Genomic DNA, 57,671 nt, shown 5'->3' with positions numbered 1-57,671 from the left:
TTTAATTCAAGGTTATTGCTGGGTACGGGCAAATTCGAAGATCTGGATATACAGAGTCAAGCTGTAGAAGCATCCGGAACAGAAGTTTTGACATTTGCCGTTCGACGTCTGAACCTGGAAGAGCGCGGTAAGCGCCACTTCCTTGATACACTCGACCTGAAACGATATACATTACTGCCTAATACCGCGGGAGCTTCGACGGCAGAAGAGGCAGTACGCACAGCTGAACTTGCCCGGGCTTCAGGACTTTGTGATATGATAAAAGTTGAAGTGATCGGGGATGGAATTACGCTGCTGCCTGACCCGATTGAAACGTACAAGGCTTGCGAGATTCTGTTGGAAAAAGGATTTATCGTATTGCCTTATATTTCGGATGATGTGATCCTGGCCAAACGGCTGCAGCTGCTCGGTGTTCATGCGGTGATGCCTGGTGCTTCACCGATCGGAGCAGGAAGAGGTATTATTAATCCATATAATCTGGAGATCATTATTGAGCAGGCTGTTGTTCCTGTTATTGTAGATGCAGGGTTACGTTCACCCAAAGATGCTGCTTATGCCATGGAGCTTGGTGCGGACGGTGTGCTGTTGAACACCGCTGTGTCCGGTTCGGGAGATCCGGTTAATATGGCAAAAGCAATGCGGATGGGAGTTGAAGCGGGCAGACTGGCTTATGAGGCAGGCATGATACCCATTAAGCGTTATGCGGCAGCCAGCAGTCCGGCGGAAGGAATGGTTCATACATGATAGACGAGACAAAATCAACCGAGCAGAGCAATCGTTATTCCAGACAGGAACGATATGCACCGCTTGGCAAGGAAGGTCAGAAAAGACTAAACAACAGCAGAGTCGTGATCGTGGGAGCCGGTGCATTGGGAACCGGTATCGCGGAGACTTTGGTACGTTCAGGCATTGGACACGTTACCATTGCGGACCGGGATTATGTGGAATGGAGCAATTTGCAGCGGCAGCAGCTCTATATTGAACAGGATGCTGTTCAGCGAATGCCCAAGGCGATGGCAGCGGAGAAACGTCTGTCGGATATCAATTCCTCTGTTGTCATTGAAGGTAAAGTGATGGATGTCCGCGTAGATGAGCTTGAGGATTTAATTCAAAACGCAGACCTGATTATGGATGCAACAGACAATTTTGATACGAGGCTGCTGATTAATGATATGTCCCAGAAATATCGCATTCCGTGGATTTATGGGGGATGTGTGGGGAGCTACGGAATTACGTACACCTTCCTGCCAGGAGAGACTCCCTGTCTGAATTGTTTGCTTGGAGAGGTTCCGCTTGGCGGGGATACCTGTGATACATCAGGCATTATTCCTCAGGCCGTGCAGATGGTAACCGCCAACCAGACAGCGGAAGCCATGAAACTTCTAAGTGGAAATGGACATGCATTGCGGCAAAAGCTGTTGTCATTTGATGTATGGCGTAATGAATACATATCTATCAATGTGGACGGTGCCAAAAAAGCAGATTGCCCTTCCTGTGGTGAAGCCGCAACATATCCTTATCTCTCCGCGGCCAATTTGGAGAAAACCGATGTTTTATGCGGAAGGGATACGGTGCAAATTCGTCCATCTCGTCCAATGAAGCTGGATCTGCATGATACGTCTGAGCGATTGCGCAGATTGGATGAAGGTCCTGTGGAAGTTAACCCTTTCCTGGTTTCATTCACGACAGGGGCCCATCGAATGGTTATTTTTCAGGATGGACGGGTATTGGTTCATGGAACGAAGGACACCGCTGAAGCGCGTACACTCGTTCACCGATATTTTGGGTAAGGTTAATAACGGATGTTCAAGTCTATTCCTTTCAGGAATGGACTTTTTCATTTTATGGCATGCTAAACACACAACATGCAGCATACTGCTGTCCAGCAGGAAGGGATTGGTAACGAAAAACACGGTCCAATGGCTTGGCAGCGGTTTGAGACAGGCCGGGTGAACAAAATGAAAACATCCATTTTACTGATTGGTGTAAAAGAACGAACGAACGAGATCAAGGAAGTCTTATGCGCTGAGGGTTACACCGTTCTCGATAGCACATGGGAAGATCTGTATCGTGAACAGGAGTTTCAACTAACAACCTGCAGTATGGTTATCCGGGTGATGGAAGAGAATCATGATCATAAAATTGGTGAGGAACTGCACTGTCTACTGGAGCAAAAGGAAGGCAGTGTTCCCATCATTGTGATTACATCTCCAATCCCCCCTGAACAGGTTGTGGCTTGGCTCGATCAGGGCGTAAACGATGTGATCGTTGAACCCATTCAATGGAAGGTCATGATGGCCAGAATACGAAATTTGCTTCGGGTGTTTGCGAATGCAGTCCAAATGGACGAGGAAGTCATCGTCGTACATGATCTTAAGGTAAACTTGCGTTCACGCAGGGTTAGCCGTGCAGGAGAATACCTGATGCTGACGCCAAAAGAATATGAGCTGCTGGAATTTCTAGCGAGACATGTGAATGAGGCATGTACTCGAAGCGTGATATTAAGAGAAGTATGGGGTTATGATTTTGCGATGGATACCAACGTAGTGGATGTGTACATTAAACATTTGCGGGTCAAGGTGGATAAAGGGAGAGACATCAAACTGATTCAAACGGTTCGTGGAATTGGATACATGCTTCATACCGATTCGTGATCGGAGATATCAATCAATCATCTAATTACCGTAATATACAAGTTTATGTATCAGAGAAATACGGGTAAATATAAAAGGACCGGATCCAAGATCCGGTCCCAACTGCCTGTCTTTAATGCAAGTTTCCTGAACTACAGTACACGGCGAGACTTAACATATGTTCTTTTCCAAGTACCGGAATTCAGATCCGAGATCGTTACGCCCGGAGAGCCGTAAGTGTGCAGAATTTTACCATTCCCTGCATAAACAGCAACGTGTGTTACGTTTGATCCTGTGGAACGGCTGCCGCTTGAGAAGAATACCAAGTCTCCTACACGCAGGTTTGCCTTGGAGACAGCTTTACCTTCTTTAGATTGCTTAACCGACGTACGTGGCAAGCTCACACCATATTTTTTAAAGATGTATTTCATAAATGATGAGCAGTCAAAGTACTTTGTAGTTGATGTTGACGCGCCAAATTTATAAGGTGTTCCCGTAAATTTTTTGCCGTAGTTTACAATTTGTTGTCCTGTCGATACAGATGCAGTTGCTGCTTGTGCAACAGGTGCATTTGTCATTAATACAGCTCCAAAACCTAGTGTAGCGCACAACCCTACGGTTACGGCCTTTTGGACAAAGATGTTTGTTTTCATGTTGTTATTACCTCCAAAATTCGTTTTCGTTAAGTTGCTAGAGCGAGTATAACAGGTTTGTAACTGCCTAGAAATTGGATACAACGTGATAATCCCTTATCCCGCCTAGGTTTGGGTTTCTTTATTAAAAAACAATTAAAAATGTCAAAAAATTAATCGTTGACTAATAACTTTCCGCAGACAAACAGAAAAGACCCTTGATTATCAAGGGTCTTTCGTAATTTATACGTGTAATCTCGTAAAAATCTCAGGTTACAAAAACGTAATAACTCTACCGTGAAGAATGTTAGTCCTTACTCTGAATAATTAGCAATAGTCCACTATCTATGGAGACAGTACCTGATGCGCCGAGCAGTTTATTACTTATTCCCAGGGATTGTCCCATTCGAATCGTGGCTTTATCAAGAGGATACAAGAAGCCATCCAACGTGATTCCGGTAACTTCAGGAGTCAGAGGAAGCAAGGAGATGTACTCATAACCCCGGTCGTTCACCTCTACTTTGGATGTGGTCAGCATCATATAGTTGTGCTTATCCTGGATTGTACAGAACACATGGTGCTGCATGGCACGAACCATAATATGTACATTGGCCAAAGTGTGATCCAGTCGTGTTCCTGTAGCTCCAAGCATCAGAATATGGGTAGGTTCGTGCTCAAGCGCTGTCTCAAAAGCCATTTCAGTGTCAGTCCAGTCCTTGGCAACAGGATCAACCGTTATCATGCGTTCACTATTCTCGCGTACCATTAGGAATTCCTGCTCTGTAATGGAATCAAAATCCCCAACAGCTATATGAGGCTTTACGCCATGTTCAATTAAATACAATGCTCCCCGATCGGCTGCGATAACAATGTCGTCCTGCTTGATTTCTTCAAGAAATTGAGGAGAGAGGGCTCCGCCTGTAAAAATTACAATGCGTTTCGTAGTCATTCCATTCATCCTTCCTATTAATGTAGAAAGTATAACATCAATTTATATTATTCACGAATGCTATCAGTATAAAACACAAAATGTGGTTGCACAATTTCAGTCCTCGCGGATACAATGGGGAGAGCGACATGGAGATGACTTGAAAAGTGAGGTTTGAACAGGTTGGACTTGCACATTTTTGAAGTGTTCAGCATTATAGGCACCATTGCTTTTGCAATGTCAGGTGCTTTCGTGGCTATGGAAGAGGAATATGATATTTTAGGTGTACTTGTGTTGGGGCTCGTGACGGCCTTTGGTGGTGGTGTTATTCGTAATGTATTAATCGGGGTACCTGTCACTACACTATGGAGCCAAGGTGCACTAATCATGCTTGCTCTGGTATCTGTCGCTGTTGCGTTTTTGTTGCCGCTAAAATGGATTGGTCACTGGAAGCGGACAGAGGCGCTGTTTGATGCGATAGGGCTAGCTGCGTTTGCCATACAAGGCGGACTGTATGCTGCCAATATGGGGCATCCCATCAGTGCGGTAATCGTTGCAGCAGTGTTGACCGGTATCGGTGGGGGGATCATTCGTGATTTGCTGGCAGGTCGCAAGCCGCTTGTACTGCGTGATGAAATCTATGCAGTATGGGCTATGTTAGCTGGATTTGCAATAGGCATGGGATGGTTTACCTCGAATGTGGGTCTGTTGATATGTTTTGCAGCTGTTGTATTATTCCGGATGTGTTCCGTACATTATAAATGGAAACTTCCTCGCCGTTCATTGGTAAGTGCAGACGCTACTCCAACACAAACCACACAAGGAGCCTTAAATCGTACGTTAAGCAAGGGGGAGTAAACATGATACAAGTTTTGTTCGTTTGTCTCGGTAACATTTGTCGTTCACCGATGGCAGAAGCAGTATTACGCCACAAAATAGAAGAGCGTGGTCTCAATCACCAGATTCAGGTGGACTCGGCTGGTACGGGAGATTGGCATATCGGCAAGCCGCCGCATGAAGGGACACGGAATCTGCTGGATACATACCAGATTTCTTATGCCAATATGGCTGCGAGACAATTCGGAAGTGCTGACTTCCAGCAGTTTGATTATATTGTCTGCATGGATGACTCCAACGTGGCCAACGTGCGTAAGATTGCAGGCGGAGCCGAAGCGGATATTTTAAAATTCATGGACTTGCTACCGAATGAATCATTACGCGAAGTTCCTGATCCTTACTTTACGGGTAACTTTGAAGAGGTGTACAGGCTGGTAGATGCGGGATGTAATGTACTCCTGGAGCGGATCCAAAAGGATCATTCACTCGCTTAAATTCTTATACCATTACTGAATTGGCTGAAAAAAAACAGCAACAGGCTTATGCAAGCAGGAGATTCCTGCTTTTTTTTGAATCTCTATGTAAGCGGTGTCATAAAAGGTTAAGAAAATAGCGGCATTTTCAGCCGCATGTGTTTCTTAGTAAACTAGCTTTCCTGAAGGTAATAAAGCAATGCCTCAGGAAGTTCTTTTTGCCAGAATCCCCATTGGTGGTGTCCGTCTTTTTCTCGATAAGAGACGAGAGCACCGCGTTTCTCCAGCAAATCACGAGTATCCCTGTTCAATTGAACAAAATCATATGTGCCGGTATCTGCTTCAAACGCAGTTTCCTGCAGCCCGACAATCATCCAAATGGATAGCCAGGACAGGTCTTCTTCAGCCGCATAAATTTCCTGAGAGGCGGAGTAGAAGGCTCCAGACAAGCTAATGACTCGTGTAAACAGATCAGGATAGAGCAGGGCGAGATGCAGTGAAACACTGCCTCCAAGGGAATCGCCGGCGAGCAAACGTTCCTGTGGTGAGCGTCGTACAGGATATTTCTCTTCAATGTAGGGAATAATCTCTTCAGCAAAGCATGCGGTATACGCTTTGAACCGATTTCCGAAGGGAGCATACTCCTGGGTTCTGACCGAAACATCAACTTGAACACCCACAATAATGAAAGGTTCTGCACCCTCGTCAAGAATGATCCGGTTGGCAGTCGTGGCGATTCGCCCAAAGTTGAAGAATTCTTCGCCGTCCTGACAATAAACGACAGGGTAACTGAGCAATTCGTTATAGCCTGGCGGAAGATAAATTCGAAGTGTACGCTTCTCTCCAAGATAGCGGCTATCGATCTCTTCCTTTACAATCGTACGTTTCAAATAGCGGGAATCCGTCATAAAACGTCACCTTTCTCGGTTTATTTTTGCATTCGTCCGCGCAATACGGTAAGATTAACCTTGTGCGGGGATAGGTCAAACACGCAATCATGTATTATGCTGTTATACCAATATTAAGCCCCTGTTATACATACAATCCGGAAGGAAACATAAAAAAATTACGGATATCTTTGACGTATGCAGTGAAACAGGTGTATAATAATATTATAACAGCGGAACTTGATATTCAAATTTTTTGTTGAGGTGAAGAAAAAAATGAGCAAGGTTCCTTATGAAGTGTATACGGAGGATGTAGAAGCTCTGTCCGTGCTGTCTCCTGACGGCGAAATTGTAAACAAAGACATGATGCCTAAACTTTCCGACGATCAATTAAAAGAAATTATGTACCGCATGGTATTTACCCGTACTTGGGATGACCGTGCAGTAAACCTGGGCCGTCAAGGTCGTCTTGGTTTCTATGCTCCAGTATCTGGACAAGAAGCAACAATGGTTGGTAGTGAGTTTGCACTTGAGAAAGAAGACTTTATTGCTCCAGGCTATCGCGACATTCCGCAACTCGTGTGGCACGGACTTCCTCTTTATCAAGCATTCTTGTACTCCCGTGGTCACCAACATGGTGGACAAATTCCGGATGGCGTTAATGTATTGATGCCGCAAATCATCATTGGTGCACAAATTCTGCACGCAATGGGTATTGCTATGGGTTACAAATTGAAGAAACAAAAACAAGTTGTTATTACTTACACAGGTGATGGCGGTTCTTCCGAAGGTGACTTCTATGAAGGTCTGAACTATGCTGGTGTTTACAAGCTGCCTGTTATCTTCTTCGTACAGAACAATGGTTATGCCATCACAACTCCTTTTGCCAAACAAACGGCAGCTCTGTCCATCGCTCATAAAGCGGTAGCAGCAGGAATCAAAGGTGTTAAAGTTGACGGTATGGATATCTTCGCAGTTATCAAAGCTGTTCAGGAAGCTGCTGAACGCGGCCGTAATGGCGAAGGCGCAACTCTGATCGAAGCTGTTACTTACCGTTTCCGTCCTCACTCCCTTTCTGACGATGCTTCCAAATATCGTACAAAAGAAGAAGAGGCAGAATGGAATGCAAAAGATCCAATCGCACGTTTTGCTAAATATCTGGAGAAAAAAGGTCTGTGGACTGAAGAAGATACAGCACGTGTGAAAGAAGAAGCAAAAGCTAAAGTGAACGAAGAGATCAAAAAAGCGGAAAAAACCGAGAAAATGACAATTCCAGGCTTGATCGACAGCATGTTCGAGCAAACGCCTAAGCACTTGGAAGAGCAAAAAGCTGATTTCCAATAAGTTTTTTCCGATAAAGCATAAACATCCGGGACGGATTCCGGGGTCTCGGTATACATGTATGAATTCAAATGTGAACTGTCAATGTTTAAGGAGGAAATGAAGCAAATGGCACAAATGAACATGAAAGAAGCAATCCGTGATGCGCTTCGCGTTGAATTGAAACGCGATCCTAACGTTCTGCTTTTCGGTGAAGACGTAGGTAATGTAGGTGGCGTTTTCCGTGTAACGGAAGGTCTCCAAAAAGAATTTGGCGAAGAGCGTGTATTTGATACACCACTTGCTGAATCCGCTATTGGTGGTCTGGCTGTAGGTCTTGGTGTACAAGGCTTCCGTCCAGTTGCCGAAATCCAGTTCGTTGGTTTTATCTTTGAAGCACTCGACCAAATGGTAGTTCAAGCAGCTCGTATGCGTTACCGTTCTGGTGGTAAATACAATTCTCCAATCGTATTCCGTACACCATTCGGTGGCGGTGTAAAAGCGGCAGAATTGCACACAGATGCCCTGGAAGGTCTGCTTGCGCAAACTCCAGGTATCAAAGTTGTTATTCCTTCCAACCCTTACGATGCAAAAGGTCTGATGATCGCTTCGATTCGCGACAACGACCCTGTATTCTTCATGGAGCACCTGAACCTGTACCATGCTTTCCGTGCAGAAGTGCCTGAAGAAGATTACACTGTAGAACTGGGTAAAGCGAACGTTGTTCGTGAAGGTTCTGATGTAACCATCGTTACTTACGGTATGATGGTTCACACTTCTGTGAAAGCAGCAGAAGAGCTTGAAAAACAAGGAATTAACGTTGAAGTTATCGACCTTCGTACGGTTAGCCCGATCGATATTGATACCATCGTTGCTTCCATTAAGAAAACCAACCGTGCAATTGTTGTACAGGAAGCTCAGAAGAGCGCAGGGGTTGCAGCTGAAGTCATTGCCCAAATCAATGAAAAAGCGATCCTGCACTTGGAAGCTCCGGTTCTGCGTGTAGCTGGTCCGGATACTGTATATCCATTCGCACAAATCGAAGATACATGGCTTCCTAACCCAGCACGCATCGTTGCTGCGGTTAAGAAAGTCGTAGAATTTTAATAATTCAATCATCTGACATGCCGCAAGGCGCAGTATGGTGATTCACACCGCAGCGCAAGCTGCACTGAAAACAGCCATTAGCCCCTTAAGTAACAGTTATTTGCTTTAGCAGTAACGGTTGTTTTCATGGAGTTAAGGGTTGTTTTCAGGATTGAGCAGATAATCAAGGAGGTTTTTCAGTTGGCTAAATTTGAATACAAATTCCCTGAACTAGGCGAAGGCCTGCACGAAGGCGAAATCATCAAAATGCATATCAAAGTCGGTGATAAAGTAACTGACGACGATATCATCATGGAAGTACAGAACGACAAAGCGGTTGTAGAAGTACCTTGTCCGGTAAACGGAACAGTAACAGAAGTGTTCGCAAAAGATGGTCAAGTATGCCACGTAGGCGAAGTTGTTGCTGTTATCGATGCTGAAGGCGAGCTTCCAGAGCAAGACGACGCTCCAGCTGGCGATCAAGGCGAGCAAGAAAAAGACGCAGCTCAAGGTGGAGCTGATACAAGCGGTTCTTCTGCAGCAGCATCCAGCTCCGATGCAGCCAAAGAAGGCGGCAACAACGGCGTTCCGGCAGTACCTGCCAAAGACGTTCTGGCAACACCAAGCGTGCGCAAATTTGCTCGCGAACAAGGCGTAGACATCGCTCAGGTTAACGGCACTGGCAACAACGGTAAAGTAACCAAAGAAGATGTGGAATCCTTCAAAAATGGTGGCGGTCAATCCGCAGCGGCTTCTTCCGCAGCTCCGGCTCAAGAGGAGAAAAAATCCGCAGCACCGGCAGCAGCTTCAGCTGATCAACGCCTTGAAGAAGAACGCGTACCATTCAAAGGTATCCGTAAAGCGATCTCCAATGCAATGGTTAAATCGGCTTACACTGCACCTCACGTTACAATCATGGACGAAGTGGACGTAACTGAACTGGTTGCTTTCCGTACTCGCATGAAACCAATTGCAGAGAAAAAAGGAACAAAAGTAACTTATCTGCCATTCATCGTTAAAGCATTGGTAGCAGCTTCCCGTCAATTCCCTGCTTTGAACGCTATGATCGATGAAGAAGCTAACGAAATTGTTTACAAAAAATACTACAACATCGGTATCGCTACAGATACAGACAACGGCTTGATCGTTCCTGTTATCAAAGATGCTGATCGTAAATCCATCTGGATGATTGCTGATTCCATCCGTGATCTGGCAGCTCGTGGCCGCGACGGCAAATTGAGTGCTAACGAAATGAGAGGAAGCACAATCTCCATCAGTAACATCGGTTCTGCAGGCGGTATGTTCTTCACTCCGATCATCAACTTCCCTGAAGTTGCTATTCTCGGAACTGGACGCATCAGCGAAAAAGCGGTTATCAAAAACGGCGAAGTCGTTGCAGCACCTGTAATGGCTCTTTCCCTGAGCTTCGACCACCGTATCATCGATGGCGCAACAGCACAAAACTTTATGAACTACATTAAACAGCTGCTCGCTAACCCTGAGCTGCTTGTTATGGAGGTGTAAGATATGGTAGTAGGCGACGCTTCTCTCAATATCGACACATTAGTAATTGGTGCGGGTCCTGGCGGCTATGTAGCTGCCATCCGCGCTGCTCAACTGGGCCAAAGCGTATTGATCGTAGACAAATCCGAGCTTGGCGGCGTATGTTTGAACCGCGGATGTATCCCATCCAAAGCCCTGATCTCGGCTGCACATCAATATGAGAATGCTCTTCACGGCGACGCATTCGGTATCTCCGCTGAGAACGTAAAAGTGGATTTCGGCAAAACTCAAGAATTCAAAAACGGCGTTGTTAAGAAAATGACTGGCGGTGTAGCTGGTTTGCTCAAAGGCAACAAAGTTGAAGTTTTCAACGGTGAGTGCATGTTCATCAACGAAAACGAAGCGCGTGTATTCAACGATCATGAATCTCCGCGTTACAAATTCAAAAATGCAATCATTGCAACAGGTTCCCGTCCAATCGAACTGAAACCTTTCCCGTTTGGCGGACGCATTCTGTCTTCGACAGAAGCATTGAACCTGCCTGAAGTACCAAAAAGCCTGATCGTTATCGGTGGCGGTTATATCGGTGCTGAGCTTGGTCAAATGTATTCCAAATTCGGTGCAAAAGTAACCATCATTGAAGGTTTGGATACTGTACTGCCAGGATTCGATAAAGACATGACTAGCCTTGTGGCTAAAAACATGAAGAAAACAGGCATCGAAATCGTAACGGGTGCAAAAGCTGAAAGTGCTGAGCAAACGGACAAAGATGTAACTGTTAAATATTCCGTAAATGGTGAGTCCAAAGAAGTAACTGCAGATTACCTGCTCGTTACTGTTGGACGTCGTCCAAATACGGACGGTGAGCTTGGTCTTGACATGATCGGTGTTGACGTTGACGAGCGTGGATTCGTTAAAGTTGACCACCAAGGTCGTACCAGCATCCCGCATATCTTCGCAATCGGTGACATCGTATCCGGTTTGGCACTTGCACACAAAGCTTCTTATGAAGGTAAAGTGGCTGCTGAAGCGATCGCAGGACAACCGTCTGTAGTTGACTACAAATGTATGCCTGCAGTTGTGTTCACAGACCCTGAGTGCTCCAGCGTAGGTTACACAGAAAAAGAAGCCAAAGAAAAAGGCTACAAAGTAAAAGCTGGTAAATTCCCTTATGCGGGTAATGGCCGTGCTGTATCTTTGAATCATGCTGAAGGTTTCGTGAAAATCGTTGCTGACGAAGAAAGCGGCCTTGTACTTGGTTGCCAAATCGTTGGTCTGGAAGCTTCCAACCTGATTGCTGAGCTTGGCCTTGCAATCGAAATGGGCGCTACTTTGGAAGATCTGGCTCTGACTATTCACGCTCACCCAACTTTGGGCGAAATCGTGATGGAAGCTGCGGAACTGGTTATGGGTCACCCGATCCACATCATTTCCCGCTAATATCGTCTAAGCCTCGGATTCGTCCGGCATTATACGTATACGAAGGGACAGATAACGTGTTACAGCGTTATCTGTCCCTTTTTTATATGCAGATATTGTTCAAACAAGGATCATGCAATAAGAAGATCAATATGGTACACTATAACAACGTATAAAACAGGTTTTGACCCAATGGAGGGGCATTGTTTTTAAGCAATGTAAGTTAGCAGAACTCGGTCACAGCGAGTATTTTTTGTTTATTTAGTTTTTGTATGGAATGAAATTAAAAGATATCGTAGTGGGGGAGTACAACGTGAAAAACTATCTCGATTTATTACAGGATATCCTGAACAATGGTGTGCACAAAGGAGATCGTACCGGAACCGGAACTCAATCTGTCTTCGGCAGACAACTCCGTTATGATCTTTCGGAAGGATTTCCTTTGGTTACAACCAAACGAATTCATCTAAAATCAGTCATTCATGAACTGTTATGGTTTTTGAGTGGGGATACGAATATTGCTTACTTGAAAGAAAACGGAGTCAAGATCTGGGACGATTGGGCCGATGAAAACGGCGATCTGGGCCCCGTTTACGGTTCACAGTGGAGAACATGGGAAGCACCCAATGGAGAGAAAATTGATCAAATCGCAGCAGTTATTGATTCAATCAAAAATAACCCGGATTCACGCCGTCATCTCGTAAGTGCATGGAATGTGGCAGAAATCAACAACATGAAGCTTCCCCCATGCCATTTTGCGTTTCAGTTTTATGTGGCGGAGGGTAAATTATCCTGTATGCTAACCATGCGTTCCGTGGATACATTCCTTGGACTGCCGTTTAACATTGCGAGCTACGCCTTGCTGACACATATGATTGCCCAACAATGTGACCTTGAGGTGGGTGATTTCATCTGGTCAGGCGGGGATGTACACATCTATTCCAACCATGTGGAACAGGTGAAAACACAGCTTGAGCGTGAACCTTATGCTTTGCCTAAGTTGATCATTAAACGTAAGCCCGATTCCATTTTCGATTACAAGTTTGAAGACTTTGAGTTTGAAAACTACCAGCATCATCCGGGCATCAAAGCTCCAATTGCAGTATAAGCAGACTTGAAAGAAGGTGTGTAGCATTTGAGTATTGAACTTGTATGGGCTATGGGCGAGAACGGTGTTATTGGTTTAAACAATTCGATTCCATGGCGTCTGCCCAAAGATATGGCTTTTTTTAAACAACGCACGTTGAACAAAACGATTATTATGGGTCGTAATACGTGGGAATCCTTTGGTGGTAAGCCGCTCCCGCAACGGCGGAATATTGTGGTCACCAGAGATCTGAACTACAAGGTGGAGCAAGCTGAAGTGGTGCATACCATTGAAGAGGGGCTTGAAGCGACCAAGGGCGATGAACTATGTGTGATCGGCGGTTCCCAGGTATATCGTGAGTTTCTCCCTTTAGCAGATCGTCTGGTCGTTACCAAAATCCATGAGGAGTTCGAGGGAGATACCTTTTTCCCGGAAGTGGATTGGTCGGAATGGGAGCTAACAGAGCAGATTGAAGGCGAACAGGATGAAAAAAATGTGTATGCCTATACGTTTGAGTTTTATGAACGAAAACGCTAAGGTTGCATAAGGGGCGAGTCTAAAGAGCCACAAGAAGATACGTTGCGATCTGTTCAATGATCAAGACGCTGATTTACGAAATATTCGTGAACAGCGTCTTTTTTTTTGTGAAAATAGCGGACATCATGCCATTTTCTATGGTTTACACGAATATAACATTTAAAGCATTGAAAATTAGAGGGAAGAACATAAAAATTATCACCAATTCGTAAAAAAGTATAAAAGTTATGGGGATTCACCGTTGTAAAGCCCTAAATTCGAGTTAATATTCGGAAATAGGAGAAGATACATGCTGAATTGCTTGGTTTTTATGGCAAATTAGCTTACATTCATGTGACGTTTTAGCTCTTATACGACATAATAAACGTTTGATCAGACGATTGATTACAGTTTTAAGCACCAAAATAAGGGTATTGACCACAGGTAAACCTGACGATATGATGTATAAAATACAAATAATTATGCGGATAATCCATTTAATATTCAGTTGTCGAAATGCTACTATAATTGAAATATCTTCGAGAAGATTTTGTGATACAATAGACAAAAACTCAGCATGAGTAATCCATTTCATATAGAACCATGCCAATGAAGGGATTAAGACGAGAACGGATGGGGGAAAACGTAAGATGTCTACACCTACTGGATTTATGGAATACAAACGGCAGCTGCCTGCAGACCGGGAGCCGGCTGAGCGGGTTAAGGATTGGGAAGAGTTTCATAAACATATGGCTGAAGAAGAGCTCAGAACACAAGGTGCGCGATGCATGGATTGTGGTACCCCGTATTGCCATACAGGTATAGATATGACTGGCGGAACGTCGGGCTGTCCTGTGCATAACCTGATTCCGGAATGGAATAATCTTGTATATCGCGGATTGTGGCGAGAGGCACTTGATCGTCTGCACAAAACAAATAATTTTCCCGAGTTTACAGGTCGTGTCTGTCCGGCTCCGTGTGAAGGATCCTGTACCGTTGGCCTGATTGGCCAGCCTGTAACCATCAAAACGATTGAAGAAGCCATCATTGAAAAAGGTTTTGAAGAAGGATGGGTGGTTCCCCAACCTCCGGAGAAGCGTACGGGTAAACGTGTAGCGGTTGTTGGTTCTGGTCCTGCCGGACTGGCTACTGCGGCTCAATTGAACAAAGCCGGTCATACGGTAACTGTCTATGAGCGTTCGGACCGTGTGGGTGGTTTGCTGATGTATGGCATTCCTACGATGAAACTGGACAAAAAAGTGGTTCAACGTCGTGTGGACCTGCTTGAAGCGGAAGGCGTTCAGTTCGTGACGAATACAGAAATTGGCAAAGATATCCCTGCGCAGCAATTGGTAGACGAGTTTGATGCTGTTGTACTGTGTGGAGGTGCAACGAAGCCGCGTGAATTCAACATTGAAGGAAGCGACTTGAAAGGCGTGCATTACGCTATGGACTTCCTGAATGGAAGTATCAAAAGTTATCTGGACTCCAACCTGGAAGATGGAAACTATATCTCCGCACAAGACAAGGATGTCATCGTTATTGGTGGCGGGGATACCGGTTCTGACTGTGTAGCTACATCGCTTCGTCATGGTTGCCGGACCGTAACCCAATTTGGTACACATACACAGGCTCCTATGGAACGGGATCGCATTAATAATCCTTGGCCGCAGTTCCCGAATGTATATACGCTGGATTATGCACAAGAGGAAGCCAAAGCACTCTTCGGTCAAGATCCGCGTGAATTCTCTATCATGACAACTAAATTTGTTGGTGATGAAGAGGGCAATCTCAAAGAATTGCATACGGTACAAATTGAGCGTATTGTCGATGAAACGGGTCGTAAGATCTATCAGCCTATCCCTGGAACTGAGCGCGTATTCCCTGCCCAAATGGCAATGATCGCAATCGGTTTTGATGGACCGGAGCAAACACTGGTTGAACAGCTGGGTCTTGCAACAGATCGTCGTACCAATGTAAAGGCTCGTTACGGCAAGTACAATACCAATGTGGATAAAGTATTTGCTGCAGGCGACATGCGTCGTGGTCAAAGTCTGGTTGTATGGGCTATCAACGAAGGCCGCGAAGCAGCTCGTGAAGTGGATAAATATTTGATGGGTGCCACTGTTCTTGTATAATCTGCATATGGCAATAATTGATATTATTATGGAAGTTACAAAACAACTCTCGCTATCAGTGAGGGTTGTTTTTTTGTTATATCTATTTCACCTAGAACGAAAATAATTATTGCAAGTGTGAGGTAGAGCATTGCTTTTTAAGTCATAAAGACTTATTATTAGATTATAATTATTATAAATAAGAAAATAAATGACAATGACATCGTAAATAGAGAATGATATATCCGGAGGTGCAACCTGCTATGGCAAGAAACCGGGAGAAGTCCATTTCAGAACAGATATTCGAGATTAAAAAGCAATTGGTTGATAAGGGATATAAACTAACTCAACAACGTGAAGTAACGGTACGTGTACTGCTTGAGCATGAGAAGGATCATTTTAGCGCCGAAGAAGTGTTTCTGCTGGTGAAAGAACAGTTTCCAGAGATCGGGCTGGCTACTGTATATCGTACACTGGAGCTGTTAAGTGATCTTCAGGTTGTAGAGAAAATCAATTTTGGAGATGGGGCTGCCCGCTTCGATCTGCGAAGTACAGATGGCTCCCATCATCATCACCACTTGATCTGCACGGAGTGTGGAACTGTAGAAGAAATTATGGAAGATGGTTTGCTTCGTCTGGAACAGCAGATTGAACGTCAATATGGTTTTGCAGTGACAGATCACCGACTTGATTTTCAGGGTGTGTGCAAGGAGTGCCGGGAAAAGCAGGCCATAAATGAGCAGGCGGCAGGTTAATTCATCCGTGGAGGATGCTCCCGGAATCAAAATCTGATATAATAGGTTTCAGAAGCAAGGGGCTTCCGTGGGCGGAAGGCCCCTTTTTGCCGTCATGCGGACGGTGAAGGAGGAGAGATGGACGGATGAAGACACTGGTTATAGCGGAAAAGCCTGATATGGGACGAACCATTGCCGCCGTCATAGAACCAAGAGCCAAGAACAATCGCAGTTATCTTGAAGGTGAGCATTACATCATCACTTGGGCGATTGGTCACCTGCTCGGGCTTGCTGAACCGGATGCGTATGATACGAAATACAAGCGATGGAATATTGCCGATCTGCCAATCATTCCGGATCAGTTCAAAATTGTGCCCAATCCCAAAACGAAAGATCAACTGAAGATCATCGGAGAACTTGCTAAACGAGCTTCAGCGATCGTAAATGCATGTGACGCAGGACGAGAGGGGCAGTATATTTTTGCGCTGATTCAACAACAATTGAAGCTGCGTCAGCCTGTTAAGCGTTTATGGATCTCGGATCTGACTGCTGAAAGCATCAAACGCGGATTCGACGGACTGAAGGATGCATCCGAGTTCGAAAACCTGACCCATGCTGCCCGGGCTCGAAGTGAGGCCGATTGGCTGATTGGCATGAATGCTTCACGTGCTTTTACAACTCGGCATAATGCGTTATTGTCTGTTGGACGTGTGCAGACGCCGGTACTCGCGCTGATTTATGATCGGGAAATCGAGATAGAGGCGTTTCAGTCACAGACCTTTTATGAAGTGGCCGCCTGGTTTCGTCAGGATGGCGTCGAGTATAAAGGTATGCGTCAAGGAGACAAGCTTACAGATGCTGAGGCTGCTGAAGCGATAGCCACAAGTGTGAAGGGCAAGACCGGACATATTTCCAAGTATGAGGCGAAGCAAACGAAGGAGTACCCGTACAGGTTATATGATCTGACTCTTTTACAGCGTGAGGCTAATGCGAAATACGGATACGGAGCGAAAAAAACATTGGATATCGCACAGGCCTTGTATGAGAAACACAAGGTCATTTCGTATCCGCGTACCAATTCCAACTATGTTACGGAACAGAATATTGAGGGTATGCACAAGACATTGAATCTGCTGAAAAACGGGCCATATAGTGAACTTGCAATTGGTGCTAAACCTGAATTGGTTCACAAAAACAACAAGGGCGTTTGCAATCCATCCAAGGTAGAGGATCACCATGCTATATTGCCTACGCTGAAGCGTCCGGGTACTTTATCCAAGGATGAGCAGAACATCTACGACTTGATCGTTAGACGGTTTTTGTCTCATTTCTATCCACCGGCAGAGTACAAACAGCATACTGTGCTTACAGAGGTTGAGCAGCATCAGTTCAAAACTTCCGTGAAGGAGCTGCTGTCACTGGGGTGGAAAGTGGTTTTGCCTTCTTCGGATCAGGAGCAGAACGGCTCTGGCAAGAAAAAAACGAAGAAGAGCAGCAATGAGGATGAAGATGCAGAGGAGTGGACAGACAAGACGTTCTCGGTACAGCCCGAACTTCCAGTCCAATGTATCAAGAGCGAGTTTAAGGAAAAAGCAACCCAACCACCCAAAAGTTATACCGAGGGAACTCTGCTGAAAGCGATGGAAAGCGCAGGCAAGCAGATTGAGAATGAAGAACTGCGAGATGCAATGAAAGACAGTGGACTGGGTACGCCAGCAACACGTGCTGCTACCATTGAAAGGCTTAAAAATGTCGGTTATATTACGATGCAGGGGAAAAAGATGCAGTTGACGCTGAAAGGCCGGACAGCGATTGAATTAATTCGCCGGGCCGGTGTGGATCTGTTAACATCCCCTGAAATGACGGGGCAATGGGAGAGAAGACTGTATCAGATCTCCAAGGGGGAAGCCGGACAGGATAAGTTTATGGAGAACGTAAAGAAGTTCACCATGTCCATCATAGATAAGGTCCGTGTTCAGGCTCCTGCACCAGCAGATGCATTCGGGGAAGATTCACGCGGGGGGCGTGGTAAAGGCAAGGGAGTGAAAGCTTCAAGAGCCGGAACGAGAACGACGACCAAATCTGCCGCTTCAGCACCCAAAACATCACGTCAGACATCAGCAGCTGTCTCCAGATCGGGTAACACGGCCACCTCAGTGGCGAAGGCACCATCTGCATCTTCCGGGAAAACCGGCGTTCGTGAACCCTTGGCGTCTTGTCCTTCTCCGGGATGCACCGGTCAGATTATTGAAGGCAAGAAAGGATATGGGTGTACCCGATTCAAGGAAGGCTGCGGATTTGTCATCTGGAAAGAGTATGTCGGCAAAAAAATAACCAGTACGATGCTAAAGTCTCTGATTGAGAAAGGAAGCACACAGGTACTGGCCTTCAAACGAAAAGACGGGAGTACGGTCAAGGCGCGGATTATCCTGCAGGATCTTACTTCAGGTAAGCTTTCTGCTGAAAGGCAGGAATCATAGATCTGCTCTGAGAAATAACATATCTCTAATCGATACACAAAAAGGACCCTTAACCAAGGGTCCTTTTTTGTTGCTGTTGTTGAATATTTTCATGAATGATCTTCGGTACCTCTTCCAGAGCAGTGATGGTATACATCGATGTTTCCGGATTTGGCTGAAGTTCAACAATATTATACTGCCATTCATTTGGCTGTTTGATATAAATACTGTGGATTCCGGCGGTTACCGCTGGCAGAATATCCGTGCGTAATGAATTTCCGATCATCCACGTAGTCCTGCGGTCGAACGGTCCGGAAGACAGAATGCCTTCAAGAGCTTCAACGTTTTTGTGTTGTCGGATATAGATACGGTCATCAAAATAAGCTGACAACTTCATCTGATCAATCTTCCGCTGCTGTATCACGGTTTCGCCTCCGGTGTACAGATAGAGGGAATGTCCAGCCGATTGAAGGCTCTCCAGTGTCTCGACCATGTGAGGATATGGCTCTACCTCTTGATCGTATACGCTCATGCCGAGCTTGGTAAGAAACGATTCTTCTTCAGATGACGTGGCTCTTTCATACTTTTGAGAGAAATAACGATACGTATCAATGAGGGACTCGGGAAAATGATGACTTGCAAATCCCACTTTGTTTACTCCTGTCACGTCGATCTCCAGTTGTTTGTCACGGATTTCCTGAACCGTTAATGCATGAGGGTCAAACCACTCCTGCATGTTTTCAAAGAATTCACCCAGAACCAGGTTGAAATATTTGTTGCAATAGACAAGTGTATCGTCCAGGTCAAAAATAATATGCTGTTTAATGGTGTTCATTCAACTCACTCCTTGCAGCCGGCAACTCCAATGCATCCTCTTTTATATGCGAATATAGGATTCCAGGAACATGTTTAATTCAGACACGCCATCCGGCCGGATACTGTATTTCTCTTTGCGGTTACTGCCGAGCAGATGGGTTCGCAGCAGACCTGCGATACGTAACGCCATAACCTGGTCTTTGACCATGTCTTCATCTTTGTTCAATTCTTCACACATCTCCGCGAGCGATTTCGGTTCATCGGATACGTAACGAAGCAAACGAAGTCGTTCGGGATCGGCCAAGGCATGTGTGAAACGCAGCAGACAGGTCGGCGGCTGGTCTTCATTTTCTTCAGGGATATCAACAGGATACTGCATAATCATCATGCCTTCATAGAAGCAGTACATATTGATTGGACGGTTATGTACAGTCGGAAACAGGATGACTTCGTCAAGTCCAGGCATAGGCTCCACGATAACACCTGCTGTTGCATATTCGATAAGCAGTTCTGGTCCCATTTTACCCAAAAGAGTGCGCTTCTCATCCGCGTCCTCTTCCAGCCAGGTACGATGATCTTCACTAATGCTTCGGCAGTAATGCTGATCCCAGAGACGAAGCAGCGGCACATAGCTGTCCCGAATGCGTGTCGTTTCTTTTATTGTAATACTTGGCAGCAGAGGAGATACACGAGCAAACAGCTCTTCTGTAGTCAGTTCCGCAAGCATGTTCAGAAAATCCTGATTTTCTGAAGAGCTAGTCCGATAGGCCGCCCATGCAAACAAGACATCAAAATCATCAAAAGGCCAAGTCGAGGCAGGCGCGAGAGCAGCTCGTACATTGGAACTTAGTTTGCCTTCGACTTCAAGAATCCATTCGGGACCAACATCCAGATGTTGAATCCACTTTTTTGTAACATATACAAGAAAACTGTTCAGCATTTCATATATCGGTGAAACATCAATTTTAACATGATAAGTCATAACGATGCAGAATCCTCCCGTCACATCTAATGTACGCAGCGACTTATGTACTATTATGGCTTGTTTTGCAGGGCGTTGTCCACTATAATGTTCAAGTCCGGGGCAAATGCACCGGTGCAGCAACGCTTTATCATATGAATATGAATAACATGCGAAAAGTCGTCAGCGATGGCGATTTTTCTTTGTTTGTCCGCAGGAGGAATGAAATTCGTGTCATCGGTTAATGTCGCAAAATCATCACATTCTACATCTAACTATCTTATCCTAATCATCGTTATTGTTGTTGCAGGCATTAGTCAGGGACTATTGCTTCCGGTATTATCCATTTTTCTCGAGCAAAAAGGAGTATCCCCCGGATTAAACGGCCTTAATGCAGCGGCGCTGTATGTGGGTTCCTTTGCAATGACCTTGATCGCGGAACGGCTTCTTGGCGCTGTCGGTTTCAAGAAACTGATTGTCGGCGGTCTGTTATTTGTTATGTTTCCACTGATCCTTTTTCCGTATTTTCCGGATATTAAAATATGGTTTATCCTTCGTCTTGCCGTAGGTATTGGTGATAGCGCATTGCATTATGCTGCCCAGCTCTGGGTACTTCTCGTTACGGCACCCGAAAAAAGAGGGCGTTACATATCCCTATACGGCATGTCCTATGGACTTGGTTTCAGTATAGGCCCATTGGGCATCAAACTGCTTGGGTTTGGCGAGGCTGTCCCGTTCTGGGTTCTTTTCGTTTGTATGGGAGCCGTACTCTTGCTTGTATTAATGAAGCTTCCCGACACCAAACCGGAAAAAACAGAGCATGGACAACTACCTGAACGTCGTTTCCGTCGCAGTTGGTCCTGGGCCTGGTATGCTTTAATACCGGCGCTTTTGTATGGTTATATGGAAGCGGGCATGAACAGTAACTTCCCGGTATACGGATTGCGAATCGGTTTTGATGCCAATCAGATCTCATCTTTGCTGCCGTTTGTGGGAATCGGTGGATTGTTCCTCCAGTTACCCTTGGGTATGCTAAGTGACCGATTTGGACGCAAAAGGGTGTTAATGTCTGCCGGTATTGCAGGCGGGGTCATGTTCATGCTGGTACCCGTGGCCGGGACTCATTTCTGGTGGACGCTGGTGTTGCTAACCATAGCAGGAGGTCTGGTAGGTTCCTTCTTCTCGCTTGGACTTGCCTATGCTGCAGATATTCTACCTAAGGCACTCCTGCCGGCAGCCAACGTGGTGGCATCGTTCCATTTTACGATTGGCAGTATTTTGGGACCGAATGTGGGTGGTCAAATGATCAATTGGATTTCGCCTGGAAGCATGTTTACCCTGCTTGGATGCATGTATCTGCTTTTTGGTGCTGCAGGTGTATTATTCCGGAATAAACCCATCCCCCAATCTGTGGTAAAATAGAAGCTGGTGTTCGCATGGAAATTGATGTCCATTTCCGAGTACACTATATAGTAGGGAAAAACATGGACAAGAGGAGACATCGCGATGATCAGAGTTGAGAATTTGAGTAAATCCGTTGGAGCGGACCGGGTTCCGGTTCTGCGGGATATACGATTTGATATGCAACAGGGTGAAATGATCGCAGTAATCGGTTCCAGCGGTAGTGGAAAAAGCATGCTGCTTAAGTGCCTGGCCATGTTGGAGAAATGGGATGGCGGCCGATTTACGGTTGACGGTGTCGAAATTATAAAAGAAGGCTGGTCCGGTAAACGGAAAATTAAGCGTGAATGGGCATACTTGGAACAGAATCCTCAGCTCTATCCTAGGCGTACGGCACTCAAGAACGTATTAATCGGTCGATCGGGTCAGACGCCTTGGTGGAGAATGGTGACTGGCATGGTCCGTTCGGATGATTATATGGGGGCCATGGATTATCTGGAGGGGTTAGGACTTCTGGATAAAGCACATCAAACTGCGGAAAAGCTTAGCGGTGGTGAGAAGCAGCGTGTTGCCATTGCCCGTGCTCTCGCACATGGTGCTAAAGTAATCCTCGCGGATGAACCTGTAATTGGACTTGATCCGCACACGGCAGATACCGTTCTCGAAACATTACGCAAACTGTGTGAAGAAGACCGTGCTACAGTCATCGCGGTTCTACCGATTGAAATGGCGGAGAAACATGCCACACGCATCTGGGGTCTTGCGGAAGGTAAGATTGCTTTTGATATACGTGGACGTAGGCTGACGCAAAAAGAAAAAAACATGATTTAAACTATTGAAATGAGTGATGAAATTGCTTAACTCACGATGGGTGCGCCTGTTAGCTTGTGGAGCGGTCACAATCGTGCTTGGCTCTGTTCTTAGCGGATGCACGGTCATTAGCGACCCCAAGGGTTTGATGAAGAAACCCATGCTATCCATGGATAAAGAGAAATTGTTTTATGTTGTTCAGAAGGAGCAGCCGCCTGAGAGCGCACTTATTCGCCCCAAAGACATGAACAACACCAGCATGATTCGTGTGGAAGATCTCGACGGTGACGGAACCCGTGAAGCGATCGTATTTTATGAAACCCCCAATGAAAATGTACGAATCCATGGCATGTTATTGGAGGAACAGGGAGATACGTGGGTTAAAAAGCTGACGTTTGATGTGCCGGGCAGCGAGCTTCAATCCTTTAAAGTATTGGACATTACGAACGATGGGAATCCGGATATAATTCTTGGTGTGAGTCTGCAAGAACAAAAAGCACTGACAGCATACTCTTACAAGGGCGGTGCACTTGAGCAGGTCTTGGGTGGCGTTCCATATAACCAATATATTATTGATGATTTGCAAGGAAACACACTGGATCTGAACGGGGATGGGAAAAACGACTTTGCCATTGTAGCCCTGAATAACAGTGGTTTCGCAAGCATTGCTTTATATCAATACGATGAAGGCAGCTTTAAGGAAGTGGATCGTCTTCAAACCGATTACACGGTAAAAGAGATCTACAATGCTCTGGGTGGAGAGATTGCTAAGGATAAGATGGGGATTGTGCTGGACGCAGAGCTGGATGACCGCAGTTCGTTTTCACAGATTATTTATGTGAAGGATAACAAACTGGTAAATGCGTTCAAATCGCCTGACCAAACCTACAGAGATGACAAAATTTTAAGCGGTGATTTCAACAATGATGGTATTATTGAATTTGGGCTAAAGGAAACTCCAAAAGGCTGGGAACATTACGTATTTGATTCACGCATGTGGTTCTATACCTTTTATCAATGGGATGGCAAGGATGGGAAAGAATTTGTCTCATTCCAGTACCGTGATGATGCCAATCTCTTTCATTTGAACTTAAAACCTGAGTGGTACGGTAAAATCACGATTGACACCAAATCGGAAAAGGAAAAATATATTCGATTTAAAATGATTGATACAGATGAAACCGTAGGTGAAATTAAGTATTTCACCCTTTCCCAATGGGAGCAGGAAAAAGGGAAGAGGTGGAAAGAAATTACCCGTACGAACGATCGGGTGATTGCTTCGCGTAATGCCCAGGATAGCAACGAGGGATTACTGGATAATATGTCTCAACTGAACAGAAAGGGAGAACTTAATGAGTAAAGTACTTATTCTTGAGGATGAAGAATCCATCCGCAGTTTTATAGTCATTAATTTAAAAAGAAACGGGTTCGAAGTGCTTGAAGCCGGAGATGGGCATGAAGCGCTTCGCATTCTGCAGACTGTACCGGATATTGATCTGGCTCTTCTGGATGTGATGGTACCAGGAATTGACGGTTTTGAAGTGTGTCGTCGTATCCGCGAAACCAATGAACGTTTGGGCATTATCTTCCTGACGGCCAAGGTTCAGGAACAGGACAAAGTATATGCTCTCTCGGTTGGAGCAGACGATCATGTAAGCAAGCCCTTCAGTCCGACGGAACTGATTGCACGTATTCAATCTTTGCTGCGCAGAGTGAACGTACATCGGGAGACCGCAGCTAAGGTCACTTTCCAATCCGGTCCGTTCTCGCTTGATCTGATCTCAAAACAATTCAAGAAACAAAACGAATTAATTGAGTTGACGCCAACGGAATTTTCACTTATTCAGTTCTTCCTGGAAAAAGAAAATACACCGCTCAGTCGTGATCTGCTGCTGGATCATGTCTGGGGTAAAGAGTATATGGGTGATCCGAAAATTGTGGACGTGAATATCCGTCGTCTGCGACAAAAAATTGAGAACAATCCTTCCGAACCTGAATACCTGCAGACAGTATGGGGTCATGGGTACAAATGGAAGGGCCGGGAGCAATGATTAAAAAGGGTATCACCAGGCAGATTGTATTGCACTATTTTATCGTAGTTCTGCTTGCTCTGTTATTGGTGGAGTTTATTTTCATGCTCGCGGTGCAGCGATATTACTATGAGAGTATCTATAACACCATCAGCTCTCATATCTCCATGTCCAAAGACTTTTTGGAGCCTATTGCCCGAGAAGATAATGCGGATAATGGGAATCTGTCCAAATTACTTACGAATTTGAATTTTTCCAGAGCAGAGCTCGAAATTCTCGATCTCAACGGACGAGTGCTGGCAAGCTCAGCGGCCTTTGAGTCTGATCGGGCTGTATTGCAGACAAGTGATATCATGCAGGCGATGAACGGCAATACAGGCCGATGGGTCGGCAGACAACCGGGTACCGGAGAGCAAGTCATGGCTGTTTCTCAAAAAATTGACCTGGGCGGGGAAAATACTTACATTGTAAGATACTTGACCTCCCTCGAAAACGTTAATTCCAAGCTGCTGGTTATGGGATTGCTTGCCGTTGCCGTTGGTGTGGCCGTTCTGGCCATCGTCCTGATTATCAGCATTGGGATGGCGAACTCCATTGTTCGTCCGATTAACAATATCACTGCGGTTTCTGCTCAGATGGCCAGAGGACGTCTGGATGTCAGGGTCAAAGGAAACTACAAGCATGAGCTTGGCGAATTGGCTTCTACGCTGAATTTTATGGCTCATGAGATTGTCCGGAGTAACCAGATCAAGGATGATTTCATTTCTTCGATTTCCCATGAACTCAGGACACCTCTGACCAGTATCAAAGGCTGGAGTGAGACGCTGGATTCGGGTGGTTATGACCCGGACGAGACCCGCATTGGGATGAGTATCATTTCAAAAGAAACCGAGCGTTTGATCGGACTTGTCGAAGAGATGTTGGATTTCTCCAAGCTGCAGCAAAATCAAATGAAACTGGTTAAAGGGACAGTCAGCATTCGTGAGATTGTACAGGAAACCATGTTAAACGTTTGGGCCAAGGCCGAACAAAAGCAAATACATTTGAAGCTGGATACAGATGAGAATCGTGCATTTAATGTGTTCGGAGATGGAAATCGGCTGAAACAAGTATTTCTTAACATCGTAGACAATGCAATCAAATTTTCCCACGAAAATTCTTGGATTTACTTGTCGGTAAAAGAAGAGGATGGGAAGATCATCGCGGCTGTTCAGGATACAGGGATCGGGATCAGTGAAGAACATCTTATCAAGGTTCGCGACCGTTTCTTCCAGGTGAATCACCAGAACGGTGGAACAGGATTGGGGCTGGCCATAACGCAGGAACTCGTGGAATTACATGAGGGAACGATCATTATGCAAAGTGAACTCGGATCGGGTACAACCGTTACCATTGCGCTGCCTGCGTTGCCGGAAGAAGAGATGGGAAGCGAATATCAAGCGGATGACAGCACTCCTGGTCCCGGTTCGGAGACAGGGATACAACAGAATCCATCGGATCCAAAAGAGGTGTGAGATCCAATGAATACATCAATACACCAAAAAAGGCGAGCCATTAACGGCTCACCTTTTTTAGTATGTTATGACGAAAGTTCACCTGCACGCAAGCGACCTGTTTTCTCATACACTTCTTTCAGCATACGGGCTGGCTGAGTGCGTACTGCCGGCTTGGCAGATACAATCTCATTTGGGCCCACAACGACAATCTCATCAGCAGTGCCCTTGACGATGGCTCCGTCTTTGATGATGGCTCCTTCACCAATAATGGCACGTTCGATGTGCACCCCTCTACCCACACGAGCATTTGGCATAACGACACTATCTTTCACTTCAGAGCCTTTGCCCACTTCAGCACCGCAGAAAATTACAGAGCGCTCAGCGTGGCCTTCAATGGCGCAGGATTCATGGATCATGGATGCCATATGCTCAGTCCGCGAATGACGAGCTTTGTGAGCAGTCAATTTGGTTTTCCAGTCACGAGTGAACATCGGCCAGTGATCCTTATGCAGGCTCCAGTTTTCTTCGTTGTACAAAAGATCCATGTGGGCATCCCACAGACTTTTCACCGTACCTACGTCTTTCCAATACCCATTAAAGTTATAAACGTAAAGGGAGTTGTTCTCATTGAGCATTTGCGGGATCACATCTTTACCAAAGTCATGACTGGATTCCGGATTGGCTGCATCCAGCAGAAGATGGCGTTTCAGATACTCCCAGTTAAACATGTAAATGCCCATGGAAGCAAGGTTACTCTTCGGCTCAGCTGGCTTTTCGGCAAATTCAGTAACGCGCATGTTTTCATCCGCTGCCATAATGCCAAAGCGATGTGCTTCGTCCCAAGGGACTTCCATCACGGAGATAGTCGCAACGGCATTATTTGCTTTATGTGCCTCCAGCATTTCACGATAATCCATATGATAAATGTGGTCTCCCGACAAAATTAGAACATTTTCGGGGTTTTGTTGGTCAATATAGTCCATATTTTTATAAATAGCATCCGCCGTTCCCAAGTATTCGTCATTTCCTGTATGATAAGATGGAAGCAGGGAGATTCCTGCCTCACTCGAATTACCATGTCCCCATGGCTCTCCTCCACCAATGTGATCGTGTAAAGATTCAGCTTGGTACTGCGTCAGTACACCAACCGTGTCGATGCCTGAATTTACGCAGTTGCTGAGAGGAAAATCGATAATCCGGTAGTGCCCGCCGAACGGTACAGCGGGTTTAGCAATACTTGAGGTTAATGGGGCTAATCTTTTCCCCTCTCCTCCCGCCAACAGCATAGCGATGCAATCTTTATTAAACATAATCGTTTCCCTCCCGAGATATTTGTCCAGTGTAGTACATACATAAACGCAAAGTGGAGCTGTTGAAACGAGTAATACTGTAAAATTCCTGTAAAATTACAACATTTTTTTAAACACGTCATTTTTCTTTTCAACTTGGCTAGAATGGGGTAATGATTAACGTTATATCTATTTTCTAGGGGAAGAAGGTGATCTCTTGGCCATTCAACCATTGGCAGATCCGGCCATTTCGCCGGAGCATATTTATTTGTTTCATGAAGGAAACCTTCATCACAGTTATCGAATATTGGGCGCACAGCCTACGATTGAGGATCATCGTCAAGGGTATCGCTTCACCGTGTGGGCTCCGAACGCCAAAGAAGTAGGTTTGGCTCTTGACCGCAATGATTGGAAAGGTGAACAGGAACCTTTATATAAGATACCCGATTCTGGATTTTGGACTCGTTTTTTTCCGGAAATCAGTGAAGGAACATTATACAAATTCCGTATTTTAGCGGAAGACGGAACTGAACTGCTCAAAGCAGACCCGTATGCATTCCATGCCGAAGTAAGACCACGGACTGCTTCCATAACGAGTTCGATTCAAGGGTATAAATGGAATGACGGCGCATGGAGACGCAAGCAAAGGGCTATTTATAACAAGCCTTTACATATTTATGAGATGCACATCGGAACATGGAAGCGCAAGGAAGATGGCTCTCTATACAGTTATCGCGAAATTGCGGATCTGCTCGTTCCTTACTTATTAGAAATGAAATATACCCATGTTGAGATGATGCCTCTTAGCGAACATCCCTATGACCTTTCGTGGGGATATCAAAGTACGGGTTTCTTTGCACCGACAAGCCGTTTCGGAGGACCTCAGGATTTAATGTATTTGGTGGATACACTTCATCAGGCAGGAATTGGCGTGCTGCTCGACTGGGTTCCTGCACATTTTGCGAAGGACGCTCATGGTCTGCGTTTGTTTGACGGGACTCCTTTGTTCGAGTATGCAGATCCATTGTTAGCCGAGAAACCAGGTTGGGGCACACTTAGTTTCGACTATTCGAAACCAGAAGTTCGTTCATTTCTGATTTCCAATGCCCTCTATTGGATGGACATGTATCACTTTGATGGTCTGCGCGTTGACGCAGTCACCAGTATGCTGAGGCTTGATTTTGAGAAGCATCCTGGACAATTCCGTCCTAATACGGATGGCGGGTTGGAAAATCAAGAGGCTGTAGCCTTTCTGCAGCAACTGAATGAAACGATATTCAAGTATTATCCTTATGCGCTGATGATGGCTGAAGAATCCAGTGCATGGCCGATGGTCACCTCTCCAACTGACGTAGGCGGACTGGGATTCAATTATAAATGGAACATGGGTTGGATGAACGATACGCTGGATTATATGAAATCGGATTTCCACGAGCGTCCATCGAAGCATCATTTGCTGACATTTCCTGTGGTCTACTCCTTCTCTGAAAATTATGTGCTGCCTTTGTCGCATGACGAAGTTGTACATGGCAAGAAGTCCTTACTGGACAAAATGCCAGGATCGTACGAACAGAAGTTTGACGGCATGCGAGCTTTCTTGGGTTACTTCATGACTTTCCCAGGCAAAAAACTGCTCTTTATGGGTGGAGAGTTCGGCCAGTTTATCGAGTGGAAAGATGAGGATCAACTGGATTGGTTTTTGCTGGATTACGACAGTCACCGCAAACTTCACAAGTTTGAACGTGATCTGTCGGCGTTGTACCTGGGCGAAAAAGCTTTGTGGGAGCTTGATCATTCCCTGGACGGTTATGAATGGATCACTCCGGATGATCATGCCCAAAGTGTCATTTCATATGTACGCAAGGGAAAAAAACCTGCGGATACACTCCTTGTGCTTATTAACTTTCAGCCGGTCAAGCGGGAGCGTTACCGGATTGGTGTCATGCGTCCCGGTATGTATACCGAAGTTCTGAACAGTGATCATCCCGATTACGGGGGATCAGGTATATTGAATGATATGCAGATGACTACCGAAAAGATTCCTTTTCATGGGCATCCCCACAGTCTTGAAGTTGTTTTGCCTCCGCTAAGCGTGGTTATTCTAAAAAAGAATACACGTCGGAAAACGGATGGGACAGCAACTGAAGTCGCTTCTGTCAGACCAAAATCCATAAAAACAACAGAACAAACGACTGCCAAACCGAAAAGGGGGAAGAAGGCATGAAAATTTTATTCGCTGCTGCCGAGGGTCATCCATTTATTAAAACGGGTGGTCTCGCCGATGTAATTGGAGCATTGCCTCAGGCCTTGAAAAAGGCTGGGGCAGATGTTCGTGTCATGTTGCCCAAATATAAAGGGATTCCTGACGAGTATAAGCAGGCCATGAAACCGGTTATTGTGACGGATGTGCCTTTGGGCTGGCGCAGACAATATTGCGGTATTGAAATGATCATTCATGATGGTATTCCGGTTTACTTTGTCGATAACGAATATTATTTTGGGCGAGACGGTGTATACGGATATATGGACGATGGGGAAAGGTTTGCATTCTTCAATCGCGCGGTACTCGAAGTATTGCCGCTTCTGGACTTCAAGCCGGATGTGCTCCACAGTCATGACTGGCATGCGGGAATGATTCCGCTGCTGCTGAAGGCGCATTACGCCCATGAGTCATTTTATAGTGAGATTCGTACCGTATTTACCATACATAATCTGTTGTATCAAGGGGTGTTCCCGCATTCGTTATTCAGTGACCTGCTTGAGCTGGACGATCGATATTTCACCATGGATGGCGCAGAATATTATGGTAATGTCAATTTCCTGAAATCAGGCATTGTATATTCGGACCATGTTACTACAGTTAGTCCAACATACGCCCAGGAAGTAAAAACATCATATTATGGGTACGGCCTGGACGGATTGCTTAGCTCGCTCGGCGAACGTTTCAGTGGGATTGTGAACGGGATTGATACCAAAAGCTATAATCCCGCAACAGACAATAAAATCCCGGTTAAATACAGAACAAGCTTGGCCAAGAAAACCGAGAACAAGATTGAACTGCAAAAGGAACTGGGGCTGCCTGTACGTCCGGATGCACCTCTTATGGTTATGGTTACCCGTCTTGTAGACTCCAAAGGGCTTGATCTGGTCTGCCGCATATTGGATGAACTGCTGTATTACGATGATATTCAGTTTGCCGTGTTGGGAACCGGCGATCCGGCCTATGAACATTGGTTCCGCGAGGCAGCTTACCGTTATCCACTAAAAATGTCTGCTCAAATTAAGTTTAACGATGGATTATCCCGTCGTTTTTATGCAGGGAGTGATATCTTCCTGATGCCTTCCAAGTTCGAACCGTGTGGTATTAGCCAGCTGCTTGCACTCCGATACGGCAGTGTACCGCTTGTCCGTGAAACGGGTGGTCTGAACGATACCGTGCAGGCATACAATGAGTTCAACGGTGAAGGGAATGGCTTCTCGTTTACCAGCTTTAACGCACACGACATGTTGAACACCATCCGCTTGGCAGAGAAGTTTTATCGCGAACCCGAGCACTGGAAAAAAATTGTGAAGAATGGGATGAACGGGGATTACAGCTGGGATGTTTCGGCAGACGAATATATGGACATCTATCGTGGCATAACTGTTGCGAGCATATAAACTAATCTTTAAACCACCTAGCCGCAGTATTCGTACTGTGGCTTTTTTGCAGAATTAATTTCGGAGCCCTTGCGAAATGCCCTTTGTAAGAGTTGGGTGATAGTGATGTAGTTGAAAATGGAATGAAAGAGAGCTGGTAAAATGACCAATAATATTAATTTTACCTCCGCTTATAACCTTAACTTGGAGGCATGGGGTGCTAATGAACAATTTGATCCTCTAAAATTAAATGAAATGTTCAGTCATGTATTAGGAAATATCGCTTCTGTGCAATCTTCCGTTCCTGGAAATATCATTGACGTTAGAAATTTCGCTCCAGGGGATGGGAGTAATCAATCTGCACAGATCAAGGCTTTTTTTGACTCAGCACAAGAAGGGGATATTTTATTATTCACCCCAGGACACTACAAAGTCGTAAAATCGGGTTGGTTTTATACGTTCAACGGTAAGTCGGTAACCATCAGAGCTCATCCGGGAGCAATATTGGAAGTCTCCGATCAGGGTTTACGCTTTGAGAACAGCAATCATATTGAAGTGAGTGGGTTAACGTTAAGGCGTACAACTCAGGCTGGCTGGGCCAAGGGAAGAACAGGAATATATGTTGAGAATTCAAGCAATGTTATCCTGCAAAATAATGATATTAGCAAATTTACGGATGGTATTGGGGTAAATGGATCAAGCAGTCAAGAGAACCCGTCCCGGAATGTAATTATCAGAAACAATAAACTTCACCATTTGGGTGAAGAGCCTATTGCGGTAAGGACCAATTTAGCGTTTGTAATGATTAGCCAAAATGATTGCTACAGATACCTGGGAGATGGCATTCTAATTAAAGCAACCTGGAACGTATTTATAACCAATAACTATCTTCATACTCCAGTGCTGTTTACGGATTCGGATTATGCGACATTTACAGCAGGTCAAGAAGGGACTAATGTTCCCAAGGTAGGCGGGGGCATCACTTGCAACAATGAAGGCGGCGAGACTGGTGCACGGAGTATGCATATCCATGACAATAGCGTGATCGGAACTGCTTTTGGTGTAGGGCTCATTGGTTTCCAAGGGGCATTCGTTACTTCAAACTTCTTTAAAAATATTCGAAACAGTTCTGTTATTTCGGTATCCTTCCTTCCTTCCCAATTCAACCCAAATGATGTAAGCAACCATATTTTTGTTATTCAGGGCAATTATATTGACACCATATCCAGATCATCGAGTCCCACATCAGCCATTGAGGCAAGGACCAATAACGGTGTTGAGGGCATGGATATAGGGATCATCTCTGACAATATCATTATTCCTAATGGCAACCATTGGGGTATTATCGCAGACGGTAATATCATAATTAAGGGCAACTATATCGCTAAAGCAGGAATTGCAATGGATTTAAGCAATGGAGTCGTTGCCGCTAATAATATAATACAGCCAGGTTTTGTGACGGCCAATCCTGACCGCATGGTCAGTTTGAACCATAATGTCACATTCACGGATAACTCAATATCAGGCAAAGGTACATCGCTTAAAATTCGCGGTTCAAATAATGTAGTTACTGGCAATCGCATGAAATATGACGGGAATTGGTGGGCAGTTCATTTTGATAATGCAAATCATGTTGTGGAAAATAACATCATCAAAGATAATGTGTTGCTGGTCTCTGCTAATGCTACAGGGCGGTATTTATACGGATCAAGCCCTTTTTCGAATGGAAAGAACGTCGTCATTGATATTGTGAAGGATCATAATGGTTTCGTATATCAACTCGTAAACGATCTTGTATTGTCTGGTCCTAACTCTACCCGTTGGAGGGTCAGTGTTGATGAACACGGTAATATTAAGGGGACAAAGATATAATACATTTTCAAAAAAAAACCTCCTAAACACCAGAATCTGCAAATTCATCTGATGATTAGGAGGTTCTTTTATAATGGATCCAGTTGTCTGTACAAAATACGGTAGCCGTAAGGATCAAGCTTAATATTCATGACGCCATCCGTAGGCGTGACCGGCTCTTCAGTTAATGCATCTCTCCAGTCCTTGGTCTCCATGGGATGTGAGAGTGTACGTCCTTCCGGAGTGTTGTTCATCCATACGGTGAAGTGAAGATTGTCATCCATGCGCTCATACACGATACAGGGATCATTGTGATCCGCCTTCAGGAAGCGGAAGCGTCCTTTCCGAAGTGCCTCATTGCTTTTACGCAGATCGATCATCAGCCGGTAGAAATCATAGAGTTCCCGGTCTTGCTTGGCAGGGTCCCATTCCATGCATTTGCGGCAATCGGGATCGCCTTCACCACGAATCCCCACTTCGTCTCCGTAGAATATACAAGGCGTGCCAATATAGGTAAACAGGAACACAACGGACAGCTTTAATCTGCGCTTGTCTTCACCACATCTGGAGAGTAGGCGAGGGGTATCATGACTGCATAACATATTGAAGATCACTTCGTTGGTTTGTTGCGGATAACGCATAATCAAAGTGCCCATTTCATTCGCAAAATTATAACCATCCATGGATCCACAGAAAAATTCAAGGACTTTGTCGGCAAAAGGGTAATTCATGACAGAATCGAACTGGTCACCCATCAGCCATGTCAGGGAATCACTCCAAACTTCGCCCACGATATAGGCTTCCGGGTTCGCAGCCTTTACAACCTTACGGAAATCACGCCAGAAGTGGTTATCCACTTCATTGGCAACATCGAGCCTCCAGCCGTCGAGCTTGATTTCCTTGATCCAGTATTCAGCCACATCAAGCAGGTACTCCTTAACCTCTGGATTGGCTGTGTTAAACTTCGGCATATTGCCATAAAAACCGAAGGTATCATAGGTGGGTATGCCATGCTTAATACCGACAGGGAATTCATTAATATGAAACCAGTCCACATATTTAGAATTCTTCCCATTTTTCAATACATCCTGAAATGGAGGGAAGTCTTCACTGCAATGATTAAAAACCGCATCAAGCATGACACGGATTCCACGCAGGTGACAAGCTTCGGCCACCTTTTTGAGCATGTCATTATCTCCAAAATGCGGATCTACTTTTTTGTAATCAACGGTATCGTATTTGTGGTATGAGTTGGCTTGAAAGAGGGGGGTAAAGTAAATGGCGTTCACGCCGAGTGTGACCAAATCATCCAGATGATTGAGGACGCCTTGCAAATCTCCACCGAAGTAGTTATCAAGCTCAGGTTTGCCACCCCAACTGTGGATTCCTTCCGGATTGAGATCTGGATTGCCGTTGGCGAAACGTTCCGTCATGATCTGGTAAAAGACAGCTTCTTTTGCCCATTCAGGTACTTTGAATACATCAATTTCATGTATGTAGGAGAATTCATAATATCCTCCCGTCGGATAAGGGGCTTCATGATGAATGCCGTTATCAGCCAAAAATACATTTTCACTGCCAGCAGTGACCCGGAAAATATAGGACAGACGCTTGAATTTTGGCTTCACCGCAGCCTCCCAGTAATCAAACATGCTGTCAGATGCGGCTTTTTCCAGCTGGATTTCTCTATAGGTTCCATCCCAATCATACTTATCACCGGTCAGTGCAGTCACATATTCTACATCATTTCTCTTGGTTCGTACACGCAGATGAATCGTAGACGGGTTATAGGCATAGGCCCACTTGTCACGGGGAACGTGGTACATCGCTTCGAGCAGCATGACAGCACCTCCTGTATCAAGATAAGTTATAGCTATACATAACCAAGCTAGACAGCAAATGAACCAGAAACGGTTTACATAACAAGAAAATTTTTCATCATTTTCATCGTTTTCATTTCACAGGCTTCTCCATGTTTTGCCTGATTATACGTATGCAGAATAAACAAAAGAGGTGTTTTCCGCAGACGTAAATCCGTCCCGAAGAACACCTCTTCTTACATTTCAGAGAGCTAAATACCTTGGATTAACGAACAGCCTGTTCAAACTCAGTTCGAATAGATTGCAGCAATTCTGGCTTGGTCAGCACATCACAGGCCGTTGTAGCAAGTGCTTTTGCACCCAAAATCATGCCGTCCAGCGCTCGTTCCTGCAGCGCCAAATCACGAAATTCGATGGAATGGAGGGTATGAACTTCATCCACAACACGGATATAAGGGTGGATCGCAGGACAGCGTAAGGACACGTTACCGATATCCATAGACCCATGGTCGTTGCCGCTGACAATCTCTTCTTGGGGAATACCAAGTTCCATCAGATTTTCACTGAAAGCAGCAGATAAAGATTCATTGGTCACCATCTCATCATATGATGTTTCATAATTGGAAGTCACGAGACGACAGCCTGTTTGCAGCGCAGCACCTTCAGCAATCTGTATGACGCGCTGCGTAAGTGTATTCAGTTCTTTTCTTGTTGAGGCGCGTACATAGAATTGGGCAGAAGCATAATCGGGAATGATGTTGGCCGCTTGACCCCCGCTATTGATAACTCCATGAATCCGAACGGTGCTTCTCACCTGCTGGCGGAATGCATTAATGCCATTAAATGTCTGGATTACGGCGTCGAGAGCATTAATCCCTTCATGCGGACTGGCAGCAGCATGAGACGATTTTCCGTGGAATTCAAATTGTACTGCATCAATGGCCAGAGAGCTGCCTGATTTCTCATAAGCGTAATATGGATGGGCCATCAGCGCGATATCACAGTCATCAAACAGGCCGGCTTCCGCCATCGGAACTTTGGCACCACGCGTTTCTTCCGCAGGTGTTCCGAATACCTTTAGCGTGCCACCGACTTCATCCAGGATGGATTTCAAACCGACAGCAGCACCCAAACTCATCATGCAGATCAGGTGATGACCACAGGCGTGTCCGATCTCAGGAAGTGCATCATATTCGCATAAAAGGGCTATGGTTGGTCCTGATTTGGCAGCCGAGTAGGTACCGATAAAGGCCGTATCCAGTCCAAGTACGGGAGCCTCCACATCGAAGCCGTGGAAGCTGAGTTCCTCCTTCAACCGGGCAGAGGCGAGATATTCTTCATTCCCTAGTTCGGGGTTGGCACCAATGTATGATGAAATCTCTTTAAAACGGGAAGCATATTGATCAATAACCGACAAAATTTGTGATTTGGTATGTGTCATCGTAAAACTCCTTATGCAAAATGAAAATAATGCAGTAATTATATCATGTTTGCGTGTATTTTTCAGAAACAAGTCAGGATTTGTAATTTCAAAATGCATTGCATAATCATGCATTGTACTTTATAATGACTCAGGCATCAACATGAGAAAGCATACAAAGTATTGTAAGGGGAGAACAGGGTTGAAATTGATAAGTCGTTACATTATGATGCTGTTGGCCTTTGTCGTTTTACTGACGGCAGCCGTACCTTCGGCGCTTGCAAGTGGAACTACGGGTAATTCAGGCAGCAAAAAACTGGTGCTTGGCACAAGTGCCGACTTTGCACCATATGAATTCCATAAAGTCATCAATGGAAAAGATGAGATTGTAGGATTTGATATTGCGATAGCCAAAGAAATTGCTGCCGATCTGGGCGCAGAGCTCGTCATTGAGGACATGGGCTTTGACGGTCTACTGCCTGCCTTGCAAAGTGGCCGTGTGGATCTGGTCATCTCGGGCATGACACCGACAGAGGAGCGCAAGAAAAGTATCGACTTTTCAAATACCTATTATAAATCGAAACAAGTGATTATGGTCCGGAATGAGGATAAAGACAAATATCCAACAATGACCGAGCTGGAGAATGAAAAGATCGGTGCACAAAAAGGTTCCATTCAGGAAACGATCGGACAGAAGATTCCGGGAGCCAAGCTGACTTCTCTGGATAAAATCTCGGATATTGTGCTGCAGCTGCAAACCAAACGGATCAACGCTGCAATCGTTGAGGATACCGTTGCTGCAGGTTATTTGGACGATGCGATTGGACTTGCTCCTGCAATTCCGGACGAAGAGCAGGTGGAAGCCGCAATCGGGATTCGTAAGGGAAACACGGAATTGCTGAATGCAGTTAATGGTACGCTTGAACGGCTGAAAAGCGAAAACAGAATCGATCAAATGGTTACGGAAGCCAGTCAGTTGATGGCTGACCGGGAAACCAAAACGCCAAACATTTTTGAAGTGTTCTGGCAATATAAAAGTTTTTATGCGACAGGTGTTGGTTACACCCTCTTGCTGTCTGCACTTGGCGTCATATTTGGGGTGATCATCGGATTGATCATTTGCCTGTTCCGAATGCATGACCTTGCGATCCTCCGCTGGATCGGTACTGCCTACGTTGAAGTTATTCGGGGTACGCCGATGCTGGTTCAATTGATGATTATCTATTACGGTCTTTCCCTGACCTTCGGAATTAACTTCTCGGCGCTGCAAGCGGGTATCATTACCCTTTCGATTAACAGTGGTGCCTATCTTGCCGAGATCTTCCGTGCGGGTATTCAAGGTGTCGATCGCGGTCAACTTGAAGCAGCTCGTTCCCTGGGGATGGGGAAAGGTGCAGCGATGCGGTTCATTATCCTGCCACAGGCTTTCAAAGCAGTGCTGCCTGCCATCGGTAATGAATTTGTGACCATTATTAAAGAATCGTCCATTATCTCGGTCATTGGTATGGTCGATATCATGTACCAGGCAAGTGTAGTCAAAAACATTACGTACCAAGGAATGAATCCGTTCCTTATTGCGGCAGCCATCTATTTTGTATTGACATTCATTTTGTCCAAGCTGCTGGGTCGACTGGAAAGGAAGTTGAGTGCAAGTGATAGACGTTAGACAATTACACAAATCCTATGGAAAAAACGATGTGCTTAAAGGCATTAATGTAACAATTGGCAAGGGTGAGGTCGTTGTAGTCATCGGTCCTTCCGGATCGGGTAAAAGTACCTTCTTGCGCTGCCTCAACCTGTTGGAGCAGCCGACCTCAGGCGAAATTGAGTTTGAAGGTGTGTCGATCACAGATCCCAAACACAACATTAATGCAACGCGGGAAAAAATGGGGATGGTATTCCAGCATTTTAATCTGTTTCCGCATAAAACCGTACAGCAAAACATTACGATTGCCCCAATCAAGGTTAAAAAGCAGTCAGCACAGGAAGCAAATCAGATCGCTGCAGACTTGCTCAATACCGTTGGTTTGTTCGATAAGAAGGATTCATATCCGAATCAGCTGTCTGGTGGACAGAAGCAGCGGATTGCCATTGCCAGGGCACTCGCCATGCAGCCCCATGTAATGCTGTTTGACGAGCCAACGTCTGCGCTTGATCCTGAAATGGTCGGGGAAGTGCTGGATGTAATGAAACGTCTCGCTGAAGGCGGTATGACCATGGTTATTGTCACTCACGAAATGGGTTTTGCCCGAGAAGTTGGTGATCGCATCATCTTTATGGATGGTGGCGTAATCGTGGAAGAAGGAACACCTGACGAAGTGTTTGGACACCCTAAACATGCCCGTACACGGGATTTTCTGGGCAAAGTGTTGTCATAGACTTTCCTTGAAAAGTCGACGGATAGCCTTTCATTTTTCATCATTAATCATAAATATTTAATCAAACAGCCTTGTTAACTATACCGTTAGCAGGGTTGTTTTTTGTGAGCTGCATAAGCATGGATTTACATAAAAGTAACGTTTCTGTCATTGTTGAAAGCTGCTTTTACACACCCATTTTCTGAAAAAACCTTATAAATTCAGTCTCATCATGAACTGAACATACCATTTGGTAACATTTACTACGGACCCTGGTTACAAAATTGTGATATATTGATTCTGCCGAAACTTCCTGAGCAGGAAGTGTGGAGGATGTAATGATGCAAAGCGTGTACGGGGGAAGATTGAAATTACACGCTGCTAGGGGTGAATTAGGGGTACATAACGCATCACCAATGTAACAGCGAACCTATAGGGTGGTTTCCTCCATCCGAATCCGACAACTAACTTCGCAGGCACAATGAGGGAGGAAGACCATGATTAAGAAGAGAAGTATAGCCAAAACAGCAACAGCCCTGCTGACAGCAGCAATGCTCATCCAGGCCGTTCCAGCTCACGCTGATTCTGTTCACGTGGCCAAAGAGGGGGATACCTTCTACACCTTATCGAAAAAATATGGCGTTGGACTTAACACACTTATCAAAGCTAACAATGACATTTCGCCTTACAACATTTATGGTGGTTTGAAGATTACCATTCCTGGCAAAACCAACACGGTCAAGGCTGCTGCAGCCTCTAAGAGCTCATCCGCGGCGAAGACCATCACGACAGCAAGTCTTGATGTAAATGCAGATGACAAAGTCGTTCAAGCCTGGGGTAAAACGTTCGACTATAGTAAGGCAGTAGAAGTGAAAGCAACTGCTTACTCTGCAGATGCCTCTGAAAATGGGGGATGGGGTGCTGTGGATTACTTTGGTAATCCGCTCGAATTGGGCACTATCGCCGTTGATCCAAGTGTTATTCCACTGGGAACAAAAGTACTGGTTACAGGTCACTCCCATCCGGGACTACCAAAGCAAGCATTTGTAGCAACTGCGCGTGACATTGGTGGAGCCATCAAGGGAAAACGAATTGATATTTTCATTCCTGGCAGTCAGAAGTCTGTGAGCACATTTGGTTTTCAGGACGTTGAACTTTACATTTTAAAATAATATAATCATCCACAATAAAGGTGTCCATTAGTCATGATGATCGTGACTGAAGGGCACCTTTTGTCTTGTATCTGCAAACTCAAGTTTGCGTTCGTTTGCAGATACATGTTTGTAAGTGACAGTTACTTCGGACATTATTTGCTCTTGGGCAGCTGCAGCATCTCGTCCAAGGTCACCAGATTGAATCCCCGACACCGCAACTCATCAATAATTTCCGGTAGTGCCTCTAATGTACCGGACAGGTTGGAACCCACACCGCCTCCGGCATGCTGGAGAATGATGGAACCCGGCTTGACCGCAGATAACACATTTTGCTTCACCTGGTCCTTGTTAAGACCTTTCCAATCCAGTGAATCCACGTTCCAGTTTACGATACTGTACTGCTGTCTGGCGGCCCATTGCAGCTGTTTTTCGTTAATGTCCCCGTATGGAGGACGAATCATCTTCGGTGTGTACCCGGTCAGTTTATGAATAATGTCGCCGGTATGTAGGATCTGTTTACGAAAAGCGTTGAGAGACAGCTTACTGAATTCAGGGTGGTTGTAACTATGGTTTCCAACAATATGGCCTTCCCTAACGATTCGTCTGACGAGGTCGGGATGTTTCTCAGCGCGGTTGCCCACAATGAAAAAAGTAGCCTTTACTTTGTATTTTTTCAATATATCCAGCACCTGTGGGGTGAACCTTGGATCAGGCACATCATCAAAAGTCAGTGCCACTTGTCTGGTAGAAGGGCCATTGGTTTTGAATGTGTCCGCATATTTCTGCCTTAGCTGACCCAGTGTCAGCTGTTCATCTTCAGATAGATCGGGTTTTGCAGCAGGCAGACTGTCCGGAGCTGAATTAGCCCATAGATGTCCAGGAGAATAACTTCCACTCAGGATCAGGACCAGCATGGAAAGTACGATGAGGCGAATTCGCATGATACAGCCTCCTTCTCAAAATTGCGTTCTCTTTGGTATGCCCTTGGCGTTGGTTCATTATGCATGATGTGAGAAGTTTCATTGTCCAATCTGATCCATTGGGTTCATAATTCCACCATTACATATACACACATAAAGGATGGGTGGACTAATGAATGCTTATGATTTAAATACGGTTCGTTTACAGGTAATTGATGCAGGAGAGGATAAGATATTTTTGGTCACTGGTGGGAAAGCTCATATTGGGGCTGTAGCAACCTTTTATCCGGAACGTGAACGGGTGGTCGGGACTGCAATCCACATTCCGGGCCATAAGGAACAGGAGCTATGCGAGCGGCTTGCACGCAAGGCTGCGAATCATCTCAAGGTAACCGTGACTGTTGTAATGGGCATTCATTTCGACGCCATTACACGCATGCAGATTGATGAGATCGTGCTGACGGCAGAAAAGCTGCTGGACGATCATTTAAACCAGGCAGATGTAAAAACATAGTAGATTTTGGAAGGCAGAGCATCGTGTTTTAAACTTTTTTTTGGTAAAATTGAAACGAGTGAAAGATTACCACGTATGTATGTTTATATACAAGATGTAATATCGACTAGGAGGAATACCATAATGTCCATGTTCAAACGTTTACGTGATTTAACGATGTCTAACATTAATGCCATTATTGACAAGGCAGAAGATCCAATCAAGATGACGGATCAATATATCCGTGATATGCAGGAAGATTTGGAAGATGCCGAGAAAGCTGTAGCTCAACAAATCGCTATTGAGAAAAAATTCAAGCAGCTGTTCGAAGAACAGGAAGCTTTGGTGAAGAAGCGTGAGGAGCAAGCTCATACTGCAGCACGTGCACAGAACATGGATCTGGCACGCCGGGCTCTGGAAGAGAAAAAAGCGGCAGAAGTGAAAATGGCGGAATACAAAACAAGCTATGATCAGAACAAAGCATCTGCAGACAATCTGCGCGGCAAGCTGGATGAGATGCGCAAGCAATTGACACAGATGAAAAACAAACGTGAGACATTGGTTGCACGTTACAACGCTGCCAAAGCTCAAACTGAAATCAACAAAGCATTGAACGGATTCAGCTCCGACACGGCTAGTGCGGGCATGAAACGCATGGAAGAAAAAATGATGCAGATGGAAGCACAGGCAGAAGCCAGCAATGAGATGTCGTCCAAAGGAAAATCACTGGATGAAGAGTTTGAGAAACTCGGCAAGGATCAGGCCGTTGAGGATGAACTGGCTGCGCTCATGAAGCAATACGAAAATAAGAATTAAACCTTGCACCTGAAGCAAGGTTCATCAGCGGAGGAGAGACCAACGTTTCTCCTTCGCTTTTAAATGCGGTTCATGTTGATATGTGGGGGCTGTGTAAATGGATTTGAACATTTTGGCGATGCTGGTCTGGACTTTATCTGGTTCGGTTTTGCTTTTTGTTTTGATGTATGTGGACTCGTTGTTTACGAAGTATAAGGATTTTGCAGAAGTTAAAGCGGGGAACATGGCGGTTACGACACGGATGGTCATGAAGCTGTTTGCTCAAGGGTATGTACTTGCGACTTCCATTTCGACAGCAGGTCATCTGGGTGAAGCATTGCTGGTATCCGTTGTTTCATTTGTCATCCTGCTTATTCTGGAGAGTGTAGTGCACTTTATGATTCGCAAGTGGGCCAATCTGGATCTGGACACGGGAATACAACAAGGGAAGACAGGGTACGGTTTGTTCTCCGGTGCTCTGCATATCGTGGGTGCATTAATTATTGCAGCTTGTTTATAAGATAATGAACGGGAGTAATGGGTATGAGTGTATGGAAACGGATTAAAGGGATTCTGGCTAAGCCCGAACCGCCGCAGGCGGAGAAAACGATGCTGGATCTTGCACCTGGTGACATCTGTGAAGTCTCACTTGTAACATATGAAGTCGTGGGACGGGTGCATCACCGTGCGCGAAGAGCAGTGGTGCTAACCTTGCAGGATGGCACAACCATTAGACATTTGCATGTTGAAGAAAGAGAAATGACACATTACGCCCTCTATACACCAATTGACGGCCGTCTTGACGCACCGGATGAGGTGCCGACGCTGCTCGATCTGGATGGACGCGCCTATCATCTGGAGGAAGAATATGGAGGAATGGTTACCACAGCAGGCAGGACACCTTATGGTCAGGGTGGGGAGCAATTGGTTTGGCAGTACCAGTCCGATGATAATATGCTTCTGCGTGTGGAATGGCAAGACAGAAGATTTACTCTGTATGAAGGTGAGTCCATTCTTCCTGCGGATATCAAAGTGATTCGTTCGAGCTAGGAGAGGTTCCAATGAAAAAGCGCATGGCACTTGGATTAAAATTAATGCTGGTCCTCAGCCTTGTCATGTCCCTGTTGTCCGCGTGCGGGATGCCTTCCGTTCAGGACACTTATCCGCTTGAGTCTGTAAGTGGCAGTGGCAATACAACATCGTATGTGTATCGGGCTGCCGACCGCTCTGTTCCTGAAGTTGCACAGGAGTTATCCGAAGAGCGTAGACCTGATCAGATCTCGGCGGAAAATGAAGAGCGGATGTTCCTGGTATATCAGGACCAGTATTATCATTTGCAGCAAGATCCAAACAAGAAGGAAGACACCTTAATTGAAGTGGATTCCAAGGAATATGTTCGGCAGAATTACGATTCCTCTTTTCTACAAGGATATTTGACCGCAACGCTCATAGGCAATTTGTTTGATTCCTTTGGCGGAAGCGGGTACGGAAAGTACAGAGGATATACAGATCGTGATACGTACAAACCGAATCAAGATACTTATCGTGCACCAACAAGCAATGACAAAAAGGCTGCTCCGCCAATTACAGTAGACCGAAAAGGGTCGATTACCCGGCGGGGAGGGGATACCGATACAAGTGTAGGTTCAGGCGGGGGCTTGTTTAGCCGCAAAAAGGAACCGAGCACGGGTACGGTTGAACGGAATAAGAGTGGAGGCTTGTTTGACTCACCAAAAAGCTCTTATAAGAAACCCAAAACGAGGGTAGGCGGGGGACGCATCAAGAGGCGAAGGTAATCATGATTCGGCACGTCTGAACAATCCATACAGAACAGCCACGAGGTAAGGCAGAATGAATCCTGCCATGCGCAAGCAAACCTTGTGGCTGTTTTTTTATATATATTTTAGTAAGGAAAGGACCAACGTATGATTAGGATCTGCGAACGTGATTGGACTTGCGTGTCCGGGGTATGGTGGAAGGAGGCTGTTTACGAATCCAGCGGATATAAGGGGCCATTCGTTCATTCTCGCGCAGTGCCTGTAGATCTCTAAGGTTTAGGCTCATAATATCTTGATTGGTAAATAGCGAGTGGATTTGTTTATGACACGGAATACATAGATTGGCGGTAGGCATGAACGTTCCGCCCATTTCTTTGGGTGTGAGATGATGGACCGTCGTTTCGACAGGATCTCTACCGCACAATTCGCATCGGTTACTCATGATGACCCTCCATTTCTTCATCTCTATTATGGGCATGATATCGCACTTTCATGTTCCCAGCCGGGCTTTTACTTGTCACACCTTAGCTTTCACGCTACACTTTCTTAAACGAGTTCTGTCCCAAGGAGGTTTTATCCATTTTGAAAATCAACTCCCATTCAGATGACATCACCAGTCCCAAATTTAATCGTACAGCAGTTCAGGTCGAGGCTGCACAGGCTAAAATTTCACCCCATGTTACTGCAATTGCGATTGAGAGAGTCACCCTGGAATCGGCGCATGGGCGAACGCTTGCCGAAACGATTCATGCCCCGCATCCATATCCCTTTTTCCGGAGATCCGGGATGGATGGCTATGCGATTGTGAGCAGTGATACCGTCAATGCGTCCAGCGACCAACAGATCTGGCTGCGTGTCGTTGATGAGATTCCATGTGGATATACATCGGATCAACCGATTGTTCCCGGCACCACCGCCCGAATTATGACAGGTGCGCAAGTACCTGATGGTGCCGATGCGGTTGTCATGCTGGAGATGACCGAAAGCAGGGAGCAGGATGGAGAACAATGGATTGCCCTTAAGCGTCATATCCAGCCTAACGCCAACATTACGCCAATCGGATTGGAAGTTCAGGAAGGTCAGCTATTGCTTGAAGCCGGAACGATTATTCAGGCAGGAGAGCAATCGGTACTGGCTACTTTTGGGGTTGCCCATGTCCCGGTGTTTCGGCGTCCGAAAGTCGCCATTTTTGCCACTGGAACCGAACTGCTGGAGGTAGACGAACCTTTGCAGCCCGGACGAATTCGCAACAGCAATAGCTATATGCTGCGTTCCCTGGTCACGGAGGCAGGTGGTGAACCTGTCATGTATGGCTCCATAGCAGATGATGTGGATACTGCACGTGCGAAACTGGCAGAAGCGGTTGAAGATAACGATATTGTGGTGACCACTGGCGGTGTATCGGTTGGGGATTATGACATCATGGGTGATTTGGTACGTGAAGGAAATATGGAGATGCTCTTTAATAAAGTGACGATGCGTCCAGGCAGTGTTACAACAGCAGCCGTCGTGAATGATAAACTGCTCTTTGCACTATCCGGTAACCCCGGAGCTTGTTTTGTTGGATTCGGTTTGTTTGTCCGGCCAACCATTCGTATGATGCAAAATGATGCCAACCCTTATTTGGAAGAGTGGACAGCGATCCTGGATCAGGAATATACGAAAGTAAACAACTTTACCCGGTTTGTACGGGGGCGCACGGAAATTCGGAATGGAAGGGTATATGCAATGCCTGCTGCGGCTCGAGTGGATGAGTCCAGTGTCATGATCACAATTAAAGATAGTGATTGCCTGATTATCATTCCACCTGAAAAGAAAGGGATTCCTGCAGGAGAACAGGTACGGATTCTTAAGCTACCCCATGGGCAGGTGAGGTAGGATATGGGCAAAACAAGTCATGTTCCACCATACATTGTGCAGATTGTAGGCTACAAAAATACGGGCAAAAGCACATTAACGGCAGAACTCACCCGATATTTATCGTTAAAAGGACTGAGGGTTGCCGTCATCAAGCATGATGGACATGATCATTTCCAGATGGATCATGAAGGAACCGATTCATACCGTTTTAATCAGGCGGGTGCTTCTGCTGTAGTTGTCATGTCGGATAAGCGAACGGCCATTATTGAACAACAGGCAACCACTTTGGAGAATATGTTAAACCATCTGAACCATTATGATTGGATTCTGATTGAAGGATACAAGTGGGCGAACTATCCCAAGCTGGTGATGATCCGCGAAGATCAACATTTGGCCATGCTTGAGAAGCTGCATGGAGTGATGGCTGTCGTTTCCTGGCTGCCAAAGGATTCAATACATTTAGTGGGTAACGGCCATGATCCGTTAAAAGAAGTGGTGTGGCATTCAGTGCATGAGACAGGGCTTATCGCTGAGTGGCTGTTAAAAAGGGTGAATGTAAACTGAAATCATGCTGAACAAATAGCGGATTCTCTTATGGTGTGTGTAACCAGGAGAGAATCCGCTGTTTGATTTTTTTGGTGATAACCTGCTTAAGATCCCGTATCTTCAGAGCGACGTTCAATTGCTTCAGACATCGTTTTGTCGGTGAGATGCGCATAGATTTCGGTCGTTTCCGTGGAGGCGTGTCCGAGCTGTTCCTTCGTTTTATAGATATCATTTTGCAGATAGTAATCTGTCGCAAAGGAATGCCGCAGCTTATGCACGGTCAGATACGGCTTGCCAAAACATTTGGCATATTTCATGATCATCGCCTGAATCGCCCGTTTGGTCATTCGACTGCCTTCAGTCTCACCGTTACGCAGCGCAATGAATAGCCCCTTTTCCCGTTTGGGTGTACGGTATCGTGATTGCCGCAGGTGCATGTAGTTTACAAGCTCATCCTTGGCCTGTTCTCTGAAATAAACAGGGGTTTTGAACGTTTCATCATTGTTACCTTTGCGGTAAACATATAACAGTTTATTGTTCAAATCCAGATCGTCAATATTCAGGTTAACCACTTCGGATACCCGCAGCCCTGAATTCAGAATAAGGCTGGCAATGCACGCATCCCGCTCTTTGTTGAGTTCATGCGAGTAGAGCGCTTGCTTGTTCTTCTGCATGTCGACAGCGTAACCTTCGAGAATGTATCCGATAAATTCAAGCAGTTCCTCATCTTCCAAAAGCTTCCCTTTCAGCTTCGCTGCCGTGTCTTTTGGCTTATGCGTGCGTTTAATCTCAATTTTGGCCATAATATTACGTTTCAGCAGCGGATAGAAGTCTTCATCTTCGGCAATTTGGCTTAAATAATGAAAGAGTGAGCGGAGGGAGGACAGTTTGCGGGATACCGTAATTCTGGAGTTGGCTCCTTCACGCTTGGTCGCCAGAAACAAACGGAATGAAGTGACCGAATCCATACGTAATACCTCAAGTTCAGTTAATGTTACGTCTTTATTGGACTCAGCCTGGGACAATCCTTCCGCGCGCAGCCAACTGAAGAAGGTGTCATAATCCCTTAAGTATTCAAGCAGGGTGGATGGTGATAAATCGGGAAGCTTATAGTCAATGAATTGCTGAACGAACCAAGGCATGGAAGGCAGTTTATCATCCAGCTTGCGTCGATCTATCTCTTTTTGCACATTGGTCAAGTTCGGCACCTCCTAATCAGTTCATTCTACAAATTAGTCTATGTCCTAGTGTACCATAATTTGCTTGGTCACAGCCTGTTCACGGAACAGGAGCAGGCGGGGGCTGCTTCCTTGCCCTTCCGCGTACAAACCTTTAAAGTAATTGTTATAAGCAGAGCAGAGGAGGTGGACCGGATGAATATGAGATTAGAGCTGGTTCCCCGGGAACGGAGTCAGGTGATCCGGCATTTGATGCAATTTTATCTGTATGATTTCACCAAATATCTGAATATTGATGTGGACAGCAATGGTATTTTCCCGGAGTATCCGGGTCTGGAGGCTTTTTGGGAGGAGGAGGGCCGCAAATTTGCTTTTCTGATTACGAGTGAAGGGGCACCGGCAGGTTTTGCGCTGGTAGAACGTTTCGAGCCTGGCAGCAAGGATAATGATTATTATTTGACTGAGTTTTTTGTCATGCAAAAATATCGGCGGAGCGGAATAGGGACTCAGGCAGCACACGAGCTGTTTAATCGTTTTCCGGGACGCTGGAAAGTGACGCAGGTACGCAATAATGTGATTGCGCAGGCGTTCTGGAGAAAAGTAATAGGGGCTTATACGGGAGGCCGATTCCGCGAAAAATTTCACCCGGAGTTGGGTAATCCAAGCCAGTTTTTTGTAACGTGAACATCAGGCTCGCGAGCTGATCCGCAGCTTGAATACATATTTGAATGGATAGAGGAGTGTGTGGCATGAACGGACCAACATTTCATCTGGAAGGACAGACTGCACTGGTCACCGGTGCGGGAAGAGGGATCGGAAAGGCGATAGCCATCGGACTGGCGGAGTCGGGATGTGACGTTGTTCTCATATCTCGTACGATGACGGAAGTCGAGGAGACAGCTGCTTTAATTTATGAGCAGACTGGCCATAGAGCCATAGCTTTGAGTGCTGATGTGACATCCAGAGAGCAGCTGGAAGAAGTCTTTCGTGAGACGATCGCCGAGCTGGGCAGACTGGATATCCTTGTTAATAATGCCGGTATGAACATTCGGACGCCAGCGCTTGAAGTGACGGACGAGCAATGGGAAACCATTATGCAAACCAATTTGAAATCAGCCTTCATGGCTTCACAGCTGGCCGGTCAACACATGAAGGAGCAGGGCAGCGGTAAAATCATCAACATTTCTTCAGTAGGCGGGCACACAGCTTTGCGTACAGGCGTTGTCTATGGAGCGACCAAGGCAGCTCTTATTCATATGACGAAGGTCCTTGCCATGGAATGGGGGAAATATGGCATTCGTGTAAATGCGGTAGGTCCATGGTATTTCCGTACACCGCTGACCGAAAAGCTGCTGGATGATCCGCAATATTTGCAGGAAATTGTAAGTCGAACACCCCTTCAGCGAGTGGGTGAGCTGCAAGAGGTAGTTGGACCTGTGGTCTTCTTGGCGTCAGACGCTGCAGGATATATGACGGGCCAAACTCTGCTTGTTGACGGGGGCATGTCCATTTATGGATTCTAAATAATAGAGAAATAAACGGTAAAAAGTGGGTCCGATGCATTGCTGGCGGGTAATAACAAACAGAGTTGTCATTCTTTCATATAAGTTGTACCTATATTTACGAAGTCGGAGGAATCAATTATGGAACTGCGCGAATATGGAAACACAGGCATGAAAGTAAGCACTCTCGGGTTTGGCGGATCCGAAATTGGAAGCGATGTATCCAAAGGTGACGTGGAAACACTCCTGAATACCGCTTTGGATGCCGGATTGAACGTCATTGATACTGCCGAATGTTATGGAGACAGCGAGGAACTGATTGGAGACGTACTTTCGCACCGACGTGACGACTTTTATTTGTTTACCAAGTGTGGACATGCTGCCGGAGTGGATGGGCCGGATTGGGATCCCAAAGTGCTGGAGCAAACGATCGATCGCAGTCTAAGAAGGCTCAAAACGGAGTATGTGGATGTCATTCATTTGCATAGCTGTTCTGAAGAAGTACTTAGGCAAGGAGCGGTAATTGAAGTCCTCCAACGTGCCAAGGAAGCGGGAAAGACCCGGTATATCGGTTACAGCGGTGATACAACAGACGCATTGTACGCCATTGGAACCGGGGTGTTTGACAGTTTGGAAACTTCACTAAATATTGCGGATCAAGAAGCGATTGATCTGACATTGCCAGAGGCCAGAAAAAGAAACATGGGTGTAATCGCCAAACGGCCGATTGCCAATGCAGCCTGGACATATGACACGCTCTCCGAAGATGCCTATCCATTCGTGTATTGGAGACGGTTGCAGGAACTGGGCTATGGTTTCCTGTCGGGTGACAATGCACAAGCGGCGGTTGAAACGGCCTTGCGTTTCACGCTAAGTACGGAGGGCGTCGATACGGCCATCGTGGGTACAACCAAGCCGAACCGTTGGCAGCAAAATGCTGATCTGGTGGCCAAGGGCGCGCTCCCGCAGGAACTGTATGATGAAATCAGAACAAGATGGAAGGAGATCGCCGGATCGGATTGGACAGGCCGGACGTAACCTAAGACGTATCGAATGGTTCAAGAGAGAACCATCGATTTTGAAAGCCGCCGAGTGCGGCTTTTTTTAGTTGAATCTGGATTAAAAGGGAACAACTAAAACAATGAAAAGATAACTATTATATAATTTCAATATATGAAAAATTCACAATAATAAACACTCTTTACGCACTCACCACGGATAGAGATACAGTGTATGCCTGTGCAAGGAAAAACGGGAGAATTTAAAACAAAATGAAAGAAGTCAAGTCTTTTTCCTAAATTAAATTTACCTCTAACAAGTCCCCTAGTCGTATAATAGAACTCATATGTTTAAATGGACATGAAAATTCAGGAAGGGTCAACAAGGGGGAACAGCATGGCATCACAGTTAAAACAAATTCATCCACTGGCGTGGACCATCATTGTGGGGACGATTTTTGGACGGATGGCTACCTCAATGAGTATTCCGTTTCTGTCGATCTATCTGACGCAGCAGATGGGGGCGTCGCCAACACAGACAGGAATTATAGTGGCGGTAAGTGCGCTGGTAGGAGTCTTTGCCAGCTTTTATGGAGGGTATATCTCGGATCGGATTGGACGTAAAAAAGTGTTGTTCATATCGGTTTTTGGCTGGGCTCTCGTATTTATTGGATTTGCTTTGTCCGACAAGATCTGGCTCTTTTTTGTCATGAACGCACTCAACGGCATTTGCCGGGCGCTGTTTGAACCGACATCCAGAGCATTGTTATCGGACATCACACCGCCGTCAAGCAAGCTGCTCGTATTCAATCTGAGGTATGCAGCGATTAATCTGGGCGTTGTGTTTGGGCCGCTCCTTGGATTGTACCTGGGGTTGTCGGATTCCAACGTATCGTTTCTGGTCGCAGGCGGAGTATACATAGCTTATGGCATCCTGTTAATTATTCAATTTATTCTTCATCCACTGCAATCGGGTGAACAGGGTTCGCGGACAGTAGAGCCGATCCGGTTAAAACAGGCTTTTCGCACAACGAGTGGTGATCCGGTCTTTATGTTTGTATTGATTGGCACGATCTTTTGTGTGCTCGGATATGGACATTTCAGCTCGACTTTGCCGCAATTTATGGCGATTAACCCGAATATGACAGACGGTGCGAAATGGTTTGGATACATGCTATCCTTAAACGCAGTCGTTGTCCTGGCCGTCCAATTTCCGGTGGTTCGGATCGCGAGTCGCTTCCCACCTGTGGTGCCGCTCATTATAGGCAATATTATGGTATCCGTGAGTTTAATGATGTTTGGCTTGGCGCAGAGCCCGTGGATGCTGGTGGCGGCAGTTGTCATTTTTACTGTAGGTGAAGTACTCATGTTCACGTTGATGGACGTTCTGGTGGACCGGATCGCGAAGCCGGAATTGAAAGGGACGTATTTTGGCATGATTGGGTTCAACAATCTGGGGAACGTCAGTGCTCCGATTCTAGGCGGTTTCCTGCTGGACAGCTTTGGTGCTAACCAACCTTTACATGTATTTACACCGATTGCGCTTAGTGCCGTATGTGGAGTCCCCTTCCTATGGATTGCTCATAAACGGATGCAGGCAAAAGGTCAAAAAGGTCTGCAACGATCGATGGAAGCTTAATTTCGATTCATATGGAAATAAAATCAAAAACCTTCAATTTACCTGAACGTGAATTTGAAGGTTTTTTTATGGATTCATACTATAATCTTTCAACATATGAAAAATTCACAATAGAAAAACATTTCTCGGACTTTGTATCTACCTACCACCAAGTTACATTTGCGTTTTCTCAATGTAATAACGAACTTCAAAATCAACACATAAAAGTCAAGGACCTTTTGTTTGACTGCAGTGTCGTACGTTCCTTTTGTAACAATAATCATTTTCTTAATCAATCTTACCTTGGAGAAGACCGCGATTGCGGCTTTTTAAGTTGTTCATGTTCAGTTCATATGGGTGTCACGGGCAGTACATTTTCATTCATTAAACTGATTTCAGTGCAGTGCCCTTACGAAGGTTCTCAACCAAAGAAAAAAAGGAGATGATGAGATTGACGCCCAAAAAAGCTGAAAAGCTTGAAACCAATGAATTATCCGAAGATGTAACGGCTGCTTGGCAGAAGAGGGAAGGCAGATTTATTACTTGGTGAATGAGAAATACACATCGACGGTATATGACAGTGCTACCCAGGTTATGCCTGTTCATCTGTTCAGTGAGGTACCAGGCTATGTGTACACCAATAAGATTATTGGAGCAGATCTAGCCGTGAACCAACTGCAAATACCCGGCTTGGCCGGCCGGGATTCGATGGAATATGATTTCTATGAGGAAAACGGCGTGGAATACGTTTCTGCAGGCGGAAAGGTATACGCTAGTCAAGACGCGGTGAAGCCGCTCTATTCGGGAAATCAATCGAAGACAACGATTCAAGCAAACGGTTTGGCTGCATGGTTTTCGATACCCGCGGCTGTAACAGGTAAGGTAATGACGGTGCAATTACCTTTGAATGGCGGTTTTACTGTGTATGACTAGGCTGGCATCTCCATCAATAACACTGTGGTCAGCGGCCAAAATGAAGTTGTGTTGCCTGAGAACTGCAGCATTGTATTTGCAGGCTAGGTTGGTTCAACGTTCGAGATTTCGTTGAAGAACAGTAAGAATTAAAGGGCGGATGATGCTTAAAAGGCGACCTTCATATGAAGGTCGCCTTTTTAATAACCTGTGGTAAAACTTTGTTTAGTTGTTCCGTCTAAAAATGGATGACCTTTGGCATGTTGTAACAAGAAATAAGAAGAAATTTGTGCACAACTATACATTCATTTGGGTAACGATTAAGTATGAAGTGAGTAGTACAGTCGAATACATGTTATTATTTTTGTTGAGTTATGGAACAGCTTGGGGCCAAGAGTTACTTCACAGACATAACATGCAGGAAAATGAACAAGGAGGTTGACTCTATGGAGTTCACAATATTTGTAGTCGAAGATGATGATGCGTTATATGAAGCATTGAAAACAGGACTGGAAGCATGGGCGTTTCGGGTTACGAGGCCGGATAATTTTAACGAGGTCATGCGTTCGTTTCTTGATCAACAACCTCATCTCGTTATGATGGACATCACACTTCCTAAATTTGATGGTTTTCACTGGTGCAGGGAGATTCGCTCCGTATCCGAAGTACCTATCATTTTCTTATCCTCTCGCGATCATCCTTTAGATATGGTCATGGCGCTCAATATGGGGGCGGACGATTTCATCCAGAAACCTTTTCATACAAATGTACTGTATGCCAAAATTCAAGCTGTACTTCGTAGAACTTATGCTTACGGAGAAAGCCAGACCGATATTCTGGAATGGAATGGTGCCTTGATTGATCTGAAACGAGGTACAATTCGAAGATCAGACGAGGAGGCTGATTTGACAAAAAATGAATTTTTTCTGTTAATCACGCTCGTGAAAGCCAACAATGCGGTTATCTCGCGTCATGACTTGATACGTAAATTATGGGAAGATGAACAGTTCGTGAATGATAACACCCTAACTGCAAATATAACCCGTCTGAGGCAAAAGTTGGAGCCGCTTGGACTATCAGACGCAATCGTTACAAAGAAAGGAATGGGTTATATGGCCATCAGTTTATAGGAGGAATAGGTATATGTTCATGCGTTACTTGGTTTCAAGAAAAAGCTGGATCTTGTTGTTTGTAGGCTTACTAGGTTTGACCGATTTACTAATCTTACTTGAACAAGAATTGAGAGTTGAATTGACCTCTCTTCTCTATTTAAATGCTTTGTATCTTATTGGGTTTCTTCTGTTTTTTCTATGGCGTTATAAGAAAGAAACAAAATATATTACGGCGATTGCCAAGCTGCAGGAAGTCATGACCTCAGACTGGTTTGAGAACCTGCCTGAACCTGACAATGAACTAGATAGGGCTGCAAACGAGTTGCTGAGAGAGACTGCTTATCAGTTCAAACGTAAACTATCCCAGTTTAAGGAAGCTCAATTGATTGAAAATGATTTTGTGGCCTCTTGGATCCATGAAGTTAAGACTCCTCTTACCGCGATGAAACTAATTTTGGACACGAGACCGAGTGATCCAGACATGCGCAGAATTGATTCTGAATGGCTGCGGATTCATTTACTAGTAGATCGTCAGTTACATATGACACGTCTACCCGCTTTGGAATCGGATTATAGGCTTGAACGAGTTTCCATACATCGTCTTGTTGCAGAAGAGATTCGTGAACTGGCTCCTTGGTGCTTGGAGAAAAACTTGGAAATTGGTATCGAAGGTGCGGATGCCATGGTTGTCACTGACCGCAAATGGTGCCGCTTTATCATCCGTCAGTTATTAACCAATGCCATTAAATACAGTCCCCCGGATAAATCTCTTACATTCCAAACAGACGTGACGAAAAAAAATAATGTTATCTTAGACTTGATTGATGAAGGTCCGGGGATACAGCCACATGACCTGCCACGTATCTTTGATAAAGGATTTACAGGCGATAATGGACGGATTCATAACGCAGCTACCGGATTGGGACTCTATCTTGCCCAAACTGTAGCGGGTAAAATGGGAATAACGCTTCAGGTACAACCTGTCCAGTCGCAAGGTACGACGATGCGAATGACTTTTACGGATCCCAATACGTTTGAGACAATCCGAAGAGGACAAGAGGAAAATATCCCGTTATAAACAGTCAAGATTAATCTTGGCTGTTTTTTTGTGAACATGACAATCCTGTCACCTTCCTATTCAACTCGTCACCCAAAACGTGCGACAAGATGGGGGATACAAAGTAGACTTAACCTACAATCAAATTTTGGGAGGTACAACATGAATGAATGGAGTGAACAAGAAACAGTTTTACATGCCCGCAACGTTCACAAATCATATGGTACAAAGGGCGGTGCCCAACAGGTTTTAAAGGGAATAGAGTTACGTGTTCTTCGCAAAGAATTTGTTGGAATAATGGGGCCCTCCGGTTCTGGAAAGACAACATTGCTTAACGTTCTTGCAACTATTGATCGGACTACCGATGGCACGATTTTAATCGAAGACGAAGATATCTCTACCATGAACAATACCGCCCTTTCTGCTTTTCGGCGAAAAAAACTTGGATTCATCTTTCAGGACTACAACCTGCTTGATACCTTGACGGTAAAGGAAAACATCCTCCTGCCATTATCCCTTAGCAAAATAAGTAAAGAGCAGGCAGAGAGCGAATATATAGCCATTGCAGAAGTGCTTGGCATTGATGAATTATCACATAAATACCCCTTCGAAATATCAGGTGGTCAAAAACAACGCACTGCGGCAGGACGGGCCCTCATCCATCAGCCTTCCATCATCTTTGCAGACGAGCCTACGGGAGCACTGGATTCCAAATCCGCTTCATCGTTATTGTCAGTAATGGAGGAGGTGAACCGGAAACGGAAGGTCACGATTATCATGGTCACGCATGATCCAGTCGCATCCAGTTACTGTAACCGCGTGGTGTTCTTAAAGGACGGGAAGATTTATTCCGAACTGTATCGGGGAGAGAAAACCAGACAGTCGTTCTTCAAAGAAATCATTGATGTGCAGGCTGTTTTAGGGGGCGACCATATTGACAGTATTTGATTTAGCACTACGCAGCATGCGGCAAAATGTGAAGCATTACTATTTATATTTCTTCGCACTTATTTTCAGTTTGAGTCTGTTCTTTGTCTTTTCTTCGTTACAGCATGATCAGCAAGTTCAGGCGATGATGGATTCAAGTGATAAATTTCTGGTAGCTTTTCAGTCTGCAGCAATCCTGCTTTTTGTGATTATTGTAATCTTTACTGTATCATCTAACCAAATTTTTCTACGCCGGCGCAGCCGTGAAATCGGATTGTACCAACTCATCGGTCTATCCAAAGGCTGGGTTGCCCGTTATTTAGTCATAGAGAATATACTACTCGGTTTTGGTGCACTCATTGCAGGAATTATCTGTGGAGCATTGGTAGCCCGTTTGTTTGTCCTTATTCTAATGAAATTGCTCCGTTTGGATGGGATGCCTGCGATTGACTTTTCATTACCAGCAGCATTCGATACGGTAATTGTCTTTGTTCTCGTCGTTGTTATTACTTCTGTTCAAATCATATACATGATATGTCGAAGTACACTTTTAAATTTGTTTCAAGCAGATCAGCAACCTGACTTATCCAACCAGCCTCCGTCAATCCGAGCATCTATTCTTACGGCTATTTATGCCTTGCTTGGCATTGTGCTTCTTGGATATGGCTATGAATTATCGGGTCGGATGGTAGATGAGCAATTAGTTTTAAATTCATTCCTGGTACTTGTTTCTACTATTGCAGGAACATATATCTTGTTTCGTGTGACGATCAAATGGTGCTTCTCCTGGCTTCGCAAACGGAAAAATGGCCATCTTGGCTTGTATAATAGCCTGTCACTTGCTCCACTGATGCACCGGATGAAGGGTAATGCCAACTCGCTCACCTTAATTACAGTGTTGTCAGCTTTAACCATTACTCTGGTTACAATGGCTTATTCTATTTACTACTCCACGGAGAATACGGTCCGTATGGAGATGCCTTATGATTTCTCATTTGAAAACAGGAAGATGGATGCACAGTCGTTCATAACCGAGCTTGAGTGGGAAGGAATTAACTACAGCTACCTACCCATTGAGGCCCTCCGGACTAAAGGTGTTATTCTTAATCCACTTGATGAATCCAGCTATATCGAGACAAACCTGTTGTGGCTTCCAGCCGAACAGCTTCAAAGGACAGATAAAAAGCTGCCCGTGCCTTCAGACGGAGAAGCGGTAGAATACAGCGTAACTGCTTATACTGCTTTTGATGACAGTGATTTCTCAAAGCGTTACCCAACGAATATTGAACTGATAACAGGGGGGCAGACGGTTAGTTATCCGTTAAAAGAACTGGTCGTGGCAAATCTCGTGAATTCCGATATATCCGGCAATCAGATTTTAGTGTCTGAACATACGTTAAGAGAAATTGAGGATAGCATGTCCAGTACTGCTGGTTATGAGAAAGTACTGATCGATACGTATCGTATATTAGACAAAGGAGATCTTGCTTTAGCTTCCTCCCTTTACCAGAAATATAATCCTGATGAACATTTTACGACCGACTTCTATGCACGATACAGACAGATGATTGAGATTTCCGGATTATTGATTTTTATCGCTGCCTTTCTGGGACTTGCCTTTCTGGCCTCTACCGGCAGTATCCTGTATTTTAAACAAATGACTGAGGCGGAGCAGGAAAAACAGAGCTTCAAGACGCTGCGTCAGCTCGGATTTGATGAGAAGATGATTATGAAGGGCATTGTGCGAAAGCAGATGGTAGTGTTTCTTCTCCCTTTATTTATGGGGGTGCTGCATTCGATCTTCGCAGTTAAAGCGGCTTCGTTTATTATTATTTCGGATATTACTATTCCAACGATTATTTCGATAGGAGCCTATGCAGCCATCTATTTTCTGTTCGCACTTTTCACTCTAGGTTACTATCGGAAAATTGTTAAACACGCTATGTTGTAACACTATTTTTCAGGAGGTGCATGATGAAGAAAACAGTTATTTTTATATTCATTATCGTCATTATCTGCTCGGGCTTATATATAACATTCAAACGGGAGTTTGATCAGTTCAACCCGTTATATAAGGAACAATATGTATACGCAGTAATCAATAAACCAGCCGAACAGGAAGGTAAAAATGAATGGATCCGCTACAGATATAATCTGAGCGGTTATACCGAACAGGGACAAAAAGAAGAGATTACATTCTCTTCAAGTAAAGAACTGGAGCAGGGTACGTATGTGAGTGTGCTTGCCAAGGGATCTTACACCAAAAAATGGATAATAATTCAAAGAGAAGACATTCCGGA

General features: G+C 45.2%; 53 protein-coding genes and 1 riboswitch (2 of these 54 cut by a window edge). Of the genes, 42 read left to right on the top strand and 11 right to left on the bottom strand.

Annotation, left to right across the window (positions count from 1 at the left end; translation table 11 throughout):
* The 3 genes from AAIH57_RS08220 to AAIH57_RS08210 form a co-directional block, all read left to right on the top strand.
* Positions 1–744, top strand: the 3' portion of a protein-coding gene (locus tag AAIH57_RS08220; protein ID WP_175399021.1) for a thiazole synthase. Its footprint begins 24 nt before the window's first position; only the last 744 of its 768 coding nucleotides appear in the window; its start codon lies beyond the left edge, outside the window; the stop codon is at positions 742–744.
* On the top strand, positions 741–1,790 hold the full coding sequence (locus tag AAIH57_RS08215) for a ThiF family adenylyltransferase (protein WP_430021224.1): 1,050 nt from the start codon (positions 741–743) through the stop codon (positions 1,788–1,790). The genes AAIH57_RS08220 and AAIH57_RS08215 overlap by 4 nt, the downstream gene beginning before the upstream one ends.
* Positions 1,791–1,865: 75 nt before the next feature.
* A complete protein-coding gene (locus AAIH57_RS08210) occupies positions 1,866–2,654 on the top strand; it encodes a winged helix-turn-helix domain-containing protein (protein WP_430021223.1) in 789 nt (262 codons plus the stop codon).
* A 131-nt stretch (positions 2,655–2,785) separates the two neighbouring features.
* Here AAIH57_RS08210 and AAIH57_RS08205 read toward each other — a convergent pair whose 3' ends face one another.
* Together AAIH57_RS08205 and AAIH57_RS08200 are read right to left on the bottom strand one after the other, a co-directional pair.
* Positions 2,786–3,286 carry a C40 family peptidase gene (locus AAIH57_RS08205; RefSeq protein ID WP_430021222.1) on the bottom strand — a complete coding sequence of 167 codons (501 nt, stop codon included), beginning with the start codon at positions 3,284–3,286 and terminating at the stop codon, positions 2,786–2,788.
* Positions 3,287–3,572: 286 nt separating this feature from the next.
* Positions 3,573–4,214, bottom strand: coding sequence for a thiamine diphosphokinase (locus tag AAIH57_RS08200; protein ID WP_430021221.1), 642 nt, complete (start codon positions 4,212–4,214; stop codon positions 3,573–3,575).
* A gap of 168 nt (positions 4,215–4,382) precedes the next feature.
* Between AAIH57_RS08200 and AAIH57_RS08195 the strand changes: the two genes are divergently transcribed.
* Both AAIH57_RS08195 and AAIH57_RS08190 read left to right on the top strand, forming a co-directional pair.
* Entirely contained in the window at positions 4,383–5,051 is a 669-nt protein-coding gene (locus AAIH57_RS08195; protein ID WP_175399165.1) for a trimeric intracellular cation channel family protein, read from the top strand.
* Positions 5,052–5,053: 2 nt separating this feature from the next.
* The gene (locus tag AAIH57_RS08190; RefSeq protein WP_430021220.1) at positions 5,054–5,524 is read left to right on the top strand and encodes a low molecular weight protein-tyrosine-phosphatase; all 471 of its coding nucleotides are present in this window, start codon (positions 5,054–5,056) and stop codon (positions 5,522–5,524) included.
* Positions 5,525–5,676: 152 nt separating this feature from the next.
* On the opposite strand, the gene AAIH57_RS08185 is transcribed toward AAIH57_RS08190, so the two are convergent.
* Positions 5,677–6,411 carry an alpha/beta hydrolase gene (locus AAIH57_RS08185; protein WP_175399015.1) on the bottom strand — a complete coding sequence of 245 codons (735 nt, stop codon included), beginning with the start codon at positions 6,409–6,411 and terminating at the stop codon, positions 5,677–5,679.
* A gap of 255 nt (positions 6,412–6,666) precedes the next feature.
* Here AAIH57_RS08185 and pdhA point away from each other — a divergent pair, with 255 nt between their 5' ends.
* From pdhA to AAIH57_RS08140, 9 genes are all read left to right on the top strand, one after another.
* The gene (pdhA, locus tag AAIH57_RS08180; protein WP_175399014.1) at positions 6,667–7,734 is read left to right on the top strand and encodes a pyruvate dehydrogenase (acetyl-transferring) E1 component subunit alpha; all 1,068 of its coding nucleotides are present in this window, start codon (positions 6,667–6,669) and stop codon (positions 7,732–7,734) included.
* 105 nt (positions 7,735–7,839) lie between these two features.
* A complete protein-coding gene (locus AAIH57_RS08175; protein ID WP_175399013.1) occupies positions 7,840–8,817 on the top strand; it encodes an alpha-ketoacid dehydrogenase subunit beta in 978 nt (325 codons plus the stop codon).
* 180 nt (positions 8,818–8,997) lie between these two features.
* Complete coding sequence (locus tag AAIH57_RS08170; RefSeq protein ID WP_430021219.1) at positions 8,998–10,320, top strand: dihydrolipoamide acetyltransferase family protein; 1,323 nt, start codon at positions 8,998–9,000, stop codon at positions 10,318–10,320.
* Between the two features lie 3 nt (positions 10,321–10,323).
* Positions 10,324–11,739: a dihydrolipoyl dehydrogenase gene (gene lpdA / locus AAIH57_RS08165; RefSeq protein ID WP_175399011.1), complete on the top strand. Its 1,416-nt coding sequence runs from the start codon at positions 10,324–10,326 to the stop codon at positions 11,737–11,739.
* A gap of 292 nt (positions 11,740–12,031) precedes the next feature.
* Entirely contained in the window at positions 12,032–12,826 is a 795-nt protein-coding gene (thyA, locus tag AAIH57_RS08160) for a thymidylate synthase (RefSeq protein WP_312884373.1), read from the top strand.
* Positions 12,827–12,853: 27 nt separating this feature from the next.
* Positions 12,854–13,342, top strand: coding sequence for a dihydrofolate reductase (locus tag AAIH57_RS08155; protein WP_430021218.1), 489 nt, complete (start codon positions 12,854–12,856; stop codon positions 13,340–13,342).
* Between the two features lie 629 nt (positions 13,343–13,971).
* Complete coding sequence (locus tag AAIH57_RS08150; RefSeq protein WP_175399008.1) at positions 13,972–15,459, top strand: glutamate synthase subunit beta; 1,488 nt, start codon at positions 13,972–13,974, stop codon at positions 15,457–15,459.
* A gap of 242 nt (positions 15,460–15,701) precedes the next feature.
* Positions 15,702–16,193: a Fur family transcriptional regulator gene (locus AAIH57_RS08145; RefSeq protein WP_217506587.1), complete on the top strand. Its 492-nt coding sequence runs from the start codon at positions 15,702–15,704 to the stop codon at positions 16,191–16,193.
* A 125-nt stretch (positions 16,194–16,318) separates the two neighbouring features.
* Entirely contained in the window at positions 16,319–18,652 is a 2,334-nt protein-coding gene (locus AAIH57_RS08140; protein ID WP_430021217.1) for a DNA topoisomerase 3, read from the top strand.
* A 49-nt stretch (positions 18,653–18,701) separates the two neighbouring features.
* Here the strand turns inward: AAIH57_RS08140 and AAIH57_RS08135 are convergent, their stop codons facing one another.
* Entirely contained in the window at positions 18,702–19,466 is a 765-nt protein-coding gene (locus AAIH57_RS08135; RefSeq protein WP_175399006.1) for an HAD family hydrolase, read from the bottom strand.
* A 42-nt stretch (positions 19,467–19,508) separates the two neighbouring features.
* Positions 19,509–20,429 carry an ArsR/SmtB family transcription factor gene (locus AAIH57_RS08130; protein ID WP_430021216.1) on the bottom strand — a complete coding sequence of 307 codons (921 nt, stop codon included), beginning with the start codon at positions 20,427–20,429 and terminating at the stop codon, positions 19,509–19,511.
* 201 nt (positions 20,430–20,630) lie between these two features.
* On the opposite strand from AAIH57_RS08130, the gene AAIH57_RS08125 reads away from it, so the two are divergent.
* The 5 genes from AAIH57_RS08125 to AAIH57_RS08105 all read left to right on the top strand — a co-directional run bounded on the left by AAIH57_RS08125 (position 20,631) and on the right by AAIH57_RS08105 (position 26,163).
* On the top strand, positions 20,631–21,830 hold the full coding sequence (locus AAIH57_RS08125) for an MFS transporter (RefSeq protein ID WP_430021215.1): 1,200 nt from the start codon (positions 20,631–20,633) through the stop codon (positions 21,828–21,830).
* 84 nt (positions 21,831–21,914) lie between these two features.
* On the top strand, positions 21,915–22,640 hold the full coding sequence (locus tag AAIH57_RS08120; protein ID WP_430021214.1) for a phosphonate ABC transporter ATP-binding protein: 726 nt from the start codon (positions 21,915–21,917) through the stop codon (positions 22,638–22,640).
* A 22-nt stretch (positions 22,641–22,662) separates the two neighbouring features.
* Positions 22,663–23,979, top strand: a complete 1,317-nt coding sequence (locus tag AAIH57_RS08115) for a hypothetical protein (RefSeq protein WP_175399002.1) — start codon at positions 22,663–22,665, stop codon at positions 23,977–23,979.
* Positions 23,972–24,670 carry a response regulator transcription factor gene (locus AAIH57_RS08110; protein ID WP_095286490.1) on the top strand — a complete coding sequence of 233 codons (699 nt, stop codon included), beginning with the start codon at positions 23,972–23,974 and terminating at the stop codon, positions 24,668–24,670. The genes AAIH57_RS08115 and AAIH57_RS08110 overlap by 8 nt, the downstream gene beginning before the upstream one ends.
* Positions 24,667–26,163 carry a sensor histidine kinase gene (locus tag AAIH57_RS08105; RefSeq protein ID WP_430021213.1) on the top strand — a complete coding sequence of 499 codons (1,497 nt, stop codon included), beginning with the start codon at positions 24,667–24,669 and terminating at the stop codon, positions 26,161–26,163. Before AAIH57_RS08110 ends, AAIH57_RS08105 begins: the two co-directional genes overlap by 4 nt.
* Before the next feature lie 65 nt (positions 26,164–26,228).
* Here the strand turns inward: AAIH57_RS08105 and AAIH57_RS08100 are convergent, their stop codons facing one another.
* Positions 26,229–27,455 (bottom strand): glucose-1-phosphate adenylyltransferase, encoded by a 1,227-nt coding sequence (locus AAIH57_RS08100; protein WP_175399000.1) that lies wholly within the window; start codon positions 27,453–27,455, stop codon positions 26,229–26,231.
* A gap of 196 nt (positions 27,456–27,651) precedes the next feature.
* On the opposite strand from AAIH57_RS08100, the gene glgB reads away from it, so the two are divergent.
* The 3 genes from glgB (at position 27,652) to AAIH57_RS08085 (ending at position 32,945) form a co-directional block, all read left to right on the top strand.
* Positions 27,652–29,658, top strand: a complete 2,007-nt coding sequence (gene glgB, locus AAIH57_RS08095) for a 1,4-alpha-glucan branching protein GlgB (RefSeq protein ID WP_175398999.1) — start codon at positions 27,652–27,654, stop codon at positions 29,656–29,658.
* Complete coding sequence (gene glgA, locus AAIH57_RS08090) at positions 29,655–31,094, top strand: glycogen synthase GlgA (protein ID WP_430021212.1); 1,440 nt, start codon at positions 29,655–29,657, stop codon at positions 31,092–31,094. Before glgB ends, glgA begins: the two co-directional genes overlap by 4 nt.
* Before the next feature lie 141 nt (positions 31,095–31,235).
* Positions 31,236–32,945 (top strand): right-handed parallel beta-helix repeat-containing protein, encoded by a 1,710-nt coding sequence (locus AAIH57_RS08085; protein WP_430021211.1) that lies wholly within the window; start codon positions 31,236–31,238, stop codon positions 32,943–32,945.
* A 68-nt stretch (positions 32,946–33,013) separates the two neighbouring features.
* Here AAIH57_RS08085 and AAIH57_RS08080 read toward each other — a convergent pair whose 3' ends face one another.
* The gene (locus tag AAIH57_RS08080) at positions 33,014–34,765 is read right to left on the bottom strand and encodes an alpha-glycosidase (RefSeq protein WP_430021210.1); all 1,752 of its coding nucleotides are present in this window, start codon (positions 34,763–34,765) and stop codon (positions 33,014–33,016) included.
* Between the two features lie 244 nt (positions 34,766–35,009).
* Positions 35,010–36,185, bottom strand: coding sequence for a M20 family metallopeptidase (locus tag AAIH57_RS08075; protein ID WP_430021209.1), 1,176 nt, complete (start codon positions 36,183–36,185; stop codon positions 35,010–35,012).
* Between the two features lie 208 nt (positions 36,186–36,393).
* Between AAIH57_RS08075 and AAIH57_RS08070 the strand changes: the two genes are divergently transcribed.
* The 3 genes from AAIH57_RS08070 to AAIH57_RS08060 all read left to right on the top strand — a co-directional run bounded on the left by AAIH57_RS08070 (position 36,394) and on the right by AAIH57_RS08060 (position 39,693).
* Positions 36,394–37,830 (top strand): ABC transporter substrate-binding protein/permease, encoded by a 1,437-nt coding sequence (locus AAIH57_RS08070; protein WP_430021353.1) that lies wholly within the window; start codon positions 36,394–36,396, stop codon positions 37,828–37,830.
* A complete protein-coding gene (locus AAIH57_RS08065; protein WP_175398993.1) occupies positions 37,817–38,542 on the top strand; it encodes an amino acid ABC transporter ATP-binding protein in 726 nt (241 codons plus the stop codon). Before AAIH57_RS08070 ends, AAIH57_RS08065 begins: the two co-directional genes overlap by 14 nt.
* 270 nt (positions 38,543–38,812) lie before the next feature.
* Positions 38,813–39,016, top strand: a riboswitch (cyclic di-AMP (ydaO/yuaA leader).
* A gap of 2 nt (positions 39,017–39,018) precedes the next feature.
* Complete coding sequence (locus AAIH57_RS08060; protein ID WP_175398992.1) at positions 39,019–39,693, top strand: 3D domain-containing protein; 675 nt, start codon at positions 39,019–39,021, stop codon at positions 39,691–39,693.
* Between the two features lie 134 nt (positions 39,694–39,827).
* On the opposite strand, the gene AAIH57_RS08055 is transcribed toward AAIH57_RS08060, so the two are convergent.
* Positions 39,828–40,616, bottom strand: a complete 789-nt coding sequence (locus AAIH57_RS08055) for a polysaccharide deacetylase family protein (protein WP_430021208.1) — start codon at positions 40,614–40,616, stop codon at positions 39,828–39,830.
* Positions 40,617–40,767: 151 nt separating this feature from the next.
* Between AAIH57_RS08055 and AAIH57_RS08050 the strand changes: the two genes are divergently transcribed.
* The 5 genes from AAIH57_RS08050 (at position 40,768) to AAIH57_RS08030 (ending at position 43,679) form a co-directional block, all read left to right on the top strand.
* Positions 40,768–41,109 carry a hypothetical protein gene (locus AAIH57_RS08050; protein ID WP_430021207.1) on the top strand — a complete coding sequence of 114 codons (342 nt, stop codon included), beginning with the start codon at positions 40,768–40,770 and terminating at the stop codon, positions 41,107–41,109.
* A gap of 123 nt (positions 41,110–41,232) precedes the next feature.
* Complete coding sequence (locus AAIH57_RS08045) at positions 41,233–41,904, top strand: PspA/IM30 family protein (RefSeq protein WP_175398989.1); 672 nt, start codon at positions 41,233–41,235, stop codon at positions 41,902–41,904.
* Between the two features lie 97 nt (positions 41,905–42,001).
* Entirely contained in the window at positions 42,002–42,403 is a 402-nt protein-coding gene (locus tag AAIH57_RS08040; RefSeq protein ID WP_175398988.1) for a DUF350 domain-containing protein, read from the top strand.
* Positions 42,404–42,426: 23 nt separating this feature from the next.
* Positions 42,427–42,933, top strand: a complete 507-nt coding sequence (locus AAIH57_RS08035; protein WP_175398987.1) for a DUF4178 domain-containing protein — start codon at positions 42,427–42,429, stop codon at positions 42,931–42,933.
* 11 nt (positions 42,934–42,944) lie between these two features.
* Positions 42,945–43,679 (top strand): DUF4247 domain-containing protein, encoded by a 735-nt coding sequence (locus AAIH57_RS08030; RefSeq protein WP_430021206.1) that lies wholly within the window; start codon positions 42,945–42,947, stop codon positions 43,677–43,679.
* A 133-nt stretch (positions 43,680–43,812) separates the two neighbouring features.
* Here the strand turns inward: AAIH57_RS08030 and AAIH57_RS08025 are convergent, their stop codons facing one another.
* Positions 43,813–44,103, bottom strand: coding sequence for an HNH endonuclease (locus tag AAIH57_RS08025; RefSeq protein WP_175398985.1), 291 nt, complete (start codon positions 44,101–44,103; stop codon positions 43,813–43,815).
* A gap of 140 nt (positions 44,104–44,243) precedes the next feature.
* Between AAIH57_RS08025 and AAIH57_RS08020 the strand changes: the two genes are divergently transcribed.
* Positions 44,244–45,539 (top strand): molybdopterin molybdotransferase MoeA, encoded by a 1,296-nt coding sequence (locus AAIH57_RS08020; RefSeq protein WP_430021205.1) that lies wholly within the window; start codon positions 44,244–44,246, stop codon positions 45,537–45,539.
* Positions 45,540–45,542: 3 nt separating this feature from the next.
* Positions 45,543–46,085: a molybdopterin-guanine dinucleotide biosynthesis protein B gene (gene mobB, locus AAIH57_RS08015; protein WP_430021204.1), complete on the top strand. Its 543-nt coding sequence runs from the start codon at positions 45,543–45,545 to the stop codon at positions 46,083–46,085.
* Between the two features lie 86 nt (positions 46,086–46,171).
* On the opposite strand, the gene xerS is transcribed toward mobB, so the two are convergent.
* Complete coding sequence (gene xerS / locus AAIH57_RS08010; RefSeq protein WP_430021203.1) at positions 46,172–47,266, bottom strand: tyrosine recombinase XerS; 1,095 nt, start codon at positions 47,264–47,266, stop codon at positions 46,172–46,174.
* A gap of 174 nt (positions 47,267–47,440) precedes the next feature.
* Between xerS and AAIH57_RS08005 the strand changes: the two genes are divergently transcribed.
* The 10 genes from AAIH57_RS08005 to AAIH57_RS07960 all read left to right on the top strand — a co-directional run.
* Positions 47,441–47,929 carry a GNAT family N-acetyltransferase gene (locus AAIH57_RS08005; RefSeq protein ID WP_175398981.1) on the top strand — a complete coding sequence of 163 codons (489 nt, stop codon included), beginning with the start codon at positions 47,441–47,443 and terminating at the stop codon, positions 47,927–47,929.
* Between the two features lie 65 nt (positions 47,930–47,994).
* Positions 47,995–48,768, top strand: a complete 774-nt coding sequence (locus AAIH57_RS08000) for an SDR family NAD(P)-dependent oxidoreductase (protein ID WP_430021202.1) — start codon at positions 47,995–47,997, stop codon at positions 48,766–48,768.
* 120 nt (positions 48,769–48,888) lie between these two features.
* Positions 48,889–49,785, top strand: a complete 897-nt coding sequence (locus AAIH57_RS07995) for an aldo/keto reductase (protein WP_430021201.1) — start codon at positions 48,889–48,891, stop codon at positions 49,783–49,785.
* A 357-nt stretch (positions 49,786–50,142) separates the two neighbouring features.
* Entirely contained in the window at positions 50,143–51,384 is a 1,242-nt protein-coding gene (locus AAIH57_RS07990) for an MDR family MFS transporter (protein WP_175398978.1), read from the top strand.
* Positions 51,385–51,876: 492 nt separating this feature from the next.
* Positions 51,877–52,296 (top strand): hypothetical protein, encoded by a 420-nt coding sequence (locus AAIH57_RS07985; protein WP_430021200.1) that lies wholly within the window; start codon positions 51,877–51,879, stop codon positions 52,294–52,296.
* A gap of 425 nt (positions 52,297–52,721) precedes the next feature.
* Positions 52,722–53,405 (top strand): response regulator transcription factor, encoded by a 684-nt coding sequence (locus tag AAIH57_RS07980; protein ID WP_175398976.1) that lies wholly within the window; start codon positions 52,722–52,724, stop codon positions 53,403–53,405.
* Between the two features lie 13 nt (positions 53,406–53,418).
* Complete coding sequence (locus AAIH57_RS07975) at positions 53,419–54,465, top strand: sensor histidine kinase (RefSeq protein ID WP_430021199.1); 1,047 nt, start codon at positions 53,419–53,421, stop codon at positions 54,463–54,465.
* 141 nt (positions 54,466–54,606) lie between these two features.
* Positions 54,607–55,392, top strand: coding sequence for an ABC transporter ATP-binding protein (locus AAIH57_RS07970; protein WP_430021198.1), 786 nt, complete (start codon positions 54,607–54,609; stop codon positions 55,390–55,392).
* Positions 55,379–57,322, top strand: a complete 1,944-nt coding sequence (locus tag AAIH57_RS07965; protein ID WP_430021197.1) for an FtsX-like permease family protein — start codon at positions 55,379–55,381, stop codon at positions 57,320–57,322. The genes AAIH57_RS07970 and AAIH57_RS07965 overlap by 14 nt, the downstream gene beginning before the upstream one ends.
* 20 nt (positions 57,323–57,342) lie before the next feature.
* Positions 57,343–57,671: the 5' portion of a YxeA family protein gene (locus AAIH57_RS07960; RefSeq protein WP_430021196.1), read on the top strand. It continues 31 nt past the right edge of the window; only the first 329 of its 360 coding nucleotides appear in the window; it begins with the start codon at positions 57,343–57,345; its stop codon lies beyond the right edge, outside the window.

The organism is Paenibacillus sp. MABNR03 (genome assembly GCF_050455445.1).
Lineage (GTDB): Bacteria > Bacillota > Bacilli > Paenibacillales > Paenibacillaceae > Paenibacillus > Paenibacillus xylanilyticus.
This window is presented reverse-complemented; position numbering and strand designations above follow the sequence as displayed.

Bases quoted from the DNA above. Each gene is read 5' to 3' on its own strand.
- AAIH57_RS08215 (WP_430021224.1), top strand. From the start codon at position 741: ATGATAGACGAGACAAAATCAACCGAGCAGAGCAATCGTTATTCCAGA.
- AAIH57_RS08210 (WP_430021223.1), top strand. From the start codon at position 1,866: ATGCAGCATACTGCTGTCCAGCAGGAAGGGATTGGTAACGAAAAACAC.
- AAIH57_RS08205 (WP_430021222.1), bottom strand. From the start codon at position 3,286: ATGAAAACAAACATCTTTGTCCAAAAGGCCGTAACCGTAGGGTTGTGC.
- AAIH57_RS08200 (WP_430021221.1), bottom strand. From the start codon at position 4,214: ATGACTACGAAACGCATTGTAATTTTTACAGGCGGAGCCCTCTCTCCT.
- AAIH57_RS08190 (WP_430021220.1), top strand. From the start codon at position 5,054: ATGATACAAGTTTTGTTCGTTTGTCTCGGTAACATTTGTCGTTCACCG.
- AAIH57_RS08185 (WP_175399015.1), bottom strand. From the start codon at position 6,411: ATGACGGATTCCCGCTATTTGAAACGTACGATTGTAAAGGAAGAGATC.
- pdhA (WP_175399014.1), top strand. From the start codon at position 6,667: ATGAGCAAGGTTCCTTATGAAGTGTATACGGAGGATGTAGAAGCTCTG.
- AAIH57_RS08175 (WP_175399013.1), top strand. From the start codon at position 7,840: ATGGCACAAATGAACATGAAAGAAGCAATCCGTGATGCGCTTCGCGTT.
- lpdA (WP_175399011.1), top strand. From the start codon at position 10,324: ATGGTAGTAGGCGACGCTTCTCTCAATATCGACACATTAGTAATTGGT.
- AAIH57_RS08150 (WP_175399008.1), top strand. From the start codon at position 13,972: ATGTCTACACCTACTGGATTTATGGAATACAAACGGCAGCTGCCTGCA.
- AAIH57_RS08145 (WP_217506587.1), top strand. From the start codon at position 15,702: ATGGCAAGAAACCGGGAGAAGTCCATTTCAGAACAGATATTCGAGATT.
- AAIH57_RS08140 (WP_430021217.1), top strand. From the start codon at position 16,319: ATGAAGACACTGGTTATAGCGGAAAAGCCTGATATGGGACGAACCATT.
- AAIH57_RS08135 (WP_175399006.1), bottom strand. From the start codon at position 19,466: ATGAACACCATTAAACAGCATATTATTTTTGACCTGGACGATACACTT.
- AAIH57_RS08130 (WP_430021216.1), bottom strand. From the start codon at position 20,429: ATGACTTATCATGTTAAAATTGATGTTTCACCGATATATGAAATGCTG.
- AAIH57_RS08125 (WP_430021215.1), top strand. From the start codon at position 20,631: ATGAAATTCGTGTCATCGGTTAATGTCGCAAAATCATCACATTCTACA.
- AAIH57_RS08120 (WP_430021214.1), top strand. From the start codon at position 21,915: ATGATCAGAGTTGAGAATTTGAGTAAATCCGTTGGAGCGGACCGGGTT.
- AAIH57_RS08110 (WP_095286490.1), top strand. From the start codon at position 23,972: ATGAGTAAAGTACTTATTCTTGAGGATGAAGAATCCATCCGCAGTTTT.
- AAIH57_RS08105 (WP_430021213.1), top strand. From the start codon at position 24,667: ATGATTAAAAAGGGTATCACCAGGCAGATTGTATTGCACTATTTTATC.
- AAIH57_RS08100 (WP_175399000.1), bottom strand. From the start codon at position 27,455: ATGTTTAATAAAGATTGCATCGCTATGCTGTTGGCGGGAGGAGAGGGG.
- glgA (WP_430021212.1), top strand. From the start codon at position 29,655: ATGAAAATTTTATTCGCTGCTGCCGAGGGTCATCCATTTATTAAAACG.
- AAIH57_RS08085 (WP_430021211.1), top strand. From the start codon at position 31,236: ATGACCAATAATATTAATTTTACCTCCGCTTATAACCTTAACTTGGAG.
- AAIH57_RS08080 (WP_430021210.1), bottom strand. From the start codon at position 34,765: ATGCTGCTCGAAGCGATGTACCACGTTCCCCGTGACAAGTGGGCCTAT.
- AAIH57_RS08075 (WP_430021209.1), bottom strand. From the start codon at position 36,185: ATGACACATACCAAATCACAAATTTTGTCGGTTATTGATCAATATGCT.
- AAIH57_RS08070 (WP_430021353.1), top strand. From the start codon at position 36,394: ATGCTGTTGGCCTTTGTCGTTTTACTGACGGCAGCCGTACCTTCGGCG.
- AAIH57_RS08060 (WP_175398992.1), top strand. From the start codon at position 39,019: ATGATTAAGAAGAGAAGTATAGCCAAAACAGCAACAGCCCTGCTGACA.
- AAIH57_RS08055 (WP_430021208.1), bottom strand. From the start codon at position 40,616: ATGCGAATTCGCCTCATCGTACTTTCCATGCTGGTCCTGATCCTGAGT.
- AAIH57_RS08050 (WP_430021207.1), top strand. From the start codon at position 40,768: ATGAATGCTTATGATTTAAATACGGTTCGTTTACAGGTAATTGATGCA.
- AAIH57_RS08045 (WP_175398989.1), top strand. From the start codon at position 41,233: ATGTCCATGTTCAAACGTTTACGTGATTTAACGATGTCTAACATTAAT.
- AAIH57_RS08040 (WP_175398988.1), top strand. From the start codon at position 42,002: ATGGATTTGAACATTTTGGCGATGCTGGTCTGGACTTTATCTGGTTCG.
- AAIH57_RS08035 (WP_175398987.1), top strand. From the start codon at position 42,427: ATGAGTGTATGGAAACGGATTAAAGGGATTCTGGCTAAGCCCGAACCG.
- AAIH57_RS08030 (WP_430021206.1), top strand. From the start codon at position 42,945: ATGAAAAAGCGCATGGCACTTGGATTAAAATTAATGCTGGTCCTCAGC.
- AAIH57_RS08025 (WP_175398985.1), bottom strand. From the start codon at position 44,103: ATGAGTAACCGATGCGAATTGTGCGGTAGAGATCCTGTCGAAACGACG.
- mobB (WP_430021204.1), top strand. From the start codon at position 45,543: ATGGGCAAAACAAGTCATGTTCCACCATACATTGTGCAGATTGTAGGC.
- AAIH57_RS08005 (WP_175398981.1), top strand. From the start codon at position 47,441: ATGAATATGAGATTAGAGCTGGTTCCCCGGGAACGGAGTCAGGTGATC.
- AAIH57_RS08000 (WP_430021202.1), top strand. From the start codon at position 47,995: ATGAACGGACCAACATTTCATCTGGAAGGACAGACTGCACTGGTCACC.
- AAIH57_RS07995 (WP_430021201.1), top strand. From the start codon at position 48,889: ATGGAACTGCGCGAATATGGAAACACAGGCATGAAAGTAAGCACTCTC.
- AAIH57_RS07990 (WP_175398978.1), top strand. From the start codon at position 50,143: ATGGCATCACAGTTAAAACAAATTCATCCACTGGCGTGGACCATCATT.
- AAIH57_RS07980 (WP_175398976.1), top strand. From the start codon at position 52,722: ATGGAGTTCACAATATTTGTAGTCGAAGATGATGATGCGTTATATGAA.
- AAIH57_RS07975 (WP_430021199.1), top strand. From the start codon at position 53,419: ATGTTCATGCGTTACTTGGTTTCAAGAAAAAGCTGGATCTTGTTGTTT.
- AAIH57_RS07970 (WP_430021198.1), top strand. From the start codon at position 54,607: ATGAATGAATGGAGTGAACAAGAAACAGTTTTACATGCCCGCAACGTT.